Origin of the sequence: Sphingobium sp. B11D3A (assembly GCF_025961695.1) — a bacterium.
Lineage (GTDB): Bacteria > Pseudomonadota > Alphaproteobacteria > Sphingomonadales > Sphingomonadaceae > Sphingobium.
Genome location: NZ_JAOQOE010000001.1, coordinates 1,969,316 through 2,024,018 on the forward strand (window position 1 = coordinate 1,969,316; position 54,703 = coordinate 2,024,018).

Below are 54,703 nucleotides of genomic sequence, written 5' to 3' on the forward strand. Positions count from 1 at the left end.
ATCCCATGCCGTGCCGCCGCCGCCGATATCCCAGCGACTTTTCGGGTTCCAGGTCTTGAGCGCCGCCTCCAGCGCCTTGCTTTCCTGCGGCCCAAGCGCGGGATCGCGCGGTATGGTGTAGAAGCGCCAGACTTTCTTGCCGGTGCGGATGTCGAACGCGATGACATAGCCGCGCGTGTCATATTCCGCGCCGGCATTGCCGATGATGACGAGGTCGCCCGCCACTTCCGGCGCGCCCGTGCTGGTATAGGCCCGACTGCGATCGAGAAAACTGTCGGCCTTCCAGACGACCGCGCCGGTCTTCTGGTCGAGCGCATAAAGCCATCCGTCGAGCGCGGCGACGAACACTTTCCCGTCCGCCACCGCCACGCCGCGATTGGCCTGATCGCAACAGGCGTAGCGATTGACCTGCATGTCGACCTCGGGCGAGAAGGCCCAGAGTTGCCGGCCCGTTGCCGCGTCCAGCGCATAGGCCCGGCCGAGATTGCCGGACGTATACATCACCCCGTCGATGACGACCGGTGTCGCTTCCTGCACGCGGGTGGTGCCGAGATCATAATCCCAGGCGAGGCCGAGCCTACCGACATTGGTCTTGTCGATATCGGTGAGGCGGGAATAACGGCTTTCCGCCCAGTCCCCGCCCGGATTGTCCCAATCGTCGCCCGCACCGAACGGAGGCGGTCCCGCCATGCTGCCGGGTGGCGCGTTCGAGCAGGCCCCCAGCAGGGCAAGGCCCAGCAAAGCGCCAAGCAGGCTCGACACACCGGATGGCGGCACGGCAGGACGCCCGGGCACTGCTCAACCCATCTGCGTGACGGGGTTCACATATTCGGCAGCGCGGTCCTCCATGCACTCGTTCCAGATCTTGCGGAAGGTGAAGAGCCATTTGCCATCGACGCGGCGCAACTCGTCCTCATAATGGCCATAGCCGCCGACATAGGGCGTGCGCAGGCGGGTATCGTTGTCGATCTCGAACCAGAAGGAGCGGCTCCAGGCCTTGTCGCCTTCCACCTTCACGGTGATGTTGGTGATGAAGTGGCGCAGCCGCGGCGGGCGGGTCGGCTCCTCGCCCTTGCCGCGCCCCGAGAAGTAAGTGCGCATGCCCTTGCATTCCTCGCGGATCGCCTCGCGCCCGCGCACGATGCCGCCCGCCCAATCCAGCACGCCTTCCTCGGCGAAGGTGCCGGCGTAACCATCCGGATCCTGCCAATCGAGCGCGAACAGATAGCGCGCCTGCAGATCCTCGATTTCCGCGCGGTCGTCAGCGAAACTGGCCATGAACGTTCCTCTCCTCAGGTCTCAAATCTTGTTTTGGGCGCCGGAACTGGGGTCAGCCCCTAGCGCCGCCAGGGTGTCAGCGCCTTGCGGGTATCGTCCCAATGCTCCACCACCTTGCCATTGGCGATGCGGAACATGTCGAAGGCTTCGCCGGAGTAGGTCTCGCCGGGATTGTGCGGATCGGGCTGCGGCTGGGTCCAGATCACCACCACATAGTCGCCCTGCGCGATGGCCTTCTTCAGGGTCTTCTTGCCGGGCGGGATCATCGCGGGGGGCGGATTGCGGATCAGCGAGATCAGCTCCAGCACGCCCTCGCGGCCCTGCCGCACATTGGGATTATGCTGGATGTAATCCTCATCGATATATTTCATCACCGCATCGGGATCGGCGCGATTGATGACGCCATCCCACATTGCCAGCACCATCTCGATATTGGCCTGCTCGCGCCTGCGCTCGTGATTGATCCCGAGCCACCAGCTGATCGCGGCGGTCACGCCCACCAGCAGAAGGGCACCCAGCACTAGCGATATCTTCATCCTCTCACCTCTCCCCGACCCATGATCGTCCGATCCGGTGTCGCCAGCCGTCGCACACGCGCCGGACCGAATCGCACCCTCTCCGCGCGGCCGCCTGGTTCAGACCTCTGGCCCGACTCGGCGATCCGCATTTCCCCGCTCAACCGCTTCGCAACTAAATAGGAAACGGCATTTTTTTCTCATTGAACGGAACCAGCTTGCACTGAATGAACAAATTTGCAAGTTTCATCTCACGATTGCTAGACGATTCAGCAAAGAGTCGCGGCAGGAGCTTGGTTCACAGGAGAGGACAATGCTGCATCCCGGCTGCATCCGCGTGTCTCAGCGCGCCTTCCCATCGCGGAAGGCGATGCGATGAGCGATCCGTTCTCCACCGCACGCACCGGCAGCTTGTCACGGCGGCCACACATGGCCTTCTCGCGGCGCGGCTTACTCGGCGCTGGCGTCGGATTGATCGCCGCGCCCTCGCTCGCCGCCATCGGCGCGGTCGGTGAGCGGCCCATTCTTTCGACCTCGGCCGGCAAGGTGCAGGGCATTACCGAGGGCGCCGTTTATGCGTTCAAGGGCATTCCCTATGGCGAGCCGACGGGCAGCGCCGCACGTTTCCTCCCGCCTGTCCCACGCAAGCCCTGGAGCGATGTGCGCGACGCCTCGCGCTACGGGCCGCGCTGCCCGCAGCATGGCTTTCTCGGCGGTCCCGACACGCCCACGCATTCGGAAGACTGCCTTGTCGCCAATGTCTGGACCGGCTCGCTGACCGGCAGCAAGCCGGTGATGGTCTGGGTCCATGGCGGCGGCTGGGAAGTCGGTGGCTCGGACGATCCCGTCAGCAATGGCGCCTGGCTGGCGCGCAATCATGACGTCGTGATGGTCTCGATCAACCATCGCCTCAACGTCCATGGCTATCTCAATCTCTCGGAAGCGGGTGATGAGCGTTATGCGCTCTCCGGCAATGCCGGCGCACTCGACATTGCGCTGGCCCTCGCCTGGGTGCGCGAGAATATCGGCCAGTTCGGTGGCGATGCCGACCGGGTGATGATCTTCGGCCATTCCGGCGGCGGCCGCAAAATCAATGCGATGATGACGATGCCATCGGCCTCGGGCCTGTTCCACCGCGCCATCTCGCAAAGCGGCCCCGGCATCCGGCTCGACTCGCGTGAGGTCTCGCTCGACCGCGCCGACCGCCTCCTACACAAGCTCGGCATCCGCAAAGGCGGGCTCCGCCGGCTGGCGGACGTGCCGACCCGCACGCTCACCGCCACCGGCATCGAGGTGCGCAACGAGACCGGCCAGTTCCGTCCCTTCGTGGATGGGTTGAGCGTGGTCCAGCACCCGTTCCTGCCGCACGCGCCGCTGCTCAGCGCCGACGTGCCGATGATGCTCGGCACCACGATCGAGGAAACGACGATATTCCTCGGCCATGTGCCTTCTTACGACACGATGAGCGATGCGCGGGTGCTGGAGGAATCGCTGCGGTTCTTCCCGTCTGGCGAGGCGCCCAAGGCCATCGAGACCTGGCGGGGCATGTTCCCAGACCATAGCAACACCCGGCTGTTCGCACGGCTGACCACCGACCGGTCCTATCTGCTCGACGCGACGATCCAGGCCGAAAGCAAGGCCGCGCTCGGGCGGGCACCGGCCTATCTCTATCTGGTCGACTGGCCGACTGACATTGGCAGTCTGCACGGGGTGTCGCCCCATGGCATTGAGCTGGCCTTCACCTTCGGCAATATCGAGGCACATTCCGGCGTCGGCACGGTGACGCCCGAAGCCGATGCCCTGCGTGCCGCCATGTCCGGCGCGTGGACGTCCTTCGCGCGGACCGGCCGGCCGGACAATCCGCACATGCCGGTGTGGCTGCCCTACGAAACCTCGCTGCGGGCCACGATGCGCTTCGGCAAGACCGTTCGGCTCGAATCCGATCCGCTGGCCGCGCAGCGCAGCTACATGGCGCGCTTCGGCTCCGAGCAGCTCGGCGAACGCGAACCGCGCCCGCCCGGGCCTTGGATACGCTGATGAGGAGGGGCCGCTAATGAGTAGATCGCTAACGCCCGAGCGCCAGCCGCCCGCGCTCGATTTCGCCTTCGAGATCGAGATCGAGCTGACCAAGCGCTATCGCTACGGCCCCACCTTCTGGGGTGCCGAGCGCGGCTTTGTGGGCGTGGAAAGCGGCATCGTACGCGGCCCGCGCCTGAATGGGATCGTCGTCCCGCACAGTGGCGGCGACTGGCCGACCATCCGCACCGACCACACCGTCAAGTTCGAGGCGCGCTATCTGATCCAGGCGGATGACGGCACGATCATCGAGCTGCAGAACCGCGGCGTGCGGCATGGCAACAAGGATGTGCTGGCCCGGCTCCAGAATTACGAGGCCGTCGACCCGGCGGACTATTATGCCGGCGCCAGCCCGGTGTTCGATGCGCCGGAAGGCCCGCATGACTGGCTCTGCCGCACGATGTTCGTCGGCAAGATCGATCGCCGCGCCGACCGCGCGGTCTTCTCCTACTGGGCGGTGCTGTGATCGCGCGGCGATCCCTCACAGCTTGTAAGACCCTCGCTCTGGCGGGCCTGCTCGGCAGCGCCTCCGCTGCGCTCGCCGCCGATGAGGCACCCGCCTTTGCCGATCGCTGCGCAGCGGCCCGCGCCCTCCTGCCTGCCAACGTGACGCTCACCACACTCGAAACGGTGGCCCCCGCGCCGCACTGGCAGAGTCCCACCTCGCCGACATCGCCGAAAGGCGAAGCGGTGCGAGCGGACTTCTGCCGATTGGCCGGCATGATCGACGGCGACATCGGCTTCGAGCTCTGGCTTCCCCGCGATTGGAATCGGCGCCTGCTCGGCACCGGCGTCGGCGGCGAGGCCGGCTATTATAATTATGCCGATATGGCGCGCGGCGTGGAGCAGGGCTTTGCCGCTGCCTCCAGCGATACCGGCCATCGCCAAGGCGAGCGCTGGATCGACGATGCCCGCAAATCGGAAACCTATGCCCATATCGCCTATCACCGGCTGACACAGGTCTCCAAGGCGATCATCGATGGCTTTTACGGCGCGCCGGCCGCGCACGCCTATTTTCTCGGCTGCTCCGGCGGGGGACGGCAGGGCCTGCGCGAGCTACAGCTCTACCCCGGCGATTATGACGGCGCGCTCATCGGCGCGCCGGGTCTGGACGTGCCCCTGCTCGCCGCCCGGCTGCTGCATGTGCATCTGGCCCAGACGCAGAACGACGGCGTCGCGATCAGCGCGGCGGACTGGGATCTGGTCTCCCGCCGCGCCATTGCGCGCTGCGACGCGAATGACGGCGCGGCTGATGGCATCATCGACGATCCGCGCAGCTGCGCTTTCCGCGTCGAGGAGCTCGCCTGCAAGCCAGGCCAATCCAAAGACTGCCTTGCGCCCGCCACGGTCAGAACCATCGCGAACATCGTTGCACCGCTCACCGACAGCACCGGCAAGACCCATGATTTCGGTCTGCTGCCCGGCATCACGGCCCGCCCCGGCGGCCTGCCACCGCTGCCTGTCCAGATGTTCGGCCATGCGCGTCACAGTGCAGGCCGGGGCGACGCCGGCTGGGATCCGGCCAGCTTCGATCTCGCCGCCGATCTCGCGGCCGCCCGCAAAAGCTTCGCGACCATGGATGCCCGCAGCGCGGACATGCGGGCCTTCGCGGCGCGCGGGGGCAAGCTGATCCTCTATCATGGCTGGGCCGATGCATCCGTGCAGCCACTCTCCACGCTTGATCTCTTCGCGCGCATGGGCGCAGAGGCGGAGCAGGACCGCGACGCCTTCGCCCGGCTCTACATGGTCCCGGGCATGCAGCACTGCCGGGGCGGGGCCGGCGCCGACCGCTTCGGCGGATCGGAAGACCGCAGCGCGACCGGCAAGCCCGAGAGCGATCTGCTCGCGGCGCTGGTGGCATGGGTGGAGCAGGGCACCGCGCCCGGCGCGATCCTCGCCCGGCATGCGGACGCGAACGGGGCCGTAACGGCGGTCCGCCCGCTCTGCGCATGGCCCGCACAAGCATCACATTCCGAGGCTGCCGAGACCGGGCCAGCCGCCGATCTGCGCTGCGACAGCCATGCGCGGGGAGGCACGTAACGACACTCGCGACACCCTATGGATCGTCGCCTGAGCGACTCTGCCGGAGAGTGCGCGCCAGACACTGAAGAAGGAGGGGAAGAAGGGGGAGCAAGGCCCGATCCGGTTCACGCAATCGCGCAAACACAAGCACGAAGCCAGACCGCAGCGACCGGGCCAGGCCAGTTTTCAGACGACGTAAAATGACAAAATTCTGAGTCCAGACAGCCGATTTTTTCAAAATTCGAGTTGAGGGAGAGAGCCAATGATTTCCGAGTTTCTGAAAGGACGCGCGCGTGGCCATGTCCGCCTCGGTGGCATATCACGCATTACCCTAGCCGCCGCATTGTGCGTGCCCGCCAGCCTGTTCGCCAACGCGGCCGCCGCACAGACGGATGCCGCCCCGCAAGAGGGCGGCAAGACGGAAGACATCATCGTCACCGCCCAGTTCCGCTCGCAGAACGTGCAGTCGACGCCGATCGCCATCACCGCGCTGAGCGCGCAGCAGCTTGAGGCACGCGGCCAGACCAGCATCACCGAGATCGCCACCAAGGCGCCGAACGTGAACCTGCGCGAGAGCAATCCGCAGGGCCCGTCGCTGCAGGCCCATATTCGCGGCATCGGCCAGGCCGACTTCAGCCTCGCCTTCGAGCCGGGCGTGGGCGTGTATGTGAATGACGTCTATTATTCGACGCTCACCGGATCGGTGCTCGATCTGCTCGATCTGGAGCGGGTCGAAGTGCTGCGCGGGCCGCAGGGCACACTGGCGGGCATGAACTCCATCGGTGGCGCCATCAAGCTCTACACCAAGAAGCCCGATGGCAATGACGGCGGCTTCGTGGAAGCGACCGTTGGCAGCCTCAATCGCGTGGACGTGCGCGCTGCCGCCAACTTCACCATCGTGCCGGATCGCCTGTTCGCCCGCATCTCGGGCGTGTCGCGCAATCAGGATGGTTATGTGAAGGTCTATGACTTCGCCTGTACCCATCCGCAACTGGACGCGGTCTACAACATTCCCTCGCAAGCCGATGGCCGCAAGTGCCAGCTCGGCACGGAGGGTGGCAAATCCTATGTCGCGGCGCGCGGCTCCCTGCGCTGGGTGCCGACCGAGGATCTGGAGATCAACATCAGTGGCGACATTACCCGCGATGATTCGGAGGCCGCGCCGCAGACGCTGATCTTCGTCGGCACGGCCAACGCGACCAGCTACACGCCGGGCACGACGGGGCTGAACCTCAGCCGCAATTATCCCATGTATTCCACGGCCCCGACCAACGGCCTCAACCTGTGGAATCCCACGACCGGTACCTCGCCGTTCGTACCCTATTCGCCCTGGGGCGTGGCGGGAGACAGCTTCACCAAGAGCCCCTACGTCAATTACTCCACCTACTGCGATGCGCAGCCGGTGGATGGCTCCGCGCCCTATTGCTTCAAGTCGCAGAGCCGGGTGAATGGTTGGGGTGTCAGCGGCAACATCGATTACAGCTTCTCTGACAATCTCAAGCTGACCTCGATCACCGCCTATCGCAGCTTTACGGCCAACTGGGTGCAGGATTTCGATGCCACACCGCTCAGCAACGCGCTGATCGATTATGAAGCGACCAACTGGCAGTTCAGCCAGGAATTGCGCCTTGCCTCCAGCCTTTTCGACAACAAGGTCGATCTGGTCGTGGGCGGCTTCTACATCAATCGCTTCGGCACCTATCGCGGCACGATCAACCAGGGTCTGTTGATCTTCACCGAATATGACGAAATCCCCGCCACCAACTGGGCGGCCTTCGCCAACGCCTCCTGGCGGATCACCGACAAGCTCGAGCTGAACGGCGGCATCCGCTATTCCGAGGAGGAAAAGACGTTCCGCTTCTTCCGGGGCGGTCGTCCCGGCGTGCAGGCCGGCAACCCGGCGCCCTATTTCCCCTGCACGGTCAATGGCGTGAACTATGGCGTCGTCCACGTTGCGTTCTGCGGACTGAATGGCGCTGAGGGCGATTACAAGGGCAACAATGTCGATTGGCGCGCTGTGCTGCAATATCAGTGGACGCCGGACATCATGACCTATGCAAGCGTCGCCACCGGCTTCAAGGGTGGCGGCATCAATCCCCGTCCTTATACACCGGCGCAGGCGGTTCCGTTCGATCCCGAAAACCTCAAGGCGTATGAAATCGGCTTCAAGTCGCGGTTCTTCGATCGGCGCGCGCAGCTGAACGTCTCGGCATTCGTCAATAAATATTCGGACTTCATCGCGAGCGTCTTCTCCCGCGTGACGACCGCACCGAATGCGGGCTGCCCGATTTCGCCCAACGACCTGACCTGCTCCTACTTCGTCAACGCGGGCAAGGCGACGCTCAAGGGTCTGGAAGCCGAACTGTCGCTCGAGCCGGTCGACAATCTGCTCATCGATGCATCGGCGGCACTGCTGGACTTCAAATATGACCAGCTGTCGGGCTGCTCGCCGGCCCTCACGCCGACGACCTGCACGGCACCGTCGGGCGGTCTGGGCGCCGGCCTGCGTTACGGCATGACGCTGCCTTATGCGCCCAAGCGCCAGATCAGCGTCGGCGCGCAATACAAGTTCGATCTCGGTTCCACCGGTTCGATCACGCCGCGGCTCGACTGGAGCTGGCGTTCGCGGCAGCAGACCCTGACGGTGCAGAACAACGTGCTGTCCTATCTGCCGTCCTACGGTCTGCTCAACGGCCGCATTGCCTGGAACTCGGCGGATGATGACTGGCAGCTTGCCCTGCAGGTGACCAACATCACCAACAAGCTGTACTGGACCGGCATCGGCCCCAACAACAACTCGGGCACGGTGGCGGCCAATCCCGGCATGCCGCGCGAGTGGTCGCTGTCGCTCAAGCGCATCTTCTGATGCACCGGCAGGCGGCGGCGGGATGGCCATCATCCCGCCGCCGCCCCGGCCATTTCTCAAATCCCCCGATGAAGCCGGAGAGGCAGCAATGTTGAACAGCAGCAGCAAAGCCCTGATATCCCTCGCGCTCGGTGCGGCGCTGGCCACGACGGCCCCAGCGACCACCTCCACCAGCGGCGGAGCCGGCCCCTATCGGGTAACGATGACCGACGAGATTGACGGCCTCGATCATCACACCGTCTATCAGCCGGCCAATCTGGCCGCGCTCGGGGACAAGAAGCTCCCCATCTTCATCTGGGCCAATGGCGGCTGCGCGGACAAGGGCAATGCCTATCGCTACATGCTCGATCACATTGCCGCGCATGGCTATCTCGTCGTGGCGCTGGGCAAGATCGGTCCCAAGGGCGAGGAGAATAATTTCGGGCGCTGGCCGCGCGAATTCGGCATGCCGGAAACGCCGCCGCCGCTCGATGGCCCCACCGGCACGCTGCCGCACGAGATGAAGGCGGCGATCGACTGGGCAGTGGCGCAGAACAGCAAGGAGGGCAGCCCGCTCAAGGGCCGGCTCGATACCAGCAAGATCGGCGTTTCCGGCCATAGCTGCGGCACGCTGCAGGCGCTGGCGATGTCCTCCACCGATCCGCGCGTCACGACCACGCTGATGCTCAATGGCGGTGTGTGGAACATCGGCACCGGCGGCCTGCCCGGCGCGCCCGAGATCACCAAGAAATCGCTCGAGACGATCCACGGCACCATTGCCTATATTCATGGCGAGAAGGATAGCGCCCTGCCCAACGGCACGGACGACTTCTCGCGCATCAACGGCATCCCGGCGATGCTCGCGGTGCGCAAGGATGTCGCCCATTCCGGCACCTTCCTGCTCAAAAATGGCGGGGCTTACGGCACGGTGGCGCTGGCCTGGCTGGATTGGCAGCTCAAGGGCGATGCGCGCGCCGCGCGCTGGTTCGTCGGCGCGGATTGCACGCTCTGCACCGATCCGCGCTGGACGGTCCAACGCAAGAACTTCCCCTGAAGCCGCGCCGCAAATTGGCATTGCGCGCGACCGGGGTCCGGTGATTGCGAATTTACCGCCCACTCCCTAAGAGCCTGCGAAGCTGGGCTGCGCGGAGCGGGCGGGAAACGGCCGGCGCGGCAAGAAGGATGCGTGGTGATGGCAAAGGCCAGTGAAGCTCCCGAAATGACCGGCGCGATCGAGCGCGCGCTGCGGGCGCTCAAGTCTGTCGCCGAGCATGGCGAATTCACCCCGCGCGACCTCGCCGAGGATGTCGGCATCCCGACCAGCACCGCCTATCGCCTGCTGCAGTCGCTAGGCGCGATGAACTTTGTCGAGAAGTCGAGCCATGGCAGCTATCGCGTCGGCCGCGAGTTGGTGCGCCTCTCCTCCATGGTCGCCGCGCAATTCGATTATGGCGCCATTGCAAGGCCGTTCCTCGCCGACCTGTCGGATGCGTTTCAGGAGACCTGTGCCTTCGCGCTCTATTTGCCGAACGAGCATAGCTGCTCGATCATCGAGACGATCAACGCGCTCCACCCGCTCCAATATGTCGTGGAGACCTACAAGACCCGCGCGCTCGTCTGGGGCGCGCTCGGCCGCGCCATGCTGCCCTGGCTGGACGAGGCCGATGTACGCATCGCCATCGAGCGGCAAGGGCCGCCGCTGGAGGCGGGCACGCCGCCAATGACCTACGAGCTGCTGCAGACCGAGAATGAGCGGGTACGCAAGCAGGGCTGCTTCGTGGCAACCAGCCCCAGCGCGCTTGGCACCAATGGCACGGCGGCGCCGGTGTTCAATGCGCGCGGCCAGATCTTCGGCAGCCTTGGCGTCGCCATTCCCGCCGTGCGCTACGATGCCGAGATGCAGCCCAGCCTCAGCGCGGCCGTGATCAAGGCCGCGCGCGGCATGAGCGCGGCGCTCGGCCATGGCGGAAGCCGACAGCGCAAGAGCCTCTGACCGATAGGGACATGACGGAGAGGCCTCGCTGCGGGGTGGGGATGCGGCCCCGCGCGCTTAAGGCATCGTCGGGTTCGCCGTCTCCTCCGGCTTCCTGTCAGCAGACAGCAAAAGGCCCCGCCGGTCGTGCCAGCGGGGCCTTTTAAGTGCTTGGTCCGGTCAGGCCGGGCCGTAGAGGCCTCAGGCGGCTTCCAGCTCGTCCTCATCGGCGGTCTGCACCGGGCCGCTGTCCTGGCCCTTGGCGCTCTCGTCGCGGTCGACCAGCTCGATGATCGCCATCTGCACGGCGTCCGACGCGCGGATGTCCGCCTTGATGATGCGGGTGTAGCCGCCGGCGCGATCCTTGTAGCGCTCGGCCAGCACGTCGAACAGCTTGGTGAGCTGCGCGTCGTCGAGCAGGCGGGCATGCGCCAGACGACGATTGGAAAGGCCCCCACGCTTCGCGAGCGTGATCAGCTTCTCGACATAGGGGCGCAGTTCCTTGGCCTTGGGCAGCGTGGTCTTGATCTGCTCGTGCTTGATGAGCGCGGCCGCCATGTTGCGGAACATCGCGGTGCGGTGAGCGGAAGTACGCTGCAGCTTGCGGCCGCCATATCTGTGACGCATGAGTCCAGTCCTTCGTTCGTTATGGGGCCGTGCAAGGCACCCCGTACCAGGCGATGCATAACGGGCACCGCCAAAACCCGGCCTCCTGCAAGAAGGACTTGAAGCGCCGCCCTAAAGCGGGTTGGGGGCGAAGAGTCAAGGGAAAGCATTCTGTGCGTCAGCTGCGCAAATAGCGAATCCCGCGCGCAATCTCCTGACGCAAGGTCCTGTGAGCATGACAGGAGGTGCTACATGTCGTCTTGAAGAGATCGCACGCGACGGTTTGCTCGATCATGGCCCGCCTCTCGGCGCTCTCCCAGATATCTGCAATCGAAGCTTCGCGGACATTTCCGATCCGATTGAAGTTCCAGCAATGGATGACATCGCCGTTCGGGCGAATGTCGAGGCTACGTAGTCCCACCCTACATCGACCAACACCGTGACTGTTCGGACGACCCGAGAAATGATCAATCATCGCCAGCAGCTTGTCTGCGCTCGTTTCAATCGGTGCACCGGCGACTTTGCGCCTAATCAGGATGCCGACCACCGCCTCTAGTTGACGTAATTCTTCCGGGGTGGCCGGATAAAGTGCTTGGACATCAGACTGGCGCCAGAGACGTACCGGGGAAAAGTCGACAAACACGCCAACTTGCGTTTCGGCCCAATCTACCAAGTTTGGCAACGAGGTCATCGTTTGCCTGGTAACCGTCGGTTTCAGCCGGATGAGGAACCGGCTGTGCGTCCGCGTCCTCTCAGCGACCAGCCGCTCGACGCCCGCACGCACTTTTCCCAATGATCCTGCTACCCCTCGTAAGGAATCATGTTCGGCCGAAAGGGCGCTATCTATCGAGACATCAATGTTGAGAGGCTTTGCGGCGACGATATCCTGTACCCGGGCTTCGCTGAGGCTGGAGCCATTCGTGATGACGCCCCAGTCGATTCTTTCCTCGTGACAAAATGAAACCAAATCGAAAAACCACGGGACGATCATCGGCTCGCCGCCGATAAATTGGACCGCACAGCCGGGTGTGAAATCCTTCAACGACCGAAGAGCGTGCTTCCAAGCTTCCAGCGGCATTTCGTCCGTATAATGTTTCTGCCGCCAGTGCGCACAATAGACGCACCGATAATTGCATCGCTCGGTCAATGTCGCTTTGATGTCTGACGGGCGCGTGAAATTAATGCGCGATCGAAAAAACAATGCTTCGGTAAAGCTTCTACGCAACGCTTTGGCGCCAAGCCGGCTCAATGTTCCAATTTGCACAGGGCCTCACAGATTCGCTGGTGAAGTATGCAAATATCATTGAAATTTATAAACGTTGTACATTCAAAATAACACTTGCGTTGCACCTACATAGAAAAAGCCCCCACCTTGCGGCAGGGGCCTTTCTCATCATCCAAGCTGAACCGGGTCAAAGGTTCGCTTTGACCCCATGCTTTCAGCCCAAAAGCTCCTGCTCGAGCTTCTTGGCGATCTCTTCGATGTTCTCCGGCGGCCAGCCCGGGATATCCATCCCGAGGCGCAGGCCCATGCTGGAAAGCACTTCCTTGATCTCGTTGAGGCTCTTGCGGCCGAAGTTCGGCGTGCGGAGCATCTCGGCCTCGGTCTTCTGAACGAGGTCGCCGATGTAGATGATGTTATCGTTCTTGAGGCAGTTGGCCGAACGGACCGAAAGCTCCAGCTCGTCCACCTTCTTGAGCAGATAGCGGTTGATCTGGTTGGCATCGCCCTCGCCTTCGTCGGCCGCGGCACCGGCGCCTGCACCCGTGCTCGGGCCGGCGGTCGGCAGCGCATCCTCGAAGTGGACGAAGAGCTGCAACTGGTCCTGCAGGATGCGCGCGGCATAGGCCACGGCGTCCTCGGGGCTGACGGTGCCGTCCGTCTCGACCGTCAGGTTGAGCCGGTCATAGTCCAGCTCCTGGCCGATACGGGCGTTCTCGACCTTATACGCCACCTGGCGCACGGGCGAGTAGAGCGCATCCACCGGGATGAGGCCGATCGGCGCGTCGGCCGGGCGGTTGTTCACGGCAGGCACATAGCCCTTTCCGGTGTCGACGGTCAGCTCCATGTTGAAGCTGGCGCCTTCGTCCAGATGGCAGATCACCAGATCGCTGTTCATCACGGCCATGTCGCCGGTCACCACGATGTCACCAGCGGTGACGGTCGTGGGCCCGGTGGCGCTGAGCTGAAGACGGCGGGGGCCTTCGCCCTCCATCTTGAGCGCGATCTGCTTCACGTTGAGCACGATGTCGGTCACGTCTTCGCGCACACCGGCGAGGCTCGAGAATTCGTGAAGCACGTTCTCGATCTTGATCGCGGTGACGGCGGCGCCCTGCAACGAGGAGAGCAACACGCGGCGAAGCGCGTTGCCCAGCGTCAGGCCAAAGCCGCGCTCAAGCGGCTCGGCGACGAAGGTCGCGCGGCGTTTCGGGTCGCCCCCGGCCTTGATCTCGAGGCCATTGGGCTTCTTCAATTCCTGCCAGTTCCGGATGTTGACAGTCATGTATTTCCCCTGGGAGTTGGGCGGAGGACGGTGGAGTGCAGCTGCGATCCGGCCCCGGCCTTAGAAGGAATGGTCGGGCAGGGATGGGGTTTCCGCAAAGAAACCCCCGCCCTGCTCGTCGGGCCGAATCAGACGCGGCGGCGCTTGCTCGGCCGCACGCCATTGTGCGGGATCGGCGTGACGTCACGGATGGACGTGATGGTGAAACCGACGGCCTGCAGCGCGCGCAGAGCCGATTCGCGGCCCGAACCGGGGCCTTTGACTTCCACCTCGAGGGTGCGCACGCCATGCTCGGCGGCCTTGCGGCCGGCGTCTTCGGCGCAGACCTGTGCGGCATAAGGCGTCGACTTGCGGCTGCCCTTGAAGCCCATCATGCCGGCGCTGGACCAGCTGATCGCATTGCCCTGCGCATCGGTGATGGTGATCATGGTGTTGTTGAAGCTGGCGTTCACATGCGCGACGCCTGCCGAGATATTCTTGCGCTCGCGCCTGCGAAGCCGCTGGGGTTCCCGTGCCATCTGACTAACTTTCCTACTCGAAACTGGTTGAACCGGTGCCTGCGCCTGTTTCCGCAATTTCTGCGTCGCACACACCCTGCCATGCCTGTCCGCGCCGGGAGCATCGTCCCTTTGCCGGTCCCCATGTCGATCACCCATCTCGCTTCGGGCGCCGAATGATCGGCAGACCTGCGGGAAGAGGCGATCCCATGCGGGACCAAGACCTGAGCGCTAGCACGCTGCCGGGGCGGAGAGCGAGGAACCGGATGGTCCGGTGGTCTCGCCTTGCCCCTGCACGCCCCTGGCCTTGCGGGCCTTGCCGGGTCCGGCGCGCCCCCATTGGGCGGGCCTGCTACGGCGGGGACGTCTGGTCCGGACTGTTCTGGCGGGTGCGGATGCGATGTTTCAGCACATGCGCCCGGCGGAACAGAAGAAGCCGGATCGCTCCGGCGCCGGGCGGCTCGCGATGGCATGGCCGCAGCCATGCCAGCATCGCGCCATCCGGCCTTGCGTTACTTCTTCTTGCCGGCGATCGGCTTGGCCTTGCCCTTGCGGGTGCGCGCATTGGTATGCGTGCGCTGGCCACGGACCGGCAGGCCCTTGCGATGACGCAGGCCGCGATAGCAGGCCAGATCCATCAGGCGCTTGATGTTCATCGCGGTTTCGCGACGCAGATCGCCCTCGACCGTCAGGTCGGCGTCGATCGTTTCACGGATCTGCAACACTTCCGCGTCGGTCAGATCCTGAACCCGGCGGCTGTGATCGATGCCGAGCTTGTCGGCGATGCCCACGGCGGTCCGGGGACCGATGCCATGGATGTAGGTCAGCGCGATGATCACGCGCTTGTTGGTCGGGATGTTGACCCCCGCAATACGTGCCATATATCCTCCTGCTCCACAGGATGCTCTGGCGGGCATCCTATCTCGTAGCGTTGAACCCGGACGCGCAAAGCACGGCGAGCGCTCGCTCGCGCTGCCGTTGACCTTGTCGCATTGGGAACGGCGGTCGTTACTGCAACGCTCGTGCCCTGTCAACGGCAGGCCGGAACGGACCGCCTCTTTAACAGTATCAAAACCCCTGCCGGGTTCTTATGAGCCTTCCAGCCCGCCGCCCTGTCGCCCGTTTCCGAATCAGAGCCCCTTTTTCATGTCCCAAAGCGCTCCCACATCCTCGGTGACCACGCGACTCGTGAAGGGGGCCGGCTGGGTGATGACCTCGCAGGTCATCATCAACGCAGTGTCGTTCGCCTCGTCGATCGTGCTGGCGCGCCTGCTGATGCCGGAAGACTTCGGCCTGGTCGCCATTGCACTGGGGGTCAGCGCGGTCGTGACGGCCTTGACCTCCATGCCGCTGTCCGAGGCGCTCATCCAGATCAACGATATCGAGGACGATCACTTCCACAGCGCGTTCACGCTGGGCTTCCTCCGCGCGATGATGCTCACGCTGCTGCTGGCCGGGGCAGCCTGGCCGGTCGCGGCCATGTATGACGACAGTCGCCTGGCGCCGATCATGCTTGCGCTTGCGGGGCAGGCCTTCATCAGCGGCTTCTACAGTGCCCGCTGGCCGATGATCCAGAAGCAGCTCTCCTTTGCGCCGGATGCTATCGCCGGTGTCGTGACCCGCGTGGCGGCCGTTACCGCTTCGGTCGTGATCGCCTTTCTGTACCAGACCTATTGGGCGATCGTGATCCCGATCGTGTTGATGCAGTTCCTGAGCGTAGTGGTCACGCATCTCTATGCGCCCTATCTGCCGCGCCTCAGGCTCTCGAAGGTGCGCGAGATCTGGTCCTTCTCGATCTGGATGACTTTCAGCTCGGTGCTGACGACCGTCAACGCGCGCATCGACAGTCTCGTGCTGGGCGGTGTTCTGGGGCAGCGCGAAGTCGGATTTTACAGCTATGCCGATGAGAAGGCGCGGATGCCCACGCGCGAGCTCTCAACGCCGCTCATCCGACTGCTATTTCCCGGCCTCACCGCGGTACGGCACGATCCCGCCCGGCTCGCCGCGGCCTATCAGCGCACGCTGACCGTCATTTTCGCCGTCTGCGTGCCGGCTGGCGCCGGCTTCGGCCTGGTTGCCGACATGTTCGTTCACGTGTTGCTCGGTCCGAAATGGATCGAGATCATCCCGATCATGCAAGTGCTGGCCTTTACCTTCGCGTTCGAGAATCTGGTCACCGCTACCGCGCCGCTCGCGATGGCAATGGGCGCGACCCGCGCGCTGTTCGTTCGCGATCTCATGACCTTTGCATTCCGCGTGCCGCTTATCATCACCGGGCTTCTGCTGTTCGGCATAACGGGGCTGTTGGGCGCGCGCGTGCTGTCCACCCTCGCCTCTGTCCTGCTCAACATGCTGCTCGCCAAGCAAATCGTGCATGTCAGCATCCGCCGTCAGTTTCTCGGCTGCGCGCGCACCTTTGTCGCCGTGGGCGGCATGTGCGCGGGAGTGATCGCCTTCAAGATGGCCCTGCCCGCCCATGTCGCGCACAGCGTGTCCGGTTTGCTGGCGACGATTGCGGTCGGCGGTGTGGCTTATATCGCCTGCCATTTGGGCGTGTGGATCCTGCGCGGACGGCCTGCAGGGCCGGAAACGGATCTGATCGCCATCTTCAGCGGCGTCCTGCGCAAGCTGGGACGGTTCAAAAGACCCCAGCCCGGATTGTCCGAGCGATAAGACGCAGGCTTAGCCGGCCGAGGCGGTCCCTGCCGTCAATCGCTGCAGCAGCATTTCGAGCTTGGGGCCATCAAGATGGCTCTTGATCGCAGCGAAGGCACGCTCGGCAATGGCCCGGCATTCGTCGGGCCGCTTGAGCAAGTCCGCGACGACATCCTCCAGGTCCGACAGATCCCAACGCACCGGCACATAGGTTTCCCCGGCCCGGTAGATGTCGCAGAAGGTTTCCAGATGGCTCATGTCGGGCTTCACCAGCACGGCACCGGTCAGCACCGCCTCCAGATCGCGCCAGCAGATCTCGCCAAAACCGAACGGGCTGAAGCACAGCTGCGACTGGTCCATCTCGCTCATGAACGCGGCCCGATCGACCCGGCCCTGCCACGCCACCAGATGGCGCGCGGCAAGGGCTCGCACGGCCTGCTCGGCCTCGCGGCGCATGATCACATACCAATGGGTGCGCTCACCCGCGTCGACGCGACCCTCGGCGTGCAACTGCGCCGGTGCGAGCGCGAAGCGCGCGTGAACGTCAATGGGGCGGGGACCGCTGGGGATCGCCTGACGCTGCTCGAACGCCTTGAGCAGCACCGGCGCGGTCGCAAAAGCCGGCGCCAGCACGAGGCGGTCGACGATGTCCGGCCGACAGCGCCAGTTCGGCTCGTCCACGATCAGCCCGGCCTTGTCGCTGTAATAAGCCGCGAGATTGGTATGCGCTGCTTGAGGGACACGATAATGATCGCGATCCAGCATCAGCGATTTCTTGGCATAGAGATCGACATAATCCGCAACCCGGTCGGCAAAGCGGACATCGGTCGGCGCGAACCAGTCGAGATAGGTGATCGGCGCGTGCGGATTGGCGGACTTGACCCGCTCCAATACGCGCTCGAGTTCGCCATCCGGCAACACATAAAAGGACTGGATCAGGATGGCGGACGCGTCCTTGATCAGATGCTCCGCATTTTCCGCCGGATAGGGCACGGCGCGGAACGCATAGCCCTGTCGGGCAAAGCGATCCGCGTCATGATAGAAAGGGTAGATTTGCGGCCAGGCGATCTGGTCATCGGCATAGATGAACAGAATCCGCGTCTGGGCCTGGCGAGGGAAGCGGCGCGCGAGATGGGACCGGATGACAGGCTTGACCGGATCGTAGCGGCGCCTTCCATCATCCAGAAGGCTTATCACCCGCGCTTCGATCCCCGTCACCACTATCGCTCCGTCCTATTTGCGCCCAGCGCACCAGCCTCGTTTGCGAACGAGGGGAGGATCAGCGATCGAGAATGGTCACAATCGCGTTCGACACCTCATCGATATCCGCCATGCCGTCAACCCGGCTGACGATGTTGCGTTCCTCATAAATTGGGAGGATCGGCGCTGTTTTCGCGCGATACTCGGCCATGCGGGTGCGCACCGTTTCCTCATTGTCATCGGGCCGCCGCTTGAACTCGGTGCTTCCGCACCGGTCGCAAACGCCCTCGATCTTCGGTGTCTTATACCGATCATGATAGCCTTCACCGCAGCTTGCGCAAGTGAAGCGGCCGGTGATCCGGTCGACCAGTGCATCCTCGTCGACCGCCAGTTCAATGACATGATCGAGCTGACGGTTGCGCGCGCCCAGCAGCACGTCCAGGCTCTTAGCCTGCGCCGCCGTACGCGGATAGCCATCGAAGATCACACCGACATCCGGTCCGAGCTGGTCCAGCGCTTCGCCGATGATTCCCGAGACGATCTCGTCCGAGACGAGTTCGCCGGCATCCATCACCGCCTTCGCCTTGAGACCTACCGGGGTGCCGGCCTTCACCGCCGCCCGCAGCATGTCGCCGGTCGAGAGCTGAACCATGCCACGCGCAGCGACCAGACGCTGCGCCTGAGTGCCCTTGCCGGCGCCGGGCGGTCCCAGCAGGATGATGTTCATGTCACTCCCCCAAAATTCACAAGAAGGATAAGCCTGCGGCCGGTTTGCCCCGGCCGGCTCAGCGCATCCGGCCTTTCAGACGCGCCTTCTTGATGAGGTCGCGATACTGGTGGGCGATGAGATGGCTCTGGATCTGCGTGACGGTATCCACGGTCACGTTGACGACGATGAGCAGGCTCGTGCCGCCGAGATAGAACGGAATCCCGGCACGGGCGATGGCGAACTCGGGGATCAGGCAGACCAGGGCCAGATAGATGGCACCGATCACCGTGATCCGCGTCAGCACGTAATCGAGATAGTTCTCGGTGTTCTTGCCGGGACGGATGCCCGGAATGAAACCGCCGTTGCGCTTGAGATTCTCCGCCGTCTCTTCCGGGTTGAAGACCACCGCGGTGTAGAAGAAGCAGAAGAAGATGATGCCTGCGCCGTAGAGCGCCATGTAGAGCGGCGTGCCGTGCGACAGATACTGGTTGATCGACAGCACGAAGTCGCCCCACGCACCGGTCGACGCATTGGCACCCGCACCGGAGAACTGCGTGATGGTGAGCGGCAGCAGCAGCAGCGACGAGGCGAAGATCGGCGGGATCACACCGGCGGTGTTGATCTTCAGCGGCAGGTGGCTGCGGTCCGCCTGCATCACGCCCTGCTTGGTCTGGCGCTTGGGATACTGGATCAGCACGCGGCGCTGCGCGCGCTCGACGAAGCAGATGCCCGCGATGAGGCCGAGGCCGACGATAATGATGCCGAGGATGACCAGACCCGAGATCGAGCCGGTGCGGCCCGATTCGAAGAGGTTGGTGAGCGTCACCGGCAACTGCGCGACGATGCCAGCCATGATGATCAGCGAGATGCCGTTGCCGATGCCGCGGCTGGTGATCTGCTCACCCAGCCACAGCAGGAACATCGTGCCGCCGATCAGCGAGATGACCGCGCTGATGCGGAACAACATGCCGGGATCGACCACGGCCTGCAGCCCGGATTGCGCGCCATAGGCCTCGAGCCCGACGGCAATGAAATAGCCCTGGATCGCCGTGAGGCCGACCGTGCCATAGCGGGTGTATTGGTTGAGCTTCTTGCGCCCTGCTTCGCCTTCCTTCTTGATCGCGGCCAGCTTGGGCGAGAGCGACGAGCCGAGCTGCACGACGATGGAGGCGGTAATATAGGGCATGATGCCCAGCGCGATGAGGCTCATGCGCTGCAGGCTGCCGCCGGAGAAGGTATTGAAGATGTCGAGAATGCCGCCCTGCGTCTGTTGATAGAGCTGGGCCAGCACGGTCGGATCGACACCGGGGAGCGGGACGAACGAGAAAAAGCGGAAGACGATGAGCGCACCCACCGTGAACCAGATCCGCTTCTTGAGCTCTGTAGCCTGGCCGAAGTTAGCGAGGCTCAGATTGGCTGCCATTTGGTCGGCGCGTGATGCCATGATCGCTTGCAATCCCGAAAAATGATGCTCGCCCAGGATTTGGGGGACGAACAGCCTTATCCCTTAGACGTCTGACCGGCGCCTGTCGAATAGCGGTGCCTGACTATATGACGGCATATGCAAGCGACCCCACCCGCCCATATCGGCGGGAGGGGTCGGCTATGCAAGCTCACAGTCAGGCCTGTCTCCCGATCAAGGAGATTATGCGGCCTCGGCCGGTGCAGCCTTGGCGAGAATCTCGACCTTGCCGCCAGCCTTTTCGACCGCCTCGATGGCAGCGCTGGAGGCGCCCGCCACGGCGAAGTTCGCCTTGGTGGTCAGTTCGCCCTTGGCGAGCAGACGCACGCCATGCTTGCCGCCGCGCGAAATGCCGGCCGCGCGCAGCGCCGCCTGGTCGATGGTTGCGGCCGCATCGAGCTTGCCGGCGTCGATCGCCTTCTGGACCATGCCGAGGTTCACCACCGCATAGTCCTTGCGGAAGATGTTGTTGAAGCCGCGCTTCGGCAGACGCATATGGAGCGGCATCTGGCCGCCCTCGAAACCGTTAATGGCGACGCCCGAACGTGCCTTGGCACCCTTCTGGCCGCGACCGGCAGTCTTGCCCTTGCCCGAGCCGATACCACGGCCGACGCGCATCCGGCCCTTGCGGGAACCGGCATTATCCTTGAGTTCATTCAGCTTCATAAGTGCACTCGCTTTCGCTGTTGTCGCGCTGGTGGAAAGTGCGGCCCATAGCCGCCGCACTTTGCTTTGTCACCCCATAGAATCTGTCTTGGCCGATCTCCGTCCTTCGCGTCCTGCACACGGCTCGGCGCTATCGGCGTGACAAGCCTCATGGTTAAGCGGCACCCCGGCATTCACAAATTTTGCAAGTGCGAAGGCTCGAAAAGTCATTCGCTTTAGGGCTTTACATGGTTAACGCTCGTGATCAGTCGCGCCCGAGCGCGCCCGGCTCCATTGACGAGTTGCGCATTATCGCGACCGTTCTCCTCGTTGCCTTCCATGTCGTGGGCCAGACCGACAGCGGGCTGCGAATCGAGGACGGGCACCCCGCGCGGTTCATCGTCGATCTGGGCGCCAGCTTCCGGATGCCGGCCTTCGCCTTCGTCGCCGGCTTCATCTACTGCCTGCGTCCGCCCACGCGAGGGCATATGCGCGACTTTCTGCGCGGCAAGGCGCGGCGGATCGCGCTCCCTGGCCTGATCGCCGCCGTCCTGTTTGGAACGGTCGCCTACATGCAAGGCTCGCGGTTCGGCATCCCGCCCGAAGCTCTCTGGGGCTTGGCCATCTTCCCCTATGCCCACTTCTGGTTTTTGCAGGCGATCCTTGCGCTGTTCATCGTCGTCGGCCTGATCGACATCGCGCTCGGTCATCGCGGGCAGTGGCCAATGTTCGCCGGCGCCTTGCTGCTTGCCTTGTGGCCCCCGCCCATCCCGACTCTTTTCGCACTGCCCCAAGCGATCCTGCTGGCGCCCTTCTTCATCTTCGGCATGTGCGTCTATCGAAGCTGGGCGTGGATCGCGCAGCATGGGCGGCTGATCGTCCCGCTGGCCGCCGTGGCTGCATTGCTTGCCTTCAGTGGCGCCTTCTATGATTATCTGATGCTCGGCGTCTCTCCGAACACGAGCATTGCCTCATCGCTGCTGCTGGGCATGTCGGTCAGCCTGCTCGTTCTGCTGCGCTGGCCACACCACCCCTATGCACGCAAGGTTGGGCAGTTCAGCTTTACCATCTATCTCTATCATGTGTTCGCCACCGCCGCCGCGCGGATGGCGCTCCACACAGTCGGTATCGACGCGCTCGCGATTCATCTGCCGGTCGGAATCCTCGCCGGGCTGGTCGGCCCGGTGGCACTGCATCTCATTCTGCTCAAGACGCCCGTCGTCGGCCCGCTGGCCCTGGGCATCCGGACCAAGGCGCCCGCGCCCCGCAGCGCTCCGGCCCAGCATGTCAAACCGCGCGCACCTGCATCCGCTCTGGCTCTTCCGGCAGCATCATCCCGCCCGGCCGTCCCGCGCGGTCACTGACCCGCCTTCAACCAGAAACCTTTCGGCAGACCTACAAACGAAAACGGAGCGCGTAACCTTCAAGGCTACGCGCTCCGTTTTCAATGTCGGTCGTAAAAGGCTTCAGCCTTTGACGATTTGCACCATGTGCGGCAGCTTGCGGATCGCGCCGCGCACTTCCGGCGTGTCCTCGAGCTCGACGACACGGTTCATCTTGCCCAGGCCGAGGCCGATCAGGATCTTCTCCTGAGAGGCCGGACGGCGGATCGGGGAACCGATCTGCTTCAGCTTGATCTTCGCCATGTCAGTTACTCCGCAATCGCTTCGGCGTCAGCCGCAGCGACCTCGGCAGAGGCGCCACCGCGACGAAGCAGGTCAGCGACCTTCTTGCCGCGACGCTGAGCGACCGACTTGGGGCTGGTCTGCTCGGTCAGAGCCGCGAACGTCGCCCGGATCATGTTGTACGGGTTCGACGTGCCGACCGACTTGGTCACCACGTCGGCCACGCCAAGGCTCTCGAACACGGCGCGCATCGGACCGCCGGCGATGATGCCGGTGCCTGCCGGCGCGGTACGAACGGTCACCTTGCCGGCGCCGAAGTGCCCGCGACCATCATGGTGCAGCGTGCGGCCTTCCTTGAGCGGAACGCGAACCATTGCCTTCTTGGCAGCGGCGGTCGCCTTGCTGATCGCCTCGGGAACCTCACGAGCCTTGCCATGGCCGAAGCCGGCACGGCCCTTGCCGTCACCCACGACCACGAGTGCCGCAAAGCCGAAGCGCTTGCCGCCCTTCACGGTCTTCGAGACGCGGTTGATGTGGACGAGCTTCTCGACGAATTCCTCGCCATTGTCGTCCTCACCGCCACGACCGCGACGGTCGTCACGACGGCCACGGCCGCCACGATCCCGATCGCCACCGCTGCGGCCGCCACGGCCACGGCGCTGTTGCTGCTGCGGCTCGGCGGCCACACCCGTCACGTCCTGGGGCGTGGTCTCGGGCGCGAGAACAGCCTCGGGCTGATTGCCCTCACCGGTGGTGTTTTCGTCTGCCATCATCAGAACTCCAGTCCGCCTTCACGAGCGGCATCGGCCAGCGCTTTCACGCGACCATGAAAGAGGAAGCCACCACGATCGAACACGACCTTGGTAACGCCGGCCTTGGCGGCAGCCTCGGCGACGCGCTTGCCGACATCGGCTGCAGCCGATGAAGTGGCGCCGGTCTTGCCACGCACATCCTTGTCCAGGGTCGACGCTGCGGCCAGGGTCTTGCCCTGCGTGTCGTCGATGACCTGCGCATAGATATGCCGGCCGGAACGGTGCACGGACAGACGGGGCTTGCCACCCGCCCGCGCCTTGATCGCGGTACGCACGCGCCGGGCGCGACGATCGAAGAGAGAGAGTTTCGCCATGGCTTACTTCTTCTTGCCTTCTTTGCGGAAGATAAACTCGCCGCGATACTTGATACCCTTGCCCTTATAGGGCTCCGGCTTGCGCCAGCGACGGATTTCCGCCGCGACCTGGCCGACCTGCTGCTTGTCGATCCCGCTGATTTCCACCGTGGTGTTATCGGGGGTCTTGATCTCGATGCCGGCCGGAACCGGGAAATCGACATCATGGCTGTAGCCGAGCTGCAGCTTCAGGTTCTTGCCCTGGGCCGTGGCACGATAGCCGACGCCGGTGATCTCGAGCACCTTGGTGTAACCCTCGGTCACGCCCGTGACCAGGTTCTGCACCAGCGTGCGCTGCATGCCCCAGAATGCTCGAGCCGCCTTGGTGGCGTTGGCCGGCTTGATCGAAATCGCACCGTCTTCCAGCTCATAGCTGATCTCGTCGCGCATCTGGAGCGCCAGCGTGCCCTTCGGGCCCTTCACGGAAAGCTGACCGTTCTCGATGGTGGCCGTCACCCCGCTGGGGATCGTGACCGGCTTTTTGCCGATGCGGCTCATCAGAACACCTCCGCCAGCACTTCGCCGCCGACGTTCTGTGCACGCGCTTCGGCATCCGAGAGCACGCCACGGGGCGTCGAGACGATGGTGATACCGAGGCCATTGCGTACCACCGGAAGCTCCTTGGAGCCCGAATAGACGCGACGGCCAGGCTTGGAAACGCGCGCGACGTGCTTGATCGCCGGCTCGCCTTCGAAATATTTCAGCTCGATGCGTAGGCCATCATGGCCAGCCACCTGCTCTTCGGAATAGCCGCGGATGTAACCCTCGCGCTGAAGCACGTCGAGCACACGCGCACGCAGCTTGGACGCGGGCGAAACCACGCTGTCCTTGCGTGCCCGCTGGCCGTTGCGGATGCGGGTGAGCAGGTCACCCAGGGGATCGGTCAGTGCCATCTCTTAATCCTTACCAGCTCGACTTGGTGACGCCGGGGATCAGGCCCTTGTTGGCCAGATCGCGCAGCTGAACACGGCAAAGCCGGAACTTGCGATAGTAAGCGCGGGGACGACCGGTCAGCTCGCAACGGTTGCGCACCCGGGTCGGGTTGCCGTTGCGGGGGATCTCGGCCAGCTTGAGACGCGCGATCAGACGCTCGCTGTCATCAAGCGACGTGTCATTCGCCACTGCCTTGAGACGGGCATATTTGCCGGCGTACTTCTTCACCAGCTTCTTGCGCCGTTCGTTCTTGTTGATCGAACTCAGTTTCGCCATGGACTTAAGCTCTCTTCCTTAGAAATTGGATCCGGCCACGCTCACGCAGCCTCTTTTTCCGCCTCGGCGGGGAACGGGAAACCGAAAAGACGCAGCAGTTCGCGCGCTTCTTCGTCCGTGCGGGCCGTGGTGGTCACGATGATGTCCATGCCACGCACCTTGTCGACGCGGTCATAGCTGATCTCGGGGAAGATGATCTGCTCCTTGATGCCGAAGGCATAGTTGCCACGGCCGTCGAAGCTCTTCGGGTTGAGACCACGGAAATCGCGGATGCGGGGCATCGCGATCGTCACGAGACGATCGAGAAACTCGTACATGCGCTCGCGACGCAGGGTCACCTTTGCGCCGATGGGCATGCCTTCACGCAGCTTGAACTGCGCGATCGACTTCTTCGCCTTGGTGATGACCGGCTTTTGGCCGGCAATCAGTTCCATTTCCTCGGCGGCCTGGGTGACCTTCTTCTTGTCCTGGGTCGCCTCGCCCACGCCCATGTTGAGCGTGATCTTCTCGATCCGGGGGATTTCCATGTGGTTCTTGTAACCGAACTTCTCGCTCAGCGCCTTGACGATGGTCTCGTCATACAGCTTGCGCGAGCGCGGGATGTACTTGTCAGTCATCAGATGACCTCCCCGGACTTGACCGCGACGCGGACCTTCTTGCCGTCACGGTCCTCGAAGCGGACGCGCGTGGCCTTGCCGTCGACAGCCAGTGCGACATTGGAAATGTGCAGCGGCGCCGGCTTGCGATCGATGCCGCCCTGCGGATTTGCCTGGTCGGGCTTGCGGTGGCGGGCGTGGACGTTGATGCCGTCGACCAGCACCTTGTCATCCTTGGGCATCACCTGGAGGACGGAACCGGTACGGCCCTTGTCCTTGCCGGCGAGCACGACGACCGTGTCACCCTTCTTGATACGTGCAGCGCTCATCACAGCACCTCGGGAGCAAGCGAAATGATCTTCATGAAGTTCTTCGCGCGCAGCTCGCGGACCACCGGGCCAAAGATACGCGTGCCGATCGGCTCCGCATTCTTGTTGACCAGCACGGCCGCGTTGCCGTCGAAGCGAATGACGCTGCCGTCGGGACGACGAACGTCCTTGGCGGTGCGCACGATCACGGCGCGGTGAACGTCACCCTTCTTCACGCGGCCACGGGGGGCGGCGTCCTTCACGGAGACGACAATGATGTCGCCAACGCTGGCAAAACGACGCTTCGAGCCGCCGAGCACCTTGATGCACTGGACGCGCTTGGCGCCGCTGTTGTCAGCGACATCAAGATTGGATTGCATCTGGATCATCGATCCGGTTCCTTCTCAATTGGCCTGCCGGGACACAGCCTGTGTCTGGCCCGGTGGTTCCGTTAAATCCTTGAGACCTGCTCAGGCTGCTGCGTCTGCAGCGACCTGCTCGGGAGACTTGTGGGTGTCGACCCGCGCGATGACCTTCCAGGTCTTCAGCTTCGAGATCGGCGCCGTCTCCTCGATACGGACGGTCTCACCCTCGTGATACTCGTTGGCATCATCGTGGGCGTGATACTTCTTCGAGCGACGGATGATCTTGCCGTAGAGCGGGTGCTTCACCTTGCGCTCCACCTTGACGACGACCGTCTTGTCACCCTTGTCGGAAACCACCGTTCCCGTCAGCACGCGCTTGGGCATGGGCCTGTTTCCTTCTTACTTCGCGGACGAGCGCGAACGCTCGGCCTGGAGGGTTTTGATCCGCGCGATGTCGCGACGCACTTCGCGCACGCGGCTCGGCTTCTCAAGCTGGTTGGTCGCAGCCTGAAAGCGCAGGTTGAACTGCTCGCGCTTCAGCTCGCCCAGATCGGTCGACAGCTGATCGTCGCTCTTCGCCTTGAGGTCAGAAATCTTGGTCATGACCATCATGCTCCCAGATGCGAGGTGTCGCCGAGACGCGCCACCACCTTCGTCTTGATCGGCAGCTTCATCGCTGCGCGGCTGAATGCTTCCGCAGCCAGCGGACCGGGCACGCCGTCCAGCTCGAACAGGATGCGGCCGGGCTTTACGCGCGCCGCCCAATATTCGATCGAACCCTTGCCCTTACCCTGACGGACTTCGGCAGGCTTCTTGGAAACCGGCACGTCCGGGAAGACGCGGATCCAGAGACGGCCCTGACGACGGATGTGACGCGTGATCGCGCGGCGAGCCGCTTCGATCTGGCGCGCGGTGACCCGCTCCGGTTCCAGAGCCTTGAGGCCGTAGGATCCGAAATTGAGGTCCGTTCCACCCTTGGCATCGCCCTTGATGCGACCCTTGAAGGTCTTGCGGAACTTGGTTTTCTTCGGCTGTAGCATGATGCTTTACCTTGCTCTCAATTCTCAGCGAGCCGGACGCACACCGGAGGTCTGAGCCTCCAGCATGAGACGGTCGGTCGCCATCGGATCGTGGCCGAGGATCTCGCCCTTGAAGATCCAGACCTTGATGCCGCAAACGCCATAGGCCGTGTGGGCCTCGGCTTCTGCATAATCGACGTTCGCACGCAGCGTGTGCAGCGGAACGCGACCTTCGCGATACCACTCGACACGGGCGATCTCCGCGCCGCCCAGACGGCCGCCGCAGGTGATCTTGATGCCCTCGGCGCCGAGACGCAGCGCGCTCTGCACGGCGCGCTTCATGGCGCGACGGAAAGCGATACGACGCTCGAGCTGATCGGCAACACCCTGGGCGACGAGCTTGGAGTCGATTTCCGGCTTGCGGATCTCGACGATGTTCAGGCTCACATCGCTGGACGTCATCGCGCTCAGCTTCTTGCGCAGCTTCTCGATGTCCGCGCCCTTCTTGCCGATGATGACACCGGGACGGGCTGCATAGATCGACACGCGGCACAGCTTGGCCGGACGCTCGATAACCACCTTGGAGATCGCGGCCTGGGGCAGCGTCTTCATGACATACTTGCGGATCTTGAGATCCTCAAGCAGCAGGCGACCATAGTCCTGGCCTTCCGCGAACCAGCGGCTGTCCCAGGTGCGGTTGATCTGCAGGCGCAGACCGATGGGATTGCTCTTGTGACCCATGGATCAGGCCTCCTCTTCCGCAGCTTCACGCACGACGATGCGCACGCGGCTGAAGGGCTTCAGGATGCGGGTGGACTTACCGCGACCACGCGCATGGAAGCGCTTCATGGTGAACGACTTGCCGACACTCGCCTCGGCGACGACGAGCGCGTCGACGTCGAGATTGTGGTTGTTTTCCGCATTGGCGACCGCGCTGGCGAGCACCTTGCGAACATCGACCGCCATCGCGCGCTTGGAGAAGGCGAGCACGTTCATCGCGTCCTCGACCTTGCGGCCACGGATGAGCGCGGCGACCAGGTTCAGCTTCTGGGCCGAACCGCGGATCTGCGTGCCGACGGCCAGCGCCTCATTGTCCGAGACGCGGCGGGGAGCTTTTGCCTTGCCCATCAGCGCTTGCCCTTCTTGTCAGCGGCGTGGCCGGGGAAGTAGCGCGTCGGCGCGAATTCACCCAGCTTGTGACCGACCATGTCCTCGTTCACCGAAACGGGAACGTGCTTGCGACCATTGTAGACGTTGAACGTCAGGCCAACGAACTGCGGCAGGATGGTGGAGCGGCGCGACCAGGTCTTGATCGGACCGCCACGGCCGTTGTTCTCCTGCGCGGTTTCTGCCTTCTTGAGCAGATGCAGGTCCACGAAGGGACCCTTCCAGACGGAGCGAGCCATCGCTTACCTCTTCTTCTTGGCGTGACGCGACCGGATGATCATCTTGTCGGTCGACTTGTTGTGACGGGTACGAGCACCCTTAGTCGGCTTGCCCCACGGGGTAACCGGATGACGGCCGCCCGAGGTCCGGCCTTCACCACCGCCGTGCGGGTGGTCGACCGGGTTCTTGGCGACGCCGCGGGTGAGCGGGCGACGGCCGAGCCAGCGGCTGCGGCCGGCCTTGGCGAGGTTCTGGTTCTGGTTGTCGGGGTTCGACACCGCACCGATGGTCGCCATGCAGTCCGAGCGGATGTAGCGCTGCTCACCCGAGCCGAGACGGACGATGACCATGCCGCGATCGCGACCGACGAGCTGGGCATAAGTGCCCGCGCTGCGTGCGATCTGAGCGCCCTTGCCCGGCTTCATCTCGATGTTGTGGATGATCGTGCCGACCGGCATCTGACCCAGTTCCATCGCGTTGCCCGGCTTCACGTCGGTCTTCTTGCCTGCGATCACCTTGTCGCCGACAGCCAGACGCTGCGGGGCGATGATGTAGGCCTGCTCGCCATCGGCATAGCTGACCAGCGCAATGAACGCCGTGCGGTTCGGGTCATATTCCAGACGCTCCACCGTGCCTTCAACGTCCCACTTGCGACGCTTGAAGTCGATGATGCGATAGCGCTGCTTGTGACCGCCGGCGATACCGCGCGAGGTCACATGACCCTTGTTGTTGCGGCCACCGGTCTTGCGCTTGCCTTCGGTCAGCGCCTTGACGGGCTTGCCCTTGTGGAGGCCGGACCGGTCGACGAGGATCAGGCCACGCTGGGCCGGGCTCGTCGGGTTATAATGCTTGAGTGCCATTGTTCAGTCCGCCCTCAAATGCCCGTGGTGATGTCGATCGACTGGCCTTCGGCCAGGGTCACGACAGCCTTCTTCACGTCCGAGCGCGTGTAGGGCTTGCCCTTCCAGCGCTTAGTCTTGCCCTTCTGGACGATCGTGTTGACCGACTTGACGCTGACATTGAACAGCGCCTCGACAGCGGCCTTGATCTCGGGCTTCGAAGCGTCCCGCGCGACCTTGAACACAACCGCGTTGTGCTCGGAGACCAGCGTCGCCTTTTCGGTGATGTGCGGGGCGACAATCACGTCGTAATGACGCGTGGCCACCGCTGCTGCCTGCTTCTTAGCCATTGAAGCGCGCCTCCAGCTGCTCGACCGCGGCACGGGTCAGCACCAGGCTGTCCGCACGCAGGATATCGTAGACATTGGCACCGATGGCGGGGAGCACATTGACACCGACGAGATTGGACGAGGCCTTGGCGAAGGAGAGGTTGGTCGCCTCGCCGTCGATGAACAGCACCTTGCCGAGGTTGAGCTTGGCGAGCTGACCCGCCAGTTCCTTGGTCTTGCCGTCCTTGACGTCCAGATTGTCCAGAACCGTGAGCGAGCCGCCCTTGGCCTTGGCCGAAAGCGCCATCTTCAGGCCCAGTGCACGCACCTTCTTGTTGAGCGAGTGCCCGAAGGTACGGGCGCGCTGACCGTGCGCCTTACCACCACCGATGAAGATCGGGGCGCGGCGATCGCCGTGACGAGCCGTACCGCCGCCCTTCTGGCGACCGAACTTCTTGCCCGTGCGGGCAACGTCAGAACGCTCGCGCGTCGCCGATGCCGGGGCACGGCGCTTTTCAAGCTGCCAGGTGACGACACGGTGCAGAATGTCCGCGCGCGGCTCGAGGCCGAACACATCGTCATTCAGCTCGACATCGCCGGAGGCCTTGCCGCCGTCCAGAGTGAGAACCTTGATCTTCATGACTTAGCCCTCCTGGCCTTCAGTGGCCTCGGGCGCCGCGCCGTCCTGCGCAGGCGTATCGGCCGGAGCCTCGGCGTTATTGTTGGCAGCCGACTTGATGCTGGCCGGGTACGGCACGTCAGCCGGACGATCGACCTTCACGGCGTCCTTGACGAGAAGCCAGGCGCCCTTCGAGCCGGGCACGCTGCCCTTCACGAACAGCAGGCCGCGCTCGACGTCCGTGCGGACGATCTCGAGGTTCTGCTGGGTGCGCTGACGGTCCCCCATGTGGCCGGCCATCTTCTTGTTCTTGAACACGCGGCCCGGATCCTGACGGTTACCTGTCGAACCATGGGCACGGTGGCTGATCGACACACCGTGCGTGGCGCGCATACCGCCGAAACCCCAGCGCTTCATGGCGCCGGCAAAGCCCTTGCCCTGCGTCTGACCCGTCACGTCGACGAGCTGACCAGCGATGAAGTGATCGGCAGCGATTTCCGCGCCGACATCGAGCAGGGCGTCCTCGGCCACGCGGAACTCGACGACCTGCGCCTTGGGTTCCACCTGAGCCTTGGCAAAGTGCTCGCGCTGCGGCTTGGCGACATTCTTCGCCTTCGCAACGCCGGCACCCAGCTGCACGGCTACATAGCCGTCCTTATCCATTTCGCGACGGGCAATGACCTGGTTGCCTTCGAGCGCCAGGACGGTGACGGGCACATGGCGGCCATCATCCTGGAACAGGCGGGTCATACCCACTTTCTTCGCGATCACGCCGGTACGCATGATCCAATCCTCCAATAGAGGCCCCTGCATGATGCGGGGGCTTATCCAACGAAAAAACCGCCAGGACCCTAAGACCCAGGCAGCCAACCCGATTTTGCGATGCGTTCCCCCGTCCGGGCTGGATGCTTCCGGACCCTCGACAAGCGAGGCGGAAACGACGGAGGACGCTGCCCGGCCGAAGCCGGCGGTATCCAAATGTCCTGCAAGGCGACCCGAAGGCCGCCCCGCTACGGCCATCAGGCCAGTTTGATCTCGACGTTCACGCCGGCAGCCAGATCGAGCTTCATCAGCGCGTCGACGGTCTGCGGGGTCGGCTGCACAATATCAAGCATGCGCTTGTAGGTGCGGACCTCGAACTGTTCACGGCTCTTCTTATCGATGTGCGGCCCACGGTTGACCGTGAACTTCTCGATGCGGGTCGGCAGCGGAATGGGACCGCGAATGAGAGCACCCGTACGACGAGCGGTATCGGCGATGTCGCCGGTCGCCTGATCCAGCACGCGATGATCGAATGCCTTGAGACGAATACGGATATTCTGCGTTTCCATGTCCACTAACCGATGTGAAAGAGCCAAAACAAAACCGCTTCACCCTGATGGCCCCGGTGCCGTTCCGGCACTCACGAGCCCGCGCGAAGCGGCAAAAAAAGCAGGCCGCTCGAATCACCTGATCCGAGCGGCTCGCTGCCTATATTACTTCGAGATCGTCGCGACAACCCCAGAACCGACCGTGCGGCCACCTTCGCGAATAGCGAAGCGGAGACCCGGGTCCATCGCGATCGGCGCGATGAGCTTGACGGCCAGCTTCACGTTGTCGCCAGGCATGACCATCTCGGTGCCCTCGGGGAGGACGACTTCGCCGGTCACGTCCGTCGTGCGGAAGTAGAACTGGGGACGATAGTTGGCGAAGAACGGCGTGTGACGGCCACCTTCGTCCTTCGACAGCACGTACACCTCGGCTTCGAACTCGGTGTGCGGCGTGACCGAACCCGGCTTGGCCAGAACCTGACCACGCTCGACTTCTTCACGGCCAACGCCACGGATCAGCGCGCCGATGTTGTCGCCGGCTTCACCCTGGTCGAGCAGCTTGCGGAACATTTCCACGCCGGTGACGGTCGTCTTCTTGGTGGGCTTGAGGCCGATGATCTCGACTTCCTCGCCAACCTTCACAACGCCGGTCTCGACGCGGCCGGTCACCACGGTGCCGCGACCCGAGATCGAGAACACGTCTTCGATCGGCATCAGGAACGGACGGTCAACCGGACGGGCCGGCTGCGGGATGTAGGCGTCGACGGCATCCATGAGCGCCTTGATCGAATCCTTGCCGATCGCGTCGTCACGGCCTTCGAGAGCGGCCAGAGCCGAACCCTTGACGATGGGGATGTCGTCGCCCGGGAAGTCGTAGCTGGAGAGCAGCTCGCGCACTTCCAGCTCGACGAGCTCGAGGAGCTCCTCGTCGTCGACCTGGTCGACCTTGTTCATGTACACGACGAGCGCCGGCACGCCGACCTGACGGGCGAGCAGGATGTGCTCGCGGGTCTGCGGCATCGGGCCGTCAGCAGCGTTCACCACGAGGATCGCGCCGTCCATCTGGGCGGCACCGGTGATCATGTTCTTCACATAGTCAGCGTGGCCCGGGCAGTCGACGTGCGCATAGTGACGGGCGCCGGTCTCGTACTCGACGTGCGCGGTCGAGATCGTGATGCCGCGCTCGCGCTCCTCGGGAGCCTTGTCGATGTTGGCATAGTCCGTGAACGTGGCGCCACCGGTTTCGGCCAGCACCTTGGTGATGGCGGCGGTCAGCGTGGTCTTGCCATGGTCGACGTGACCGATGGTGCCGATATTGCAGTGCGGCTTGTTCCGCTCGAATTTAGCCTTAGCCATTTCCTACCTCTTTTCGCTCAATAGCTTGGGTTCAACCGCTCGGGGAAGCCTCGCGAAGGCGCCCCCATAACAGCAAATTTACATAAATCCAGATGAAAGTGCCGGCTTAGGCCAGCTTCGCCTTCACCTCGTCCGCGACGTTCTGCGGCACCTCGTCATAGTGCGAGAACTGCATGGAGTAGTTCGCGCGGCCCTGGGTGAACGAGCGGAGCGAGTTCACATAGCCGAACATGTTGGCCAGCGGGACCATCGCCTCGACAACCTGCGCATTACCGCGGCTGTCGGTGCCCTGGATCTGGCCACGACGCGAGTTCATGTCGCCGATGACGTCACCCAGATATTCCTCAGGCGTCACCACCTCGACCTTCATCACCGGCTCGAGCAGCGTGATGCCGGCCTTCTGCGCGACTTCACGCATCGCACCGCGACCGGTGATTTCGAATGCCAGCGCCGACGAGTCGACGTCGTGATAGGCGCCGTCATACAGGTTGATCTCGAAGTCGATGATCGGGAAGCCGATGAGCGAGCCCGTGGCCGCCGTCTCGCGCATACCCTTCTCGATCGCCGGGATATATTCCTTGGGAATATTGCCCCCCTTGATCTCGTCCTTGAAGATGATGCCCGCACCGCGCTCGCCCGGCGTGACCTTCACCTTGATGCGGCCGAACTGGCCGGTGCCGCCCGACTGCTTCTTGTGGGTGTAGTCGACGTCGACGGCCTTCTTGAGATACTCGCGATAGGCCACCTGCGGCGCACCGACGTTCGCCTCGACCTTGAACTCACGCTTCATGCGATCGACCAGGATTTCGAGGTGAAGTTCGCCCATGCCCTTGATGATCGTCTGGCCCGATTCGTGGTCGGTCGAGACGCGGAACGACGGATCCTCGGCAGCCAGACGATTGAGCGCAACGCCCATCTTCTCCTGGTCGGCCTTGGTCTTGGGCTCCACGGACAGCTCGATGACCGGCTCGGGGAATTCCATACGCTCCAGGATGATCGGCTGACGTTCGGCGCACAGCGTGTCACCGGTCGTCGTTTCCTTCATGCCGGCCAACGCGACGATATCGCCGGCATAAGCCGTATCGATGTCCTCACGGCTGTTCGCATGCATCAGGAGCATACGGCCGATCTTTTCCTTCTTGTCCTTCACGGAGTTCAGATAGGTGCCCTTGCTCAGCGTGCCGGAATAGACGCGCAGGAAGGTCAGCGAGCCGACGAACGGATCGTTCATGATCTTGAACGCGAGACCGGAGAACGGCGCCTCGTCGCTGGTCGCGCGGCTGTCCGGCTCTTCCGTGTCGGGGTTGATGCCCTGCACGTCCTCGATGTCCAGCGGGCTGGGCAGATAGTCGACGACCGCGTCCAGCAGCGCCTGCACGCCCTTGTTCTTGAAGGCCGAGCCGCACAGCACCGGCACGAAGCTCTGGTTCAGCGTGCCCTTGCGGATCAGCTTCTTGAGCGTCGCGACGTCGGGCTCGTTACCCTCGAGATAGGCTTCCATCGCGGCATCGTCCTGCTCGACGGCCAGCTCGACCAGCTTCTCGCGATACTCGGCAGCCTTGTCGGCGAGGTCGGCCGGAATTTCTTCATAGAAGAATTCGGCGCCCAGATTCTCATCCTTCCAGATGATCGCGCGGTTGTTGACGAGGTCGACGAGACCCTTGAAGTCCGATTCCGCGCCGATGGGCAGATACAGGACGGCCGGGGTCGCGCCCAGGCGATCGATGATCGTCTGCACGCAATAATAGAAATTGGCGCCCGTGCGGTCGAGCTTGTTGATGAAGCACATCCGGGGCACGCCGTACTTGTCGGCCTGACGCCACACCGTCTCCGACTGCGGCTCCACGCCGGCAACGCCGTCGAACGCGGCGACCGCGCCGTCGAGCACGCGCAGCGAGCGCTCCACCTCAATGGTGAAGTCCACGTGGCCGGGGGTGTCGATGATGTTCAGGCGATGCTCGGGGCCCTTGCCCTCATCGGCCTTCCACAGGCAGGTCGTCGCAGCCGACGTGATCGTGATGCCGCGCTCCTGCTCCTGCTCCATCCAGTCCATCGTGGCGGCGCCGTCGTGCACTTCGCCGATCTTGTAGGACTTGCCGGTGTAATAGAGGATGCGCTCGGTCGTCGTCGTCTTGCCGGCGTCGATGTGCGCCATAATGCCGAAATTGCGGTAACGCTCGAGCGGGTGGCTGCGGGCCATGATCTTTACTCCATTGCCCGCGTGCGGCGGGGCTGCGGTCTGAAAGGTTCCTCTCCGTTCGGGTTGGCTCGGCGGGGACCCGTTTCTCCCCTCACGGAAGAACAGCCCTTCGACAGGCCCGAGCGAACGGTGGTGCAGGAAGCCGGGACAGTCCTGTGACTGCCCCGGCGTCCAATATAGTGCTTACCAGCGGTAATGCGAGAAGGCGCGGTTGGCTTCGGCCATCCGGTGCGTGTCTTCACGCTTCTTCACGGCATTGCCACGGTTGTTCGCGGCATCCAGAAGCTCGCCGGAGAGGCGGGCCGCCATCGTGGTCTCGCTGCGGCTGCGCGCCGCATTGATGAGCCAGCGAATGGCCAGCGCCTGGGCGCGCTCGGGACGGACTTCCACCGGCACCTGATAGGTCGCACCGCCAACGCGGCGGCTGCGGACCTCGATGCCCGGCTTCACATTGTTGAGGGCGTCATGAAAGACCGAGATCGGATCCTTCTTGGCGCGGGTCTCGACGGTGGCCAGTGCGCCATAAACAATCTGCTCAGCGACCGCCTTCTTGCCGTCATACATGACGCTGTTCATGAACTTGGACAGAACCTGATCGCCATACTGGGGATCGGGCAGGATGACGCGCTTTTCGGGGCGACGACGACGTGACATATCTCTGTTCTCCCCTGCTTACTTCGGACGCTTCGCGCCGTACTTGGAACGGCTCTGCTTGCGGTCCTTGACGCCCTGGGTATCCAGAACGCCGCGAAGAACGTGATAGCGCACACCGGGAAGGTCGCGCACACGGCCGCCACGGATCAGCACGACGCTGTGTTCCTGGAGGTTGTGGCCTTCGCCCGGAATGTAGCTGATGACCTCACGGCTGTTGGTGAGGCGCACCTTGCAGACCTTGCGGAGAGCCGAGTTCGGCTTCTTCGGGGTCACGGTGTAGACACGGGTGCAGACGCCGCGCTTCTGCGGGTTCTGCTCCATCGCAGGGACCTTGCTCTTGGCCTTCTGCGGCTCGCGGCCCTTGCGGACCAGCTGGTTGATCGTTGGCATGAAGCCCTTCACCTTTTTTCAGTTACTCTGCCATCTGCATGTCCTGGGTCGGCCGATGGCCAGCCGGGGCTGACCTCCAAACGACAAGAGACCCGGCGGTCGGTAAAGACCCCCTGGCCCCGCAAGAGCATAGGCAATGTTCAAGCTCTGTATGACCCAGCGGACGAGCGACCGAATCCTAGTGAAAGCACAGGTTGCGGGCCGCGAGGCAGGCGGGCCTATACAGAGAGGCCGGCAACCGGTCAAGCACGGCTCACCCCAAGGGGCACGCGTGGCGGCGAGGCGTTTTGAAATGCCGCCTTGCCTCTTTCGGCCTGCGCGCGCACATCCCAATCACCCGGCCCAATACCCTGGCAGCAAAGGCGAGAGCTGATGACCCTGACCATGCACGCGATCACCGTTCCCCTCCTCGTCAACAGCTTGACCAACATGGAGAGGTGGCTCGCGCGCCCGGATGTGCGGGCTGCCGAGGCCGATCTGCTGGGCGCCCGGCTGATCGAGGATATGCGCCCGCTCACCGCCCAATATCAGATGGCGTCGGACAGCGCGAAGAACGGCATCGCCCGTCTCGCCGGCATCGAGCCGCCCGCCATGCCGGATAACGAGACGAGTCTCGATGCCCTGCAAGAGCGGTGCGCGAAGACCATCGCCTTCGTCCAGAGCGTCACGCCCGCGCAACTGGAGAGCAGCGAGGACCGCGAGATCGTGCTGCGCTTCCCGAACGGTCAGGGCTATCGGTTCCACGGGCGGGATTATGTCACCGGCTTCATGCTGCCCAATTTCCTGTTCCACGCGACGACGGCCTATGCGCTGCTGCGGGCACGTGGGATCGCGATCGGCAAGCCGGATTTCCTGGCGCATCTCGGCGCGCCGGTCCCGCTCGCCGACCCGGCATGAGCTGACAGCGGCCTATCCCGCGCGGCATCGGCCGCTCCGGCATGGTTCGCCCTTTGCGCGACAGGCAGAGTCGGCTAGAGCCCGGCCCCATGAGCGAGACAGTGTCCTTTGGCTATCGTGAGGTAGCCCCCGAGGAAAAGACGAAGCTGGTCGGCAACGTCTTCTCCAATGTCGCCCGCAACTACGACATCATGAACGACGCGATGTCCGGCGGGATGCATCGGCTGTGGAAGGACCAGTTCGTCCGCCGCGTAAAGCCGCGCAAGGACGAGGCGATTCTCGACATGGCGGGCGGCACCGGCGACATCGCCTTCCGCATGGCCAAGCATGGCGCGCGCGTGACGGTGAGCGACATCAACGAGGATATGCTCGCCGTCGGCATGAAGCGGGCGCAGAAGCGCGGCATCGAGGGGCTGGTCTGGCAGCCGCAAAATGCCGAGCAGCTGATCTTCGGGGATCGCAGCTTCGATGCCTACACCATCGCGTTCGGCATCCGTAATGTGACCGATATCCCGGCCGCGCTGCGCGAGGCGCATCGCGTGCTCAAATATGGCGGCCGCTTCTTCTGCCTGGAGTTTTCCAGCACCACCTGGCCCGGTTTCGGCGATGTGTATGACGCCTATTCGCACAAGCTGGTGCCCAAGCTGGGCAAGATGATCGCCGGCGATGCGGAGAGCTATCGCTATCTCATCGAGTCGATCCGCCGCTTCCCGGACATGCCCAAGTTCAAGGGCATGATCGAAGAGGCGGGCTTCGTGCAAGCGAAGGCCGAGCCGATCATGGGCGGCCTCGTCGCCATTCATTCTGGATGGAAGATATGATTCGCCAGCGCAGCAGCGCCATGGTGCGTTTCGCAAGGCGATAAGGTCATGACAGCCCACATCACCCATCTCTGGCGCCTGCTCTCATGGGGGCGGACCCTCGCCCGGCATGGCGCGCTGCGCGGTATCGAGCGGGATGGCAATACGCCCGCCCCAGTCCGCCGCCTCGCACGGCTGGCGCGGCTCGGTGCGCGCGTGCCCAAGGAGCCGCGCTATGCGGAGGCGTTTCAAGCCATTGGCCCGGCCGCGATCAAGCTCGGCCAGTCGCTGGCGACGCGCCCCGATCTGGTCGGTGAGGATGCTGCCCGCGATCTGCTGTCGCTGCAGGACGCGCTCCCGCCCATGCCCTTCTCCGCGATCCGCGCCGAGATCGAAGCCAGCTTCGGGCGACCGCTCGAATCGATCTACGCCAGCGTCGATGAGCAGGCCGTCGGCGCGGCGTCCATCGCGCAGGTGCATCGTGCCGTGACGACGGACGGCCGCGCGGTCGCCATCAAGGTGCTGCGCCCGGGCATTCGCGAGCGATTCAACCGCGACATCGACACTTATGAATGGGCGGCGGCGCATCTGGAGCAACTGGGCGGCGAGGCCTCGCGCCTCCGACCGCGTCTGGTTGTGGCCAATCTCAAGCGCTGGACAGCGCGCGAGCTGGATCTGCGGCGCGAGGCGGCCTCTGCCTCCGAACTGGCCGAGGCCATGTCCGCCGTGCCGCGCTATCGCATCCCGCAGATCGACTGGGATCGCACCAACGGCCGGGTGATGACTCTCGAATGGATCGACGGCATCAAGATCAGCGACCGAGCGGCGCTGGTCGCGGCCGGGCATGACCTGAGGGATCTGGCCGCGCGGCTGGTCAACACCTTCTTGCGGCAAGCGATCGCCGACGGCTTCTTCCATGCCGACATGCACCAGGGCAATCTGTTCGTGCAGGCCGATGGCACCATCGTCGCCATCGACTTCGGCATCATGGGACGGATCGACCGGCGCGCGCGCCTGTGGCTGGCAGAGATCCTTTATGGTCTCATCACCGGCAACTATCGCCGCGTGGCGGAAATCCATTTCGAAGCGCAATATGTGCCGGCCCACCACAATGTCGCCGAGTTCGCGACCGCCCTGCGTGCCGTCGGCGAACCGATGCGCGGCAAGCCGGTGAGCGAGCTGTCCGTAGGTCAGATGCTGGATGGCCTGTTCGCCATCACCCGCGATTTCGACATGCAGACGCAGCCCCATCTGCTGCTGCTGCAAAAGACGATGGTCATGGTCGAAGGCGTGGCGACCATGCTCGACCCGACGATCAACATGTGGGACGTCTCCGGCCCCTATGTGAAGAGCTGGCTGCGCGACGAACTCGGCCCCGAAGCCAAGCTCGCCGATTCGATCCATGAAACCGTGGACACGATCCGCCGCCTGCCCGGCCTCATCCGGCGACTGGAGGAAGCCTATCCCGAGCCGGGTGGCGCCCCGCCCCCGCCGCCCCTGCCGGCGGTGAAGCTGGTGCAGGTGAAGGTCGGCTGGTTCTGGCGATATGCGGGCGTGGCGATTCTGGCGGCAGCAGCCGGCGCGGGTGCCATGGCGCTCCTTGCCTGACGCCCCGCCCCTACCGAGCCGCTAGCCGGACCGGCGCCCAGCCGCTATGGAACCATCATGACCCAGCGGATCCTCCTCATCGTCTCCGGCGGGATCGCCGCCTACAAGGCGCTGGAACTGGTGCGCCTGCTCAAGGGCAAGGGCCTTGCCGTGCGCGCCGTGCTGACCGACGCCGCCACCCAGTTCGTGACGCCGCTCTCCTTCGGCGTGCTCACCGAGGATCATGTCTATGGCGACATGTTCGACCTCAAGGAGGAGCGCGAGATCGGCCATATCCAGCTCAGCCGCGAGGCCGACCTGATCGTCGTCGCGCCGGCGACCGCCAACATCCTGGCCAAAATGGCATCGGGCATCGCCGACGATCTTGCCACCACCGTGCTGCTCGCCACCGACAAGCCGGTACTCGCCGTCCCCGCGATGAATGTGCGGATGTGGCACCACAAGGCCACCCAGCGAAACCTCGACACGCTGCGCGGCGATGGCATCCATGTGATGGAGCCGGACGTCGGCACCATGGCCTGCAACGAGTGGGGCAAGGGCCGCCTGCCCGACCCGACCGCCATCGTGCAGGAGATCGAGCGGCTGCTGGCGGAAGCGCCGTCGCCGGCCGCCCTGCTGACCGACACCAGCCGCACGATCCACGCGCCCGATCTCAGCCACGCCAATCTGCTTGGCCGCCATGTGCTGGTGACCGCCGGGCCGACTCATGAGCCGATCGACCCGGTGCGCTACATCGCCAACCGCTCCTCCGGGCAACAGGGCTTTGCGATTGCCGCCGCCGCCGCCCAGGCCGGTGCGCGCGTCACGCTCGTCGCAGGGCCGGTCAGCCTGCCCACGCCGCGTGGCGTCACCCGGGTGGACGTGCAGACCGCGCGAGAGATGCAGGCCGCTGTGGAGGCAGCGCTGCCGGCCGATATCGCCATCCTCGTCGCAGCGGTGGCCGATTGGCGCGCCGCAGACGAGGCCGAGCAGAAGATCAAGAAGGATGGCTCGGGCGCGCCCGCCCCACTCGCGCTGGCCGAGAATCCCGATATCCTCGCGACGCTCGCGCGCCACGCCCAGCGCCCCGCCCTGCTCGTCGGCTTCGCGGCTGAGACGGAAACGGTGGTCGACCACGCCATCGCCAAGCGCCAGCGCAAGGGCGCGGACTGGATCGTCGCCAATGACGTGTCCGGCGATGTCATGGGCGGATCGCGCAACAGCGTCCATCTGGTCACGGCGCAGGGCGTTGAAGACTGGCCGGACATGCCCAAAGCCCTTGTCGCCACGCGGCTGATTGAAAGGATTTCCGATGAACTGGCCGCTCGTTGACATTGCGGTGAAGCGCCTGCCCCATGGCGAAGACCTACCCTTGCCCAGCTATGCTACCGCCGGGGCGGCCGGCATGGACGTGGTCTCCGCCGAGGATGTAACGCTGCCGAGCATGGCCCGCCATGCGGTGGCCACCGGTCTCGCGCTTGCCATTCCTGAGGGGTTCGAGGTGCAGGTGCGGCCACGGTCAGGACTGGCGCTCAAGCACGGCATCACGCTGCCGAACACGCCCGGCACGATCGACAGCGATTATCGGGGCGAACTGAAGATCATCCTCATCAACCTCGGCGCGGAGGATTTCGAGATCAAGCGCGGCGACCGTATCGCCCAGCTGATCGTGGCGCCGGTCCAGATCGCGCGGATGGTGGAGGTCACGACGCTGGACGATACAGCACGCGGCGCAGGCGGCTTCGGCTCCACCGGCGTGCGCACGGCCTGACACACGGTCGCACCGATGGACTTCACCGACGATCAGCTTGAGCGATATGCCCGCCACATCGTGCTACGCGAGATCGGCGGCGCAGGGCAGGCCCGGCTGGCGGGCGCGCATGTCGCGATCATCGGTGCGGGGGGCATCGGGTGCCCGGCCATCGCCTATCTGGCGGCAGCCGGCATCGGCACCCTGCGCATCATCGATCATGATAGGGTCAGCCTCTCCAACCTGCAGCGGCAAATCCTGTTCGCCAGCGACGACATCGGTCGCCCGAAGGCGGAAGCCGCGCGGGACGCCGTGCGCCGCCTCAACCCGGATTGTCATGCCATTCCGATCAACACCGCGCTGGATGCCGACAATGCCGCGACGCTGCTGCGCGATGCCGACATCATTCTGGATGGCTGCGACAATTTCGAGACGCGCCTCGCCGTGTCGGACGCCGCGACCCGGCTGCGCATTCCGCTGGTGAGCGCTGCTGTCGGCCAGTTCGAGGGGCAGATCGGGGTCTGGCGGGGATGGGAGGACGGCCAGCCCTGCTACCGTTGCCTGGTCGGCGACACCCGCACCGACCCCGCCCGCACCTGCGCCGAGGAAGGCATTGTTGGGGCGCTGACCGGCATCATCGGATCGATGGCAGCGCTGGAGGTCATCCGCGCCCTCGTGCCCTTCGGTGAAGCGACGACCGGCAAGCTCATTGTCTTCGATCTGCTGGCCCGTCGTCTGCGGACCATGGCCATTCCGCCGGACCCGGCCTGCAAGGCCGCGCTGGCCTGCGCATGAGCGCGCGGCCGCCTCTCGCTCTCGTCGTCATCAGCGCCGAGCCGTCTCGGTTGCGCGCGGCCCTGTCCCTCGCGCGGGCGGAGATCGCCCTGGGAAGCGCGGCCCGCATCTTCCTGCAAGGCGAGGCGGCTGCCCTGTTGCGCACCCCGATCCGCGCCCCGCAGGACGCCGCCTGGACTGCAGCTGGGGAGCCGACGCTCGCGCAATTGCTGGATGATGCGCTGGATGAAGGCGTGGCGATCAGCCTCTGCCAGAGCGGCCTTGCCATGGCAGGCGTGGCGGCGGACGGCCTCGACTCCCGTATCGAGATCACTGGCCCCATTGCCTTTCTCGCAGCGGCTGGGCCGGACATCCGCCTGCTGACGCTCTGACCATGAGCCTTGCTCTATCTCCATCGCTGCTCGGGCTTCTCGCTGCTCTCGCCGCCGGCCTTCTGATCGGCCTCGAACGAGGCTGGACGCAGCGCGACAAGCAGGCCGGGCAACGGGTGGCGGGGTTCCGCACCTTCGGCCTGATCGGCTTTGCCGGTGGCCTGTCGGCGCTCCTGCCGGAGATGATCGCCGCGATCATGGCGCTTGGCGTCGTCGGCGCGCTACTCATTGGTTTCGGCCAGGCGATTCGCGACGACCAGCTTTCGGCCACCACGATTGTGGCGGCGCTCCTGACCTTCGCCATCGGCTATGCCGCAGTGGCGCTCTCGCCAGCCATCGCTCTGGCGGCGGCGGGCGCGGCCTTCGTGTTGCTGAGCGCCCGCCACTCGATGCACACCCTGCTGCGCGGGCTGACGGAAGCCGAGATCGAGGGCGTCGCCCGCTTTGCGCTGGTCGCCCTCGTCGTCCTCCCACTGCTACCCGATGCCAATTATGGCCCCTACGAGGCCTGGAACCCCCGCCAGATCTGGATGGTGGTGGTGCTGGTCGCCGGGCTCTCCTTTGCTGGCTATGTCGTCGCGCGCCGGTTCGGCAGCAGCCGGGGCGTATTGATGATGGCGCTGACCGGCGCCATCGTCTCGTCCACTGCCGTGACGGCCTGGTACGCCCGCCGCCTGCGCACCGAGCCGGAATTACGCGGCGTGCTGACCGCCGGCATCGCCATCGCCACCATCGTCATGTTCGTGCGCGTGCAGGTGTTGACTGCCATCCTCGTGCCCCGCGCCCTGCCCACGCTTGCGCTGGTGCTGGCCCCAGCGCTGGTCGTCTCGGCGATCATGGCCTTGATCGCCTGGCGCCGCGACGATTCGCCGGATGGGGCACCGGTGAAGCTCGGCAATCCCTTTGATTTTGGCCCGGCGCTGATGCTGGCGGGCTTCGTTGCCGTCTTCTCGCTGGTGGCGCGATGGGCGCTGGATGTCTGGGGCGACGAAGGCATCGCCGTCGTCATAGGCCTCACCGGCTTCATGGATGTGGACGCGGCGGTGCTCACCCTTGCCGGCCTGCCCGCACAAACGCTCGACAACGCCACGGCGGGCTTCATCCTCGCCGCCCCGGTCTTCGCCAATACCGCCGTCAAAGGCGTGATGGCGCTTGTACTGGCCGGGGGACGCAATGGCATCATCGCATCCGCTCCGCTCTTTGCGTCCCTGCTCGCCTCGCTGGCGGGCGCTGCCCTGTTCTGGCTGGGCTGAGCGCGGCGCACCTGCAACGGCGCGGCAACTGATGCCACCAGCGGACGCGCGGGGGGCATGACAGCTTGCTTTTATCCTGATACCGCCTGCGCCACCTGAACCCATCCAGCCTCAATGGACAGATTTCGTATGTTGGACTTCACGACCCAGCCGCTCGCCACCCCCACCTCGCCCGAGGACCGTGTTGCCGCCATGGCCACGCTCGGTTTCGGCACGCTCTTCACCGATCATATGGTGACGATCCGCTATACCGAGGGACAGGGTTGGCATGATGCCGTACTGGGTCCGCGCCAGCCCATCCCGCTCGATCCGGCAGCCGCCGTGCTCCATTATGCGCAGGAGATTTTCGAGGGGCTCAAGGCCTATCGCCTACCGGACGGGTCCGTCGCAAGCTTCCGCCCGGAGGCCAACGCCGCCCGCTTCAACCAGAGCGCCACACGCCTCGCCATGCCGCATCTGCCCGAGGATCTGTTCGTCGAGAGCATCCGCAAGCTGGTCGCAGCGGACATCGACTGGGTGCCGGATGCCGACAAGGGCAGCCTGTATCTGCGCCCCTTCATGTTCGCCAGCGAGGCCTTCCTCGGCGTCCGCCCGGCGCGCGAATATGTCTATTGCGTGATCGCGTCCCCGGTCGGCGGCTATTTCAAGAGCGGCAAGTCGGCCGTGACGCTGTGGGTCAGCCATGATTACGTCCGCGCGGTGCCCGGGGGCACAGGCGCTGCCAAGTGCGGCGGCAATTATGCGGCGAGCCTGCAGCCGCAATCCGTCGGCATCGAACATGGCTGCGACCAGGTGCTGTTCCTCGATGCGGTTGAGCGCAAGTGGATCGAGGAGCTGGGCGGCATGAACATCATGTTCGTGTTCAATGACGGCACGATCATCACCCCGCCGCTCAACGGCTCGATCCTGCCCGGCGTCACCCGCGATTCGTTGCGGCTCGTCGCGGAGGATGCCGGCTACACGGTGAAGGAAGAGCCCTACAGTTTCGAGCAGTGGATGGCCGACGCCAAGATCGGCAAGCTGAAGGAAGCCTTCGCCTGCGGAACCGCTGCGGTCATCACGCCCATCGGCGAAGTGCGCTCGACCCAAGGCAATTTCGTCATCGGCAATGGCGACGGCGGCGAGGTGGCCCGCGCGCTGCGCGAGGCACTGGTCGGCGTGCAGCTCGGCCAGAAGCCGGACGAGCATGGCTGGATGACCAGACTGGCCTAAGCCGGTTGGCAAGCCGAGCTGGTCATTCGGTAAAAGGATATGAAGCAGTCAATCTGAAGGAGCAGTCCCGATGACCTTGCGCCAGACCGGCATCGACAGTGTCGACATGATCATCCTGCCGCCCGTGCGCGATCTGGGCGATGGCTTTCAGGTCCGGCGCGCGCTGCCATCGGCCCATCGCCGGATGGTCGGCCCCTTCGTGTTCTTCGATCAGTTCGGCCCGACGACCTTCTCGGCCGGCGAGGGCCTGGACGTCCGCCCCCATCCGCACATCGGCCTCGCCACGGTGACCTATGTGCTGGAGGGCGAAATCCTCCACCGCGATTCGCTGGGCAAGGTCCAGCCGGTGCGCCCCGGCGCCGTCAACTGGATGACGGCAGGGCGCGGCATCGTCCATTCCGAGCGCAGCGCCGATGATACCCGCGCCGCAGGCGGGCCGTTGTTCGGCCTTCAGACCTGGGTCGCGCTGCCGCAAGCGAAGGAGGAGGTCGATCCGGCTTTCTTCCATCACCCCGCCGACACGATTCCCGAAACGGAGGCAGAGGGCGTGCGCATCCGCGTCGTCGCTGGGAGCAGCGACGGGCTGACCTCGCCGGTGCAGGCCTTCTCGGACATGCTCTACGCCGACGTCGCGCTCCAGGACGGCGCGCGCTACCGGCTGGGCACCGACCATATCGAACGCGCGGTCTATGTCATCTCGGGCGGGCTGGCGGTGGAAGGCCAGAGCGGCGGTTTCAACGCCGGCGAACTGGTGATCTTCAAGCCGGACAGCGAGATCGTCCTGCGCGCCAATGGCCCGACCCGCATCATGCTGGTCGGCGGCGAGCCATTGGATGGGCCACGGCACATCTACTGGAACTTCGTGTCCAGCTCCCGCGATCGCATCGAACAGGCCAAGGACGACTGGCGACAGGGCCGGTTCGACATCGTGCCCGGCGAGCGCGAGTTCATTCCGCTGCCCGACTAGGCCTGAACGATTTCAGGCCGGGCGGAGGCCTTCAATCCCGATCCATTTCCTGGATCGCCCGCTCCCGATCGAGCTGGACTTCGGCATTGTGCGTCAGCGCATCGAATGTCGTCATGAAGCTGTCGAGCTGGTCGGCAGGGATGCCCTGAAACAGGAACTCGCTGCGCCGAACCGCTGTCTCCTCAATGATCTGGCTCACCGCGCGTCCCTTCTCGGTCGGACCGAAGAAGCCGTGGCGGCGTCCCGGGCGTCCGGTCCGCTCGATCAGGCCGATCTCGATGAGATGATTGACGGTGCGGCCCGCCTGGCTCTGGTCGCGCGCCAATGCCAGCACCAGCTGGGGCCAGCTGATCGGCGGATTGCGGCAGATTTCCGCCATGACCCAGGTCTCGAAATTCGAAAGGCTGGTCTGGCGCTTATGGGCAAGGGCACCGCCGCGCAGCATGTAGGAGCACAGAGTGACGAACGGCGGCAGCACGCGTGAGCGGTCCGCCGCGACACCGTTTTCGTCCGGCAGGCCTTCATCGACGAGATCCTGAAATGCCACGGTCTCGGGCCGCTGATTGCTCGCCGCCTGCTTGCGCTCCTGCTCGAACAGGGCAATGGCGCGGGTCAGCAGCATGTCCAGCACTCCGGAGAGCGTCTGAAGTTCCTCATCGCTGATGCCGAAGGTGAGCTCCCGATTGCGCAGCTCGGCATGGCGCTGCAGCCGATCCGCCAGCTGCTTGCCGCTCGGGCTGAGCCGGATGGGGCTGCGGATGCCGCTGCGCAGCAGCAGGGCGACCTCGCCCATGCGCTTGATGGCACGGCTGATCTGCGCCTTGTCGACACCGCAGGCCAGGGAAATCTGCGCGAGGGTCATGCCCCCTTGGACATGAAGGAGCAGCAGGATCCGCCGGTCCAGCTCGTTGATATGCGCGGTGCGGGCGAAGGAGATATTCGCGCTCTCGCGGGCATTGCGCAGAAAGACCCAGAGCTTGGACTGGAACCGGGCCTGACGCTCGTCCCGCGGGCCGGGCGCCGGCGACGGGGCGTCGGCGTCGATGCCGTCGAGCAGGACATCCAGCTGGCGATCGAAGGAACTGTCCGGTCCCGATGGTTCGGCACGGGCCTGCTCGACCAGCGTCCACCCGATCACGAAATGCTCGAGCGCCTGCGCGATCACGCGGGCTTCATCGAGTGCGAGGCCGACCTCGCACAAGGGTGCGACCGCGTCCGGCGTCCCCACCGCGAGAGGAAAGCGCGAGGCGACATGCGCGAACAGCCTGGCGCCATCGCGACTGGAGAGCATAGCGGCCCGGCTGGTCTGCGCGCGCAAGGCAAGGCGACCGCGCCAGCCCGGGCCTGCCGCGCCGCCCTCGGCAGCACGCACCATATCCTGCGCCAGCGCCGTCAGAAGTTGATCGTCGCTCGCGAAATGCTCTTCGATTTCGGCCGGATCGGCTTCAAGGTCGGCAGCGACGGCCTGCAGAGTGCAGCCGTCCAGGCCCGACCGGCCCAACAGGGCCAGCCCGGCGCTGATAATCGAAGCCCTGCTGATGCGCGCCCGGACCGAACCGAGCGCCGCGCGCCCCTTATTCATGATGACCGATCCCCAAAGACCCACCTTTCGCGTGATTCGGCCAGATTCATCGCATTTTCGAGCAGCGGTCAATGTTTATGCAAAATAATCAGACATAATAGTCATCCCCGGGCGATCCCGTAAAATCGTTAGACCCGCAATAGATGGCGTAGTAAGATTTTCGCCACGCGGACGACCGCGTCACGAGAAGACAAGATATGTGGGAGCGAGAGGACCGGTGATCAGCAAATCCGTGGCGACAGTCAGCGCCTTCATCATCGTCGCAGCCGGACTGGGCGGTGTGGTCCAAGCGCAGGGCAGCCTGAACGACCAGTTGGCGACCTGCGCGAGAATTGGGTCCACGGAAGCTCGCCTCGCCTGCTACGATTCGGTGGCGCAGTATAATCAGCCGCAAGGCGGCGCCTCTTCTCCCGCGCCTGTGCCGGGCGCCCCCGCATCCGGCAGTGCGAGCCGCAACCCCGCGCCCGCACCGGCTGCCCCGCCCGCCCCCGCAGCGACGACCGGCTTTGGCGCCGAGCAGGTGGAGCGCGCCACGCGCCAGCCCCGCGCATCGCAGGACGACAAGGAAACAAGCGCCACCGTGGCAAGCGTGCGCGAGATCGGCCCGGGGCTCTGGCAGGTCACGCTCGGGGATGGCGCGGTCTGGCGGATGACGGAGCGGATGACTGCCTTCCAGCCGCCCGCCCCCCAGGACTCGGTCACCATCCGCAAGGGCGCGCTCGGCAGCTATCTGATGCAGGTCGGGCGGCAGGCGGCTGTGCGCGTGAACCGCGTGCGCTGATCGCGCGCGGCATCCGGCGGAAAGACCTAATCAACAAACCGCCGGCTCGCTGCGAGCAGGAGCGGCGCCGCGCCTACCGCCGGCTTATTGCACATCCGCCCGTTGCTAGCCGCAGCCATGCCAGACACGCGCCGCCGCTTTTTTGTGGACTTAGTCATCCTGATCTCGATAGGGCCGTGCCATCCCGCATGAGCAGGCGGATTGAGGAGAGGTGATCTGATGTTGAACGTGAGTGGCAAGACGGCCTTCATCACCGGCGGCGCGAGCGGCATGGGCTGGGGCATGGCAAAGGCCTTCGGCGAAGCGGGGATGCGGGTCGTTATCGCCGACATCCGTCAGGACGCGCTCGATCAGGCGATGGAAGGCTTTGCCAAGACCAATCTGGCCGTTCACGCCATCAAGCTGGATGTCGCAGACCGCGATGGCTGGGCACGCGCCGCCGATGAAGCCGAGGCGCAGTTCGGCAATATCCATGTGCTGGCGCTCAACGCCGGCGTGGGCGTCACCGGCTCGATGCTGACGGCGACCTACAAGGACTGGGACTTCAACATGTCGGTCAATGTCGGCGGCGTCGTCAACGGGCTCGTCACCATGCTGCCGCGGATGCTCAAGCATGGCGAGGAAGGACAGATCGTCGTCACATCCTCGACCGGCGGCTTTTCTGCGGTCGGCAATGCCGGGCTCTATTGCGCCGCCAAGTTCTGCGTGGCCGGCATGTTCGAGAGCCTTGCCACCGATCTGCGCGGCACCGCGCTTGGCGCCTCGGTCTTCTTCCCCGGCCCAGTGCAGACCCAGCTCGGCAGCACGACCAACGCCACCCGCCCCGAGCATCTGCGCAACGATGCGCCGCCCCCGGCCTCCGAGGCCGTCGGCGCGAAGAAGGATGCGCGGCCGGCACCCGGGTTCGACCCAAGCCTCTTCATGTCCAGCGAGGAAGTGGGTGAGCGCGTGCTGCGCGGCATTCGCCGCCGCGACCTGTTCATCATGACCCACCCGGAGTTCCAGCGCGGGATCGAAGCGCGCAGCAAGGCGCTGGTCCGTGCCATTCCGGTTGAAGCACCGAACGAGGCCCGCGCCAATCTCGTCGCCCAGTTCGGAACGCTCATGTACAACCCGATCTACGACGAGCAGCAGCCGCTCGACGAACCGCTTTGAGACGGCGGAACTGACCGCAACAGGAGAGAACAGATGGCAAAGGTCGTCCGCGTGCATGAACTGGGGCCGCCTGACGTGCTCCGTTTCGACGAGATCGCGGTCGGCGCGCCCGGCCCTGGTGAAGTGCGGATCAGGGTCGAAGCCATTGGCCTCAACCGCTCCGAAGCGATGTTCCGGGCGGGGCGCTATCCCACCAAGCCGACATTGCCGACGCTGATCGGCTATGAGGCCTGCGGCATCATCGAAGCTCTGGGTGATGGCGTGTCGGGCTTCACCGTCGGTGATCGGGTCTGTGCCCTGCCCATGTATCCGCTCGGCCAATATGGCGTCTGGGCCGAGCAGGCGATCGTGCCGGCCCGCTGCCTCCTGCACGCACCACCCGGCCTCAGCGCCGCGCAGGCTGCGGCAGTGTGGATGCAGTATATGACGGCCTATGCGATCATCGAGGTCGGCAAGGCCGGCATCGGCGACTATGTCATCATTCCCGCAGCCTCCAGCAGTGTCGGTCTCGCTGCGATTCAGCTCGCCAACTGGGCCGGCGCCGTCTCGATTGCCGCCACGCGCACCAGCGACAAGGCCGAGGCGCTCAAGGCGCACGGGGCCGCCCATGTCATCGCGACCGGGGAGACGGATCTGGTCGAGGCCGTGATGCAGATCACCGACGGCAAAGGCGCGCGACTAGTGTTCGACCCGGTGCAGGGGCCCTATGTGCAGACGCTCACCAGCGCGATGGCCGAACGCGGCATCCTGTTCATCTATGGCGGCCTGTCCGAACAGCCGACCCCCTATCCCCACTGGAATATGGCGTTCAAAGGCCTGGCGATGCGCGGCTGGGTCGCCTCGGAAATCTGGAACCACCCCGAGCGGTACAAGCGCGCGCAGGAACACATCCTGCTGGGATTGAAGCTGGGCAAGCTCAAACCGGTGATCGCGCGCACCTTCCCGTTCAGCGAGATCGTGGAAGCCAATCGCTATCTGGAATCGAACCAGCAAATCGGGAAGATCGTCGTCACTGTCTGAACCGGATGGCGGCGTCGATGCGGGAGAGAAATATGGCGGATGAAGAGCACGGCCAGACCAGCGTGAAGCTCCCGGCGCGGGACATCCCGCCACCCCGGACGATCAGCCCGCAAGCCCGGCAAGCGCTGATCGCGGGCGCCGCCACGCCGGCGACGAACTGGCCTGCCGCGACCGATCTGGCAGGCTGGCGGGAACAGCTGGCGGCCAGCAACGCCATGTGGGAGCCCATGGCGCAAGCCATGCTCGCCACGCTGCCGGTGACCATCGACACCGTGCAGATCGCCGGCGTGACCTGCCATGATTGCGTGCCGGACGCCGGAACAGCAGATGATGGTCCGGTCTATCTCTTCATTCATGGCGGCGCGTTTGTTTTCGGCGGTGGCGCATTCGCCAAGGCGACCGGTGCCCGGCAGGCAGCGGCGCTGGGCTGCCGGGTCGTCTCGGTGGATTATCGTATGCCGCCCGACCACCCTTACCCGGCTGCGCCGGAGGATTGCCTTGCGGTATATCGGGCGTTGCAGGCCGGGACCGATCCGCGCCGCATCGTGATTGGCGGCAGTTCCGCCGGCGGCAATCTCGCCGCGGCTGTGACGCTGATGATTCGCGATCAGGGCCTGCCGCTCCCCGCCGGTCTCGTGCTGCTGACGCCCGAAGTCGATCTGACCGAGTCGGGTGACAGCTTCCTCACCAATGAAGAGCTGGATGTGGTGCTCAAGCGCGGGCTGCCGGAGTGCAACGCGCTCTACGCCAGCGGCCATGACCTCACGCAGGCCTATCTTTCCCCGCTCTTCGGCGACTTCACCCGGGGCTTTCCGCCGACACTGGTGCAGACTGGAACGCGCGATCTCTTCCTGTCCAATTCCGTGCTCTTCCACCGCAAGTTGCGAGAGGCGGGCGTTGATGCCGAATTGCACGTGTGGGAAGCGATGCCGCACGCCGGGTTCGGCTGGGGCGAGGTGCCGGAGAACAGGGAAATCGAGCGCGAGGTTGCCCGGTTCATCGGGCGCGTGGTGCCGCAGCAGAGCTAGCGCAGCCGCGGGCTGGCCATGAAAAAGGGAGAGCGCGCGCCCTCCCTTTTCCTATCTCACAGCGAATTGCGCGCTTACTCAGCGGCGATCGCGTCCACGCGGGCCGGAATGTCGAGCCCATAGAGCTTGGCGGCATTCTCATAGGCAATCTTGCGCACCAGCGCCGGATCGGCACCCTCGGTGAACTCGGCCAGCACCTTGCGGCTGTTGGGCCAGATGCTGTCCGGGTGCGGATAGTCCGTCGCCCAAAGCAGCTTGTCCTCACCGTAGAACTTGTGCAGCGCGATTGCCGTCGGGCTCTGCTGGAACGTGCCATAAACCTGCCGCTTGAACAGCTCGGACGGCTTCATCTTGTGCGGGATGCCACCGCGCGCGTTCCAGAATTCCTCGGCTTCCCACAGGCGCCAGTGGCGATAATCCAGCTCCTCGATCACCCATGGCAGCCAGCCAATGCCGCTCTCTGCAATGACGATCTTGAGGCCGGGGTGACGCTCGAGAATGCCCCAGGCAAAGAGGTCCACAAACGGGTCCATGAACTGCTCGATGAACATCTTCACGTGCAGGAAGGTGGCGCCCGGGCTGCCCTTATACTTGTCGAACGCGCGGCTGACGCTCGGGAACACAGTCACGTGGAAGGAGAGAATGATGTTATTCTCCTCCAGCATGGTCCACAGCGGCTCCCAGCGCTCGTCCTCAAGGCGCGGCTGGGCCATGGCGATCTGCAGATTGGCCTGCTTGAAGCCGCCCAGATCGACGATCTTCTGCAGCATCGCGACGGCCGCCTCCGGCTCGGGCGGCAGCATCGGCACGCCGATCAACCGGTCAGGAGCGGCGGAACAGAACTCCTTGAGCCATTCATTATAGGCGCCGTAGCAGGCGTCGCGCAGTTCCTTGTCGTCGAAATCGAGCGAGGTGACCGGGCCGAAGATGACATGCGCGTACACGCCATCCCGATCCATGTCGGCCAGTCGCAGTTCGGCGACCGCAGGGCGACGCTCGGTCTGATCGACAATGCCACCGCGATCCAGGGCGGTGAAGATCGGCTTGGGACCGGTCATCGTGCTCGGCGCACCCGACCAGCCGCCCAGGCTCTTGCCGTCGCTCATCCAGGTGGCGCGGCCATCGACCATCTCGACCTTGGGGCCGCGATCCTTCAGATGGTCGGGCAGCCGGCTCGTCCAGAGATCGGTGGGAAGTTGATTGAGATCGAGGTGATCGTCACAACTGATCAGCGGATAATCCATGGGCCTGCTCCTCTCGCCTGAAGACCGAATGAAACGAGGACGGCTTTGTGCCGACAGCCTTCGGTCCTCAGCAATGTAATTAGCTACCTAACTATCTTGCAGCTTTTCATGGAGCAATGCAAGCATTTCCGTCGCCTTTGCCCTTCGGTTCAACCCGGCCGGCGCTCCTCAATTGGAAATGGAGCGTAACGGCGCGGTGATCGCGCTGCGCTCCTCGCCATATTCATTGACGTTGGCGCGGCGCAAATCGCGCTTGTAACGCACATAATCGAACGCAGTCCCACGGTGCAGCGCATAGCGATTGTCCCAGATCAGCAGGTCGCCCTGGCGCCATTTGTGCGCGTAGATAAACTTCTCCTGACTAGCGAAGGCGATCAATTCGTCGATCAGGGCCGTGCCCTCGGCATCGCTCAGCCCCTCGACGCGGAACGCATGGCTGCCCACGAACAGGCTCTTGCGACCCGAGGGACTGATTCGCACCATAGGCTGCATCGCGCCCGGCATGATCTCGCGGATACGGGCCGCTTCCTCGGGGCTGGCGCCGCCCTTGATGCGGCTGGCCGCAAAGCTGTGCTCGGCAACAAGAGTCTCGATGCGATCCTTCATCGCCTGCGGAAGTTCATCATAGACATGGCGCAGATCCACGAACTCGGTGTCGCCGCGCTCCGGCGGGACGATCACACCGCGCAGCATCGACCATTTGCTCGGCATGTCGTTGAAGCTGCTGTCCGCGTGGAAAATCTCATTGCCCTTGGCGAACTTGGCCCGCAGCGATTCGCGGTCCACGATCTCGCCGTTCACGTCGAGATTGGAGGCATCGTAGAGGCCGTAGGCCATCCGGCGCGGCTCATCCGGGCGATACATGCCGGGCAGTTCGAGCGGGCCGAAGGCACGGGCAAAGCGCAGATGCTCCTCATCCGTGATATGCCCCTGGCAGCGGATGCACAGCACGACGTGCTCGTCCATGAGGCGTTCGACGAGATCGATCAGCGCTTGGTCTGGGACTTGCGACAGGTCGGGACCGGACAATTCGGCGCCAAAAATCGGATGCAGCCTCCTGACGTCCATCGCACCTCTCCCGTCTCACCTATTTATGCAGCTTCTATTAATTCCGATTCAAATGATTTGCAAATTCAATGCTTGCGATGCCGAGCCGTCAAGGATCGACCAGGATGATCCGCAAGTCGTTGACGTTGGTGAGCGTCGGCCCAGGCGTGAACAGCGCACCCACTTGACCGAGAGCGCCGCCGGCATCGTTGGCGGCCTGCACTGCCTCGACATCGATGCCGGCCTCGTCCAGCGCAAAGCCGGTTTCGCCATCGACATAGGCTCCGGCGACATCCCGGTTGCCATCCACCCCGTCCGTATCGGCAGCCAGCGCGGCCACGCCGGGATGGTCGGCAATCTGCCCGGCCAGCTCCAGCGCATATTCCTGATTGGGGCCACCGACCCCATGGCCGGTGACCGTCACCGTCAATTCGCCGCCCGAGAGCAGCGCGCAGCGTTGGGCACGATTATGCGCCAGGATCGCGGCCTGGGCATGACGGCGCGCGACCTCGCGCGCATCGCCATGGGCCTCCCGATCGAGAATGACCGGTTCATAACCCTGCGCCTGCAAAAATGCGGCGGCGGCATCCAGCGCGTCATCGGGGCGGACGACCACCTCAAACCGGCTCTCCGCCAGGCGGGGATCATCCGGCTTGATCGATTCGCTCCAGCCGCCCGGATCGGCAATGCCATAGCGCGCCAGCACGGCTTGCGCCTGTGCCACCGTGCTTTCATCGCCCACGGTCGGGCCGGAGCCGATGTCCTGCGGCACATCGCCGACCACATCCGAGACGGCAAGGGTCACGACCTGCGCCGGCCAGGCAGCCGCCGCGAGGCGTCCGCCCTTGATGCGCGACA

The 54,703-nt window shown here is 64.5% G+C and carries 62 protein-coding genes (2 of these 62 cut by a window edge); 22 read left to right on the forward strand and 40 right to left on the reverse strand.

The features are described 5' to 3' along the window. The 3 genes in view from M2332_RS09330 to M2332_RS09340 are tightly spaced (at most 59 nt apart) and all read right to left on the reverse strand, a layout consistent with a single transcriptional unit that may run on beyond the window. Window positions 1-795: the beginning of a PQQ-dependent dehydrogenase, methanol/ethanol family gene (locus tag M2332_RS09330; protein WP_264573838.1), read on the reverse strand. 1,437 nt of this gene lie to the left of the window's left edge; 795 of the gene's 2,232 nt are visible here — the first part of the coding sequence; the start codon lies at window positions 793-795; its stop codon lies off the left edge, out of view. A gap of 3 nt (window positions 796-798) precedes the next feature. Beyond that, entirely contained in the window at window positions 799-1,278 is a 480-nt protein-coding gene (locus tag M2332_RS09335; RefSeq protein ID WP_181558389.1) for a nuclear transport factor 2 family protein, read from the reverse strand. A 59-nt stretch (window positions 1,279-1,337) separates the two neighbouring features. Beyond that, window positions 1,338-1,814 carry a nuclear transport factor 2 family protein gene (locus tag M2332_RS09340; protein ID WP_264573839.1) on the reverse strand — a complete coding sequence of 159 codons (477 nt, stop codon included), beginning with the start codon at window positions 1,812-1,814 and terminating at the stop codon, window positions 1,338-1,340. Between the two features lie 354 nt (window positions 1,815-2,168). On the opposite strand from M2332_RS09340, the gene M2332_RS09345 reads away from it, so the two are divergent. From M2332_RS09345 to M2332_RS09370, 6 genes are all read left to right on the forward strand, one after another. Next, complete coding sequence (locus M2332_RS09345; protein ID WP_264573840.1) at window positions 2,169-3,830, forward strand: carboxylesterase/lipase family protein; 1,662 nt, start codon at window positions 2,169-2,171, stop codon at window positions 3,828-3,830. Window positions 3,831-3,846: 16 nt separating this feature from the next. Beyond that, window positions 3,847-4,335 (forward strand): DUF3237 domain-containing protein, encoded by a 489-nt coding sequence (locus M2332_RS09350; RefSeq protein WP_264571798.1) that lies wholly within the window; start codon window positions 3,847-3,849, stop codon window positions 4,333-4,335. Continuing rightward, a complete protein-coding gene (locus tag M2332_RS09355) occupies window positions 4,332-5,909 on the forward strand; it encodes a tannase/feruloyl esterase family alpha/beta hydrolase (RefSeq protein ID WP_264573841.1) in 1,578 nt (525 codons plus the stop codon). The genes M2332_RS09350 and M2332_RS09355 overlap by 4 nt, the downstream gene beginning before the upstream one ends. A 244-nt stretch (window positions 5,910-6,153) precedes the next feature. Next, on the forward strand, window positions 6,154-8,757 hold the full coding sequence (locus M2332_RS09360) for a TonB-dependent receptor (RefSeq protein WP_264573842.1): 2,604 nt from the start codon (window positions 6,154-6,156) through the stop codon (window positions 8,755-8,757). Between the two features lie 88 nt (window positions 8,758-8,845). After that, window positions 8,846-9,790, forward strand: coding sequence for a hypothetical protein (locus M2332_RS09365; RefSeq protein WP_264573843.1), 945 nt, complete (start codon window positions 8,846-8,848; stop codon window positions 9,788-9,790). A 138-nt stretch (window positions 9,791-9,928) separates the two neighbouring features. After that, window positions 9,929-10,729 carry an IclR family transcriptional regulator gene (locus M2332_RS09370; RefSeq protein ID WP_181558382.1) on the forward strand — a complete coding sequence of 267 codons (801 nt, stop codon included), beginning with the start codon at window positions 9,929-9,931 and terminating at the stop codon, window positions 10,727-10,729. Window positions 10,730-10,909: 180 nt separating this feature from the next. Here M2332_RS09370 and rplQ read toward each other — a convergent pair whose 3' ends face one another. The 5 genes from rplQ to rpsM all read right to left on the reverse strand — a co-directional run bounded on the left by rplQ (window position 10,910) and on the right by rpsM (window position 15,196). Then, window positions 10,910-11,335: a 50S ribosomal protein L17 gene (rplQ, locus tag M2332_RS09375; RefSeq protein ID WP_181558381.1), complete on the reverse strand. Its 426-nt coding sequence runs from the start codon at window positions 11,333-11,335 to the stop codon at window positions 10,910-10,912. Between the two features lie 157 nt (window positions 11,336-11,492). Then, window positions 11,493-12,563 (reverse strand): radical SAM/SPASM domain-containing protein, encoded by a 1,071-nt coding sequence (locus M2332_RS09380; RefSeq protein ID WP_264573844.1) that lies wholly within the window; start codon window positions 12,561-12,563, stop codon window positions 11,493-11,495. A 190-nt stretch (window positions 12,564-12,753) separates the two neighbouring features. Then, on the reverse strand, window positions 12,754-13,818 hold the full coding sequence (locus tag M2332_RS09385; protein WP_181558380.1) for a DNA-directed RNA polymerase subunit alpha: 1,065 nt from the start codon (window positions 13,816-13,818) through the stop codon (window positions 12,754-12,756). Between the two features lie 128 nt (window positions 13,819-13,946). Further along, on the reverse strand, window positions 13,947-14,336 hold the full coding sequence (gene rpsK, locus M2332_RS09390) for a 30S ribosomal protein S11 (protein WP_014077853.1): 390 nt from the start codon (window positions 14,334-14,336) through the stop codon (window positions 13,947-13,949). 491 nt (window positions 14,337-14,827) lie between these two features. Continuing rightward, window positions 14,828-15,196, reverse strand: a complete 369-nt coding sequence (gene rpsM, locus M2332_RS09395) for a 30S ribosomal protein S13 (protein ID WP_181558379.1) — start codon at window positions 15,194-15,196, stop codon at window positions 14,828-14,830. 292 nt (window positions 15,197-15,488) lie between these two features. On the opposite strand from rpsM, the gene M2332_RS09400 reads away from it, so the two are divergent. Beyond that, complete coding sequence (locus M2332_RS09400) at window positions 15,489-16,988, forward strand: lipopolysaccharide biosynthesis protein (RefSeq protein ID WP_264573845.1); 1,500 nt, start codon at window positions 15,489-15,491, stop codon at window positions 16,986-16,988. Window positions 16,989-16,997: 9 nt separating this feature from the next. On the opposite strand, the gene M2332_RS09405 is transcribed toward M2332_RS09400, so the two are convergent. The 4 genes from M2332_RS09405 to rplO form a co-directional block, all read right to left on the reverse strand. Continuing rightward, the gene (locus M2332_RS09405) at window positions 16,998-18,188 is read right to left on the reverse strand and encodes a glycosyltransferase (RefSeq protein WP_264573846.1); all 1,191 of its coding nucleotides are present in this window, start codon (window positions 18,186-18,188) and stop codon (window positions 16,998-17,000) included. A 61-nt stretch (window positions 18,189-18,249) separates the two neighbouring features. Then, window positions 18,250-18,897: an adenylate kinase gene (locus M2332_RS09410; RefSeq protein WP_264573847.1), complete on the reverse strand. Its 648-nt coding sequence runs from the start codon at window positions 18,895-18,897 to the stop codon at window positions 18,250-18,252. Window positions 18,898-18,955: 58 nt separating this feature from the next. Next, entirely contained in the window at window positions 18,956-20,323 is a 1,368-nt protein-coding gene (gene secY, locus M2332_RS09415; RefSeq protein ID WP_181558375.1) for a preprotein translocase subunit SecY, read from the reverse strand. 201 nt (window positions 20,324-20,524) lie between these two features. Beyond that, on the reverse strand, window positions 20,525-21,007 hold the full coding sequence (gene rplO, locus M2332_RS09420; RefSeq protein ID WP_264573848.1) for a 50S ribosomal protein L15: 483 nt from the start codon (window positions 21,005-21,007) through the stop codon (window positions 20,525-20,527). 227 nt (window positions 21,008-21,234) lie between these two features. Here rplO and M2332_RS09425 point away from each other — a divergent pair, with 227 nt between their 5' ends. Beyond that, complete coding sequence (locus M2332_RS09425; RefSeq protein WP_264573849.1) at window positions 21,235-22,350, forward strand: acyltransferase family protein; 1,116 nt, start codon at window positions 21,235-21,237, stop codon at window positions 22,348-22,350. 102 nt (window positions 22,351-22,452) lie between these two features. On the opposite strand, the gene rpmD is transcribed toward M2332_RS09425, so the two are convergent. The 24 genes from rpmD to rpsL all read right to left on the reverse strand — a co-directional run bounded on the left by rpmD (window position 22,453) and on the right by rpsL (window position 36,356). Then, a complete protein-coding gene (gene rpmD / locus M2332_RS09430; protein WP_264573850.1) occupies window positions 22,453-22,632 on the reverse strand; it encodes a 50S ribosomal protein L30 in 180 nt (59 codons plus the stop codon). 5 nt (window positions 22,633-22,637) lie between these two features. Then, window positions 22,638-23,381, reverse strand: a complete 744-nt coding sequence (gene rpsE, locus M2332_RS09435) for a 30S ribosomal protein S5 (protein WP_264572349.1) — start codon at window positions 23,379-23,381, stop codon at window positions 22,638-22,640. Between the two features lie 2 nt (window positions 23,382-23,383). Beyond that, window positions 23,384-23,737, reverse strand: coding sequence for a 50S ribosomal protein L18 (gene rplR / locus M2332_RS09440; protein WP_181561265.1), 354 nt, complete (start codon window positions 23,735-23,737; stop codon window positions 23,384-23,386). Between the two features lie 3 nt (window positions 23,738-23,740). Then, window positions 23,741-24,274 carry a 50S ribosomal protein L6 gene (gene rplF, locus M2332_RS09445; protein ID WP_181561264.1) on the reverse strand — a complete coding sequence of 178 codons (534 nt, stop codon included), beginning with the start codon at window positions 24,272-24,274 and terminating at the stop codon, window positions 23,741-23,743. Next, a complete protein-coding gene (gene rpsH / locus M2332_RS09450; protein ID WP_181561263.1) occupies window positions 24,274-24,669 on the reverse strand; it encodes a 30S ribosomal protein S8 in 396 nt (131 codons plus the stop codon). Before rpsH ends, rplF begins: the two co-directional genes overlap by 1 nt. Before the next feature lie 10 nt (window positions 24,670-24,679). Further along, the gene (rpsN, locus tag M2332_RS09455; protein ID WP_181561262.1) at window positions 24,680-24,985 is read right to left on the reverse strand and encodes a 30S ribosomal protein S14; all 306 of its coding nucleotides are present in this window, start codon (window positions 24,983-24,985) and stop codon (window positions 24,680-24,682) included. A 41-nt stretch (window positions 24,986-25,026) separates the two neighbouring features. Beyond that, window positions 25,027-25,602: a 50S ribosomal protein L5 gene (rplE, locus tag M2332_RS09460; protein WP_264573851.1), complete on the reverse strand. Its 576-nt coding sequence runs from the start codon at window positions 25,600-25,602 to the stop codon at window positions 25,027-25,029. Next, a complete protein-coding gene (rplX, locus tag M2332_RS09465) occupies window positions 25,602-25,910 on the reverse strand; it encodes a 50S ribosomal protein L24 (RefSeq protein ID WP_264573852.1) in 309 nt (102 codons plus the stop codon). Before rplX ends, rplE begins: the two co-directional genes overlap by 1 nt. After that, complete coding sequence (gene rplN, locus M2332_RS09470) at window positions 25,910-26,278, reverse strand: 50S ribosomal protein L14 (protein WP_014077869.1); 369 nt, start codon at window positions 26,276-26,278, stop codon at window positions 25,910-25,912. Before rplN ends, rplX begins: the two co-directional genes overlap by 1 nt. 81 nt (window positions 26,279-26,359) lie before the next feature. Continuing rightward, on the reverse strand, window positions 26,360-26,638 hold the full coding sequence (gene rpsQ, locus M2332_RS09475; protein ID WP_181561259.1) for a 30S ribosomal protein S17: 279 nt from the start codon (window positions 26,636-26,638) through the stop codon (window positions 26,360-26,362). 15 nt (window positions 26,639-26,653) lie between these two features. Beyond that, window positions 26,654-26,857: a 50S ribosomal protein L29 gene (gene rpmC, locus M2332_RS09480; protein ID WP_181561258.1), complete on the reverse strand. Its 204-nt coding sequence runs from the start codon at window positions 26,855-26,857 to the stop codon at window positions 26,654-26,656. A 5-nt stretch (window positions 26,858-26,862) separates the two neighbouring features. Then, window positions 26,863-27,294 (reverse strand): 50S ribosomal protein L16, encoded by a 432-nt coding sequence (gene rplP / locus M2332_RS09485; RefSeq protein ID WP_181561257.1) that lies wholly within the window; start codon window positions 27,292-27,294, stop codon window positions 26,863-26,865. A 24-nt stretch (window positions 27,295-27,318) separates the two neighbouring features. Then, a complete protein-coding gene (gene rpsC, locus M2332_RS09490) occupies window positions 27,319-28,014 on the reverse strand; it encodes a 30S ribosomal protein S3 (protein WP_181561256.1) in 696 nt (231 codons plus the stop codon). Between the two features lie 3 nt (window positions 28,015-28,017). Next, a complete protein-coding gene (rplV, locus tag M2332_RS09495; protein WP_181561255.1) occupies window positions 28,018-28,401 on the reverse strand; it encodes a 50S ribosomal protein L22 in 384 nt (127 codons plus the stop codon). Beyond that, window positions 28,401-28,679 (reverse strand): 30S ribosomal protein S19, encoded by a 279-nt coding sequence (gene rpsS, locus M2332_RS09500; protein ID WP_181561254.1) that lies wholly within the window; start codon window positions 28,677-28,679, stop codon window positions 28,401-28,403. The genes rplV and rpsS overlap by 1 nt, the downstream gene beginning before the upstream one ends. Window positions 28,680-28,682: 3 nt before the next feature. Then, on the reverse strand, window positions 28,683-29,519 hold the full coding sequence (gene rplB, locus M2332_RS09505; protein WP_181561253.1) for a 50S ribosomal protein L2: 837 nt from the start codon (window positions 29,517-29,519) through the stop codon (window positions 28,683-28,685). A 14-nt stretch (window positions 29,520-29,533) separates the two neighbouring features. Then, window positions 29,534-29,848, reverse strand: a complete 315-nt coding sequence (locus M2332_RS09510) for a 50S ribosomal protein L23 (RefSeq protein ID WP_181561252.1) — start codon at window positions 29,846-29,848, stop codon at window positions 29,534-29,536. After that, window positions 29,841-30,467 carry a 50S ribosomal protein L4 gene (gene rplD, locus M2332_RS09515; protein WP_264571787.1) on the reverse strand — a complete coding sequence of 209 codons (627 nt, stop codon included), beginning with the start codon at window positions 30,465-30,467 and terminating at the stop codon, window positions 29,841-29,843. The genes M2332_RS09510 and rplD overlap by 8 nt, the downstream gene beginning before the upstream one ends. Before the next feature lie 3 nt (window positions 30,468-30,470). Continuing rightward, a complete protein-coding gene (gene rplC, locus M2332_RS09520) occupies window positions 30,471-31,229 on the reverse strand; it encodes a 50S ribosomal protein L3 (RefSeq protein ID WP_264573853.1) in 759 nt (252 codons plus the stop codon). Between the two features lie 236 nt (window positions 31,230-31,465). Beyond that, window positions 31,466-31,777, reverse strand: coding sequence for a 30S ribosomal protein S10 (gene rpsJ, locus M2332_RS09525; protein WP_014077880.1), 312 nt, complete (start codon window positions 31,775-31,777; stop codon window positions 31,466-31,468). Between the two features lie 144 nt (window positions 31,778-31,921). Next, the gene (gene tuf, locus M2332_RS09530; RefSeq protein WP_181561249.1) at window positions 31,922-33,112 is read right to left on the reverse strand and encodes an elongation factor Tu; all 1,191 of its coding nucleotides are present in this window, start codon (window positions 33,110-33,112) and stop codon (window positions 31,922-31,924) included. A gap of 106 nt (window positions 33,113-33,218) precedes the next feature. Next, on the reverse strand, window positions 33,219-35,312 hold the full coding sequence (gene fusA / locus M2332_RS09535; RefSeq protein WP_264571786.1) for an elongation factor G: 2,094 nt from the start codon (window positions 35,310-35,312) through the stop codon (window positions 33,219-33,221). Window positions 35,313-35,495: 183 nt separating this feature from the next. Further along, window positions 35,496-35,966 carry a 30S ribosomal protein S7 gene (rpsG, locus tag M2332_RS09540; RefSeq protein ID WP_181561247.1) on the reverse strand — a complete coding sequence of 157 codons (471 nt, stop codon included), beginning with the start codon at window positions 35,964-35,966 and terminating at the stop codon, window positions 35,496-35,498. 18 nt (window positions 35,967-35,984) lie between these two features. Continuing rightward, a complete protein-coding gene (rpsL, locus tag M2332_RS09545; protein WP_181561246.1) occupies window positions 35,985-36,356 on the reverse strand; it encodes a 30S ribosomal protein S12 in 372 nt (123 codons plus the stop codon). Window positions 36,357-36,728: 372 nt separating this feature from the next. Between rpsL and M2332_RS09550 the strand changes: the two genes are divergently transcribed. From M2332_RS09550 to M2332_RS09595, 10 genes are all read left to right on the forward strand, one after another. Then, window positions 36,729-37,253 carry a DUF1993 family protein gene (locus M2332_RS09550; protein WP_264573854.1) on the forward strand — a complete coding sequence of 175 codons (525 nt, stop codon included), beginning with the start codon at window positions 36,729-36,731 and terminating at the stop codon, window positions 37,251-37,253. Between the two features lie 89 nt (window positions 37,254-37,342). Continuing rightward, window positions 37,343-38,074: a class I SAM-dependent methyltransferase gene (locus tag M2332_RS09555; protein WP_264573855.1), complete on the forward strand. Its 732-nt coding sequence runs from the start codon at window positions 37,343-37,345 to the stop codon at window positions 38,072-38,074. A gap of 48 nt (window positions 38,075-38,122) precedes the next feature. Then, window positions 38,123-39,661, forward strand: a complete 1,539-nt coding sequence (ubiB, locus tag M2332_RS09560) for a 2-polyprenylphenol 6-hydroxylase (protein WP_264573856.1) — start codon at window positions 38,123-38,125, stop codon at window positions 39,659-39,661. Between the two features lie 57 nt (window positions 39,662-39,718). Next, window positions 39,719-40,972: a bifunctional phosphopantothenoylcysteine decarboxylase/phosphopantothenate--cysteine ligase CoaBC gene (coaBC, locus tag M2332_RS09565; RefSeq protein ID WP_264573857.1), complete on the forward strand. Its 1,254-nt coding sequence runs from the start codon at window positions 39,719-39,721 to the stop codon at window positions 40,970-40,972. Then, window positions 40,953-41,411, forward strand: coding sequence for a dUTP diphosphatase (gene dut, locus M2332_RS09570; RefSeq protein WP_264573858.1), 459 nt, complete (start codon window positions 40,953-40,955; stop codon window positions 41,409-41,411). Before coaBC ends, dut begins: the two co-directional genes overlap by 20 nt. 15 nt (window positions 41,412-41,426) lie before the next feature. Then, window positions 41,427-42,185, forward strand: a complete 759-nt coding sequence (locus M2332_RS09575; RefSeq protein WP_264573859.1) for a HesA/MoeB/ThiF family protein — start codon at window positions 41,427-41,429, stop codon at window positions 42,183-42,185. After that, the gene (locus M2332_RS09580) at window positions 42,182-42,556 is read left to right on the forward strand and encodes a DsrE family protein (RefSeq protein WP_264573860.1); all 375 of its coding nucleotides are present in this window, start codon (window positions 42,182-42,184) and stop codon (window positions 42,554-42,556) included. The genes M2332_RS09575 and M2332_RS09580 overlap by 4 nt, the downstream gene beginning before the upstream one ends. A gap of 2 nt (window positions 42,557-42,558) precedes the next feature. Then, entirely contained in the window at window positions 42,559-43,809 is a 1,251-nt protein-coding gene (locus tag M2332_RS09585; protein ID WP_264573861.1) for an MgtC/SapB family protein, read from the forward strand. 114 nt (window positions 43,810-43,923) lie between these two features. Then, a complete protein-coding gene (locus M2332_RS09590) occupies window positions 43,924-45,021 on the forward strand; it encodes a branched-chain amino acid aminotransferase (RefSeq protein ID WP_413715952.1) in 1,098 nt (365 codons plus the stop codon). A gap of 70 nt (window positions 45,022-45,091) precedes the next feature. After that, window positions 45,092-45,988: a pirin family protein gene (locus M2332_RS09595; RefSeq protein WP_264573862.1), complete on the forward strand. Its 897-nt coding sequence runs from the start codon at window positions 45,092-45,094 to the stop codon at window positions 45,986-45,988. 31 nt (window positions 45,989-46,019) lie between these two features. On the opposite strand, the gene M2332_RS09600 is transcribed toward M2332_RS09595, so the two are convergent. Continuing rightward, entirely contained in the window at window positions 46,020-47,570 is a 1,551-nt protein-coding gene (locus M2332_RS09600) for a TetR/AcrR family transcriptional regulator C-terminal domain-containing protein (RefSeq protein WP_264573863.1), read from the reverse strand. 217 nt (window positions 47,571-47,787) lie between these two features. Between M2332_RS09600 and M2332_RS09605 the strand changes: the two genes are divergently transcribed. From M2332_RS09605 to M2332_RS09620, 4 genes are all read left to right on the forward strand, one after another. Further along, on the forward strand, window positions 47,788-48,351 hold the full coding sequence (locus M2332_RS09605) for a hypothetical protein (RefSeq protein WP_264573864.1): 564 nt from the start codon (window positions 47,788-47,790) through the stop codon (window positions 48,349-48,351). Window positions 48,352-48,570: 219 nt separating this feature from the next. Continuing rightward, the gene (locus tag M2332_RS09610; protein ID WP_264573865.1) at window positions 48,571-49,506 is read left to right on the forward strand and encodes an SDR family NAD(P)-dependent oxidoreductase; all 936 of its coding nucleotides are present in this window, start codon (window positions 48,571-48,573) and stop codon (window positions 49,504-49,506) included. A 33-nt stretch (window positions 49,507-49,539) separates the two neighbouring features. Then, entirely contained in the window at window positions 49,540-50,526 is a 987-nt protein-coding gene (locus tag M2332_RS09615; RefSeq protein ID WP_264573866.1) for a zinc-dependent alcohol dehydrogenase family protein, read from the forward strand. A 32-nt stretch (window positions 50,527-50,558) separates the two neighbouring features. Next, window positions 50,559-51,554: an alpha/beta hydrolase gene (locus M2332_RS09620; RefSeq protein WP_264573867.1), complete on the forward strand. Its 996-nt coding sequence runs from the start codon at window positions 50,559-50,561 to the stop codon at window positions 51,552-51,554. Between the two features lie 74 nt (window positions 51,555-51,628). Here M2332_RS09620 and M2332_RS09625 read toward each other — a convergent pair whose 3' ends face one another. The 3 genes from M2332_RS09625 to M2332_RS09635 all read right to left on the reverse strand — a co-directional run. Continuing rightward, a complete protein-coding gene (locus M2332_RS09625) occupies window positions 51,629-52,798 on the reverse strand; it encodes an amidohydrolase family protein (RefSeq protein ID WP_264571772.1) in 1,170 nt (389 codons plus the stop codon). Between the two features lie 168 nt (window positions 52,799-52,966). Next, complete coding sequence (locus M2332_RS09630) at window positions 52,967-53,866, reverse strand: TauD/TfdA dioxygenase family protein (protein WP_264573868.1); 900 nt, start codon at window positions 53,864-53,866, stop codon at window positions 52,967-52,969. An 88-nt stretch (window positions 53,867-53,954) separates the two neighbouring features. Beyond that, window positions 53,955-54,703: the 3' portion of a glycerate kinase gene (locus M2332_RS09635; protein ID WP_264573869.1), read on the reverse strand. The gene runs 472 nt beyond the window's last position; 749 of the gene's 1,221 nt are visible here — the last part of the coding sequence; its start codon lies off the right edge, out of view; its stop codon occupies window positions 53,955-53,957.

Coding starts and splice junctions, on each gene's coding strand:
- M2332_RS09335 (WP_181558389.1), bottom strand. CDS start 1,278: ATGGCCAGTTTCGCTGACGACCGCGCGGAAATCGAGGATCTGCAGGCG.
- M2332_RS09340 (WP_264573839.1), bottom strand. CDS start 1,814: ATGAAGATATCGCTAGTGCTGGGTGCCCTTCTGCTGGTGGGCGTGACC.
- M2332_RS09345 (WP_264573840.1), top strand. CDS start 2,169: ATGAGCGATCCGTTCTCCACCGCACGCACCGGCAGCTTGTCACGGCGG.
- M2332_RS09350 (WP_264571798.1), top strand. CDS start 3,847: ATGAGTAGATCGCTAACGCCCGAGCGCCAGCCGCCCGCGCTCGATTTC.
- M2332_RS09360 (WP_264573842.1), top strand. CDS start 6,154: ATGATTTCCGAGTTTCTGAAAGGACGCGCGCGTGGCCATGTCCGCCTC.
- M2332_RS09365 (WP_264573843.1), top strand. CDS start 8,846: ATGTTGAACAGCAGCAGCAAAGCCCTGATATCCCTCGCGCTCGGTGCG.
- M2332_RS09370 (WP_181558382.1), top strand. CDS start 9,929: ATGGCAAAGGCCAGTGAAGCTCCCGAAATGACCGGCGCGATCGAGCGC.
- rplQ (WP_181558381.1), bottom strand. CDS start 11,335: ATGCGTCACAGATATGGCGGCCGCAAGCTGCAGCGTACTTCCGCTCAC.
- M2332_RS09385 (WP_181558380.1), bottom strand. CDS start 13,818: ATGACTGTCAACATCCGGAACTGGCAGGAATTGAAGAAGCCCAATGGC.
- rpsK (WP_014077853.1), bottom strand. CDS start 14,336: ATGGCACGGGAACCCCAGCGGCTTCGCAGGCGCGAGCGCAAGAATATC.
- rpsM (WP_181558379.1), bottom strand. CDS start 15,196: ATGGCACGTATTGCGGGGGTCAACATCCCGACCAACAAGCGCGTGATC.
- M2332_RS09410 (WP_264573847.1), bottom strand. CDS start 18,897: ATGAACATCATCCTGCTGGGACCGCCCGGCGCCGGCAAGGGCACTCAG.
- secY (WP_181558375.1), bottom strand. CDS start 20,323: ATGGCATCACGCGCCGACCAAATGGCAGCCAATCTGAGCCTCGCTAAC.
- rplO (WP_264573848.1), bottom strand. CDS start 21,007: ATGAAGCTGAATGAACTCAAGGATAATGCCGGTTCCCGCAAGGGCCGG.
- M2332_RS09425 (WP_264573849.1), top strand. CDS start 21,235: ATGGTTAACGCTCGTGATCAGTCGCGCCCGAGCGCGCCCGGCTCCATT.
- rpmD (WP_264573850.1), bottom strand. CDS start 22,632: ATGGCGAAGATCAAGCTGAAGCAGATCGGTTCCCCGATCCGCCGTCCG.
- rpsE (WP_264572349.1), bottom strand. CDS start 23,381: ATGGCAGACGAAAACACCACCGGTGAGGGCAATCAGCCCGAGGCTGTT.
- rplR (WP_181561265.1), bottom strand. CDS start 23,737: ATGGCGAAACTCTCTCTCTTCGATCGTCGCGCCCGGCGCGTGCGTACC.
- rplF (WP_181561264.1), bottom strand. CDS start 24,274: ATGAGCCGCATCGGCAAAAAGCCGGTCACGATCCCCAGCGGGGTGACG.
- rpsH (WP_181561263.1), bottom strand. CDS start 24,669: ATGGCACTGACCGATCCCCTGGGTGACCTGCTCACCCGCATCCGCAAC.
- rpsN (WP_181561262.1), bottom strand. CDS start 24,985: ATGGCGAAACTGAGTTCGATCAACAAGAACGAACGGCGCAAGAAGCTG.
- rplE (WP_264573851.1), bottom strand. CDS start 25,602: ATGACTGACAAGTACATCCCGCGCTCGCGCAAGCTGTATGACGAGACC.
- rplX (WP_264573852.1), bottom strand. CDS start 25,910: ATGAGCGCTGCACGTATCAAGAAGGGTGACACGGTCGTCGTGCTCGCC.
- rplN (WP_014077869.1), bottom strand. CDS start 26,278: ATGATCCAGATGCAATCCAATCTTGATGTCGCTGACAACAGCGGCGCC.
- rpsQ (WP_181561259.1), bottom strand. CDS start 26,638: ATGCCCAAGCGCGTGCTGACGGGAACGGTGGTTTCCGACAAGGGTGAC.
- rpmC (WP_181561258.1), bottom strand. CDS start 26,857: ATGACCAAGATTTCTGACCTCAAGGCGAAGAGCGACGATCAGCTGTCG.
- rplP (WP_181561257.1), bottom strand. CDS start 27,294: ATGCTACAGCCGAAGAAAACCAAGTTCCGCAAGACCTTCAAGGGTCGC.
- rpsC (WP_181561256.1), bottom strand. CDS start 28,014: ATGGGTCACAAGAGCAATCCCATCGGTCTGCGCCTGCAGATCAACCGC.
- rplV (WP_181561255.1), bottom strand. CDS start 28,401: ATGGGCAAGGCAAAAGCTCCCCGCCGCGTCTCGGACAATGAGGCGCTG.
- rpsS (WP_181561254.1), bottom strand. CDS start 28,679: ATGGCTCGCTCCGTCTGGAAGGGTCCCTTCGTGGACCTGCATCTGCTC.
- rplB (WP_181561253.1), bottom strand. CDS start 29,519: ATGGCACTCAAGCATTATAACCCGACGAGCCCGGCCCAGCGTGGCCTG.
- M2332_RS09510 (WP_181561252.1), bottom strand. CDS start 29,848: ATGGCTAAGAAGCAGGCAGCAGCGGTGGCCACGCGTCATTACGACGTG.
- rplD (WP_264571787.1), bottom strand. CDS start 30,467: ATGAAGATCAAGGTTCTCACTCTGGACGGCGGCAAGGCCTCCGGCGAT.
- rplC (WP_264573853.1), bottom strand. CDS start 31,229: ATGCGTACCGGCGTGATCGCGAAGAAAGTGGGTATGACCCGCCTGTTC.
- rpsJ (WP_014077880.1), bottom strand. CDS start 31,777: ATGGAAACGCAGAATATCCGTATTCGTCTCAAGGCATTCGATCATCGC.
- tuf (WP_181561249.1), bottom strand. CDS start 33,112: ATGGCTAAGGCTAAATTCGAGCGGAACAAGCCGCACTGCAATATCGGC.
- fusA (WP_264571786.1), bottom strand. CDS start 35,312: ATGGCCCGCAGCCACCCGCTCGAGCGTTACCGCAATTTCGGCATTATG.
- rpsG (WP_181561247.1), bottom strand. CDS start 35,966: ATGTCACGTCGTCGTCGCCCCGAAAAGCGCGTCATCCTGCCCGATCCC.
- rpsL (WP_181561246.1), bottom strand. CDS start 36,356: ATGCCAACGATCAACCAGCTGGTCCGCAAGGGCCGCGAGCCGCAGAAG.
- M2332_RS09550 (WP_264573854.1), top strand. CDS start 36,729: ATGACCCTGACCATGCACGCGATCACCGTTCCCCTCCTCGTCAACAGC.
- M2332_RS09555 (WP_264573855.1), top strand. CDS start 37,343: ATGAGCGAGACAGTGTCCTTTGGCTATCGTGAGGTAGCCCCCGAGGAA.
- ubiB (WP_264573856.1), top strand. CDS start 38,123: ATGACAGCCCACATCACCCATCTCTGGCGCCTGCTCTCATGGGGGCGG.
- coaBC (WP_264573857.1), top strand. CDS start 39,719: ATGACCCAGCGGATCCTCCTCATCGTCTCCGGCGGGATCGCCGCCTAC.
- dut (WP_264573858.1), top strand. CDS start 40,953: ATGAACTGGCCGCTCGTTGACATTGCGGTGAAGCGCCTGCCCCATGGC.
- M2332_RS09575 (WP_264573859.1), top strand. CDS start 41,427: ATGGACTTCACCGACGATCAGCTTGAGCGATATGCCCGCCACATCGTG.
- M2332_RS09580 (WP_264573860.1), top strand. CDS start 42,182: ATGAGCGCGCGGCCGCCTCTCGCTCTCGTCGTCATCAGCGCCGAGCCG.
- M2332_RS09585 (WP_264573861.1), top strand. CDS start 42,559: ATGAGCCTTGCTCTATCTCCATCGCTGCTCGGGCTTCTCGCTGCTCTC.
- M2332_RS09590 (WP_413715952.1), top strand. CDS start 43,924: ATGGACAGATTTCGTATGTTGGACTTCACGACCCAGCCGCTCGCCACC.
- M2332_RS09595 (WP_264573862.1), top strand. CDS start 45,092: ATGACCTTGCGCCAGACCGGCATCGACAGTGTCGACATGATCATCCTG.
- M2332_RS09600 (WP_264573863.1), bottom strand. CDS start 47,570: ATGAATAAGGGGCGCGCGGCGCTCGGTTCGGTCCGGGCGCGCATCAGC.
- M2332_RS09610 (WP_264573865.1), top strand. CDS start 48,571: ATGTTGAACGTGAGTGGCAAGACGGCCTTCATCACCGGCGGCGCGAGC.
- M2332_RS09615 (WP_264573866.1), top strand. CDS start 49,540: ATGGCAAAGGTCGTCCGCGTGCATGAACTGGGGCCGCCTGACGTGCTC.
- M2332_RS09620 (WP_264573867.1), top strand. CDS start 50,559: ATGGCGGATGAAGAGCACGGCCAGACCAGCGTGAAGCTCCCGGCGCGG.
- M2332_RS09625 (WP_264571772.1), bottom strand. CDS start 52,798: ATGGATTATCCGCTGATCAGTTGTGACGATCACCTCGATCTCAATCAA.
- M2332_RS09630 (WP_264573868.1), bottom strand. CDS start 53,866: ATGGACGTCAGGAGGCTGCATCCGATTTTTGGCGCCGAATTGTCCGGT.